Annotated in this window: 49 protein-coding genes, 1 tRNA gene and 2 pseudogenes (1 of these 52 running past the window's edge); 30 read left to right on the top strand and 22 right to left on the bottom strand. The window is 69.3% G+C overall.

Annotation, left to right across the window (positions count from 1 at the left end):
• Positions 1-69, bottom strand: a pseudogene (locus EPL04_RS11235) (IS6 family transposase); the annotation flags it as partial.
• Between the two features lie 134 nt (positions 70-203).
• Between EPL04_RS11235 and EPL04_RS11230 the strand changes: the two are divergent.
• Positions 204-2015, top strand: a complete 1812-nt coding sequence (locus EPL04_RS11230; RefSeq protein ID WP_134671439.1) for an LEA type 2 family protein — start codon at positions 204-206, stop codon at positions 2013-2015.
• A gap of 201 nt (positions 2016-2216) precedes the next feature.
• Positions 2217-2693 carry a DUF7384 family protein gene (locus EPL04_RS11225; protein WP_134671438.1) on the top strand — a complete coding sequence of 159 codons (477 nt, stop codon included), beginning with the start codon at positions 2217-2219 and terminating at the stop codon, positions 2691-2693.
• Positions 2694-2809: 116 nt separating this feature from the next.
• On the opposite strand, the gene EPL04_RS11220 is transcribed toward EPL04_RS11225, so the two are convergent.
• The 6 genes from EPL04_RS11220 to EPL04_RS11195 form a co-directional block, all read right to left on the bottom strand.
• Complete coding sequence (locus EPL04_RS11220) at positions 2810-4021, bottom strand: M24 family metallopeptidase (RefSeq protein ID WP_134671437.1); 1212 nt, start codon at positions 4019-4021, stop codon at positions 2810-2812.
• Between the two features lie 112 nt (positions 4022-4133).
• On the bottom strand, positions 4134-5135 hold the full coding sequence (locus tag EPL04_RS11215; protein ID WP_134671436.1) for an ABC transporter ATP-binding protein: 1002 nt from the start codon (positions 5133-5135) through the stop codon (positions 4134-4136).
• Positions 5132-6160: an ABC transporter ATP-binding protein gene (locus EPL04_RS11210; protein WP_134671435.1), complete on the bottom strand. Its 1029-nt coding sequence runs from the start codon at positions 6158-6160 to the stop codon at positions 5132-5134. Before EPL04_RS11210 ends, EPL04_RS11215 begins: the two co-directional genes overlap by 4 nt.
• 1 nt (position 6161) lies before the next feature.
• Entirely contained in the window at positions 6162-7085 is a 924-nt protein-coding gene (locus tag EPL04_RS11205; RefSeq protein ID WP_134671434.1) for an ABC transporter permease, read from the bottom strand.
• 1 nt (position 7086) lies between these two features.
• On the bottom strand, positions 7087-8028 hold the full coding sequence (locus EPL04_RS11200) for an ABC transporter permease (RefSeq protein WP_134671433.1): 942 nt from the start codon (positions 8026-8028) through the stop codon (positions 7087-7089).
• A 36-nt stretch (positions 8029-8064) separates the two neighbouring features.
• Complete coding sequence (locus EPL04_RS11195; protein WP_134671432.1) at positions 8065-9774, bottom strand: ABC transporter substrate-binding protein; 1710 nt, start codon at positions 9772-9774, stop codon at positions 8065-8067.
• 321 nt (positions 9775-10095) lie between these two features.
• Here EPL04_RS11195 and EPL04_RS11190 point away from each other — a divergent pair, with 321 nt between their 5' ends.
• Both EPL04_RS11190 and EPL04_RS18770 read left to right on the top strand, forming a co-directional pair.
• Positions 10096-10527 (top strand): GtrA family protein, encoded by a 432-nt coding sequence (locus EPL04_RS11190; protein ID WP_134671431.1) that lies wholly within the window; start codon positions 10096-10098, stop codon positions 10525-10527.
• Positions 10528-10600: 73 nt separating this feature from the next.
• On the top strand, positions 10601-10765 hold the full coding sequence (locus EPL04_RS18770; protein ID WP_167599459.1) for an HVO_A0556 family zinc finger protein: 165 nt from the start codon (positions 10601-10603) through the stop codon (positions 10763-10765).
• Positions 10766-10871: 106 nt separating this feature from the next.
• Here EPL04_RS18770 and EPL04_RS11185 read toward each other — a convergent pair whose 3' ends face one another.
• Positions 10872-12035, bottom strand: a complete 1164-nt coding sequence (locus tag EPL04_RS11185) for a tubulin/FtsZ family protein (protein WP_134671430.1) — start codon at positions 12033-12035, stop codon at positions 10872-10874.
• Positions 12036-12308: 273 nt separating this feature from the next.
• On the opposite strand from EPL04_RS11185, the gene trmY reads away from it, so the two are divergent.
• The 4 genes from trmY to EPL04_RS11165 all read left to right on the top strand — a co-directional run bounded on the left by trmY (position 12309) and on the right by EPL04_RS11165 (position 14874).
• On the top strand, positions 12309-12905 hold the full coding sequence (trmY, locus tag EPL04_RS11180) for a tRNA (pseudouridine(54)-N(1))-methyltransferase TrmY (protein ID WP_134671429.1): 597 nt from the start codon (positions 12309-12311) through the stop codon (positions 12903-12905).
• A 2-nt stretch (positions 12906-12907) separates the two neighbouring features.
• Positions 12908-13354 carry an SLOG cluster 4 domain-containing protein gene (locus EPL04_RS11175; RefSeq protein WP_134671428.1) on the top strand — a complete coding sequence of 149 codons (447 nt, stop codon included), beginning with the start codon at positions 12908-12910 and terminating at the stop codon, positions 13352-13354.
• Between the two features lie 47 nt (positions 13355-13401).
• Positions 13402-13474, top strand: a tRNA-Pro gene (locus tag EPL04_RS11170).
• Between the two features lie 116 nt (positions 13475-13590).
• Positions 13591-14874: an arylsulfotransferase family protein gene (locus EPL04_RS11165; protein WP_134671427.1), complete on the top strand. Its 1284-nt coding sequence runs from the start codon at positions 13591-13593 to the stop codon at positions 14872-14874.
• A gap of 39 nt (positions 14875-14913) precedes the next feature.
• Here the strand turns inward: EPL04_RS11165 and EPL04_RS11160 are convergent, their stop codons facing one another.
• The gene (locus EPL04_RS11160; protein WP_134671426.1) at positions 14914-15651 is read right to left on the bottom strand and encodes a PHP-associated domain-containing protein; all 738 of its coding nucleotides are present in this window, start codon (positions 15649-15651) and stop codon (positions 14914-14916) included.
• 280 nt (positions 15652-15931) lie between these two features.
• Between EPL04_RS11160 and EPL04_RS11155 the strand changes: the two genes are divergently transcribed.
• The 3 genes from EPL04_RS11155 (at position 15932) to trkA (ending at position 18772) form a co-directional block, all read left to right on the top strand.
• A complete protein-coding gene (locus EPL04_RS11155) occupies positions 15932-16540 on the top strand; it encodes a hypothetical protein (protein ID WP_134671425.1) in 609 nt (202 codons plus the stop codon).
• A 42-nt stretch (positions 16541-16582) separates the two neighbouring features.
• Positions 16583-17353 carry a hypothetical protein gene (locus EPL04_RS11150; RefSeq protein WP_134671424.1) on the top strand — a complete coding sequence of 257 codons (771 nt, stop codon included), beginning with the start codon at positions 16583-16585 and terminating at the stop codon, positions 17351-17353.
• An 81-nt stretch (positions 17354-17434) separates the two neighbouring features.
• On the top strand, positions 17435-18772 hold the full coding sequence (trkA, locus tag EPL04_RS11145) for a Trk system potassium transporter TrkA (protein ID WP_134671423.1): 1338 nt from the start codon (positions 17435-17437) through the stop codon (positions 18770-18772).
• 287 nt (positions 18773-19059) lie between these two features.
• On the opposite strand, the gene EPL04_RS11140 is transcribed toward trkA, so the two are convergent.
• From EPL04_RS11140 to EPL04_RS11125, 4 genes are all read right to left on the bottom strand, one after another.
• Complete coding sequence (locus EPL04_RS11140; protein WP_134671422.1) at positions 19060-21291, bottom strand: amino acid permease; 2232 nt, start codon at positions 21289-21291, stop codon at positions 19060-19062.
• A gap of 43 nt (positions 21292-21334) precedes the next feature.
• Positions 21335-21820, bottom strand: coding sequence for a universal stress protein (locus tag EPL04_RS11135; protein ID WP_134671421.1), 486 nt, complete (start codon positions 21818-21820; stop codon positions 21335-21337).
• Between the two features lie 243 nt (positions 21821-22063).
• Complete coding sequence (locus EPL04_RS11130) at positions 22064-22471, bottom strand: hypothetical protein (protein WP_134671420.1); 408 nt, start codon at positions 22469-22471, stop codon at positions 22064-22066.
• 36 nt (positions 22472-22507) lie between these two features.
• Positions 22508-23467 (bottom strand): ribose 1,5-bisphosphate isomerase, encoded by a 960-nt coding sequence (locus EPL04_RS11125; RefSeq protein ID WP_134671419.1) that lies wholly within the window; start codon positions 23465-23467, stop codon positions 22508-22510.
• Between the two features lie 160 nt (positions 23468-23627).
• On the opposite strand from EPL04_RS11125, the pseudogene EPL04_RS19350 reads away from it, so the two are divergent.
• From EPL04_RS19350 to EPL04_RS11100, 6 genes and pseudogenes are all read left to right on the top strand, one after another.
• Positions 23628-24530 (top strand): annotated as a pseudogene (locus tag EPL04_RS19350) (histidine kinase N-terminal 7TM domain-containing protein); the annotation flags it as partial.
• On the top strand, positions 24528-25580 hold the full coding sequence (locus EPL04_RS19345) for a PAS domain-containing sensor histidine kinase (protein WP_280633724.1): 1053 nt from the start codon (positions 24528-24530) through the stop codon (positions 25578-25580). The pseudogene EPL04_RS19350 and the gene EPL04_RS19345, both read left to right, overlap by 3 nt.
• A 597-nt stretch (positions 25581-26177) precedes the next feature.
• Entirely contained in the window at positions 26178-26987 is an 810-nt protein-coding gene (locus EPL04_RS11115; protein ID WP_134671417.1) for a DUF63 family protein, read from the top strand.
• A gap of 114 nt (positions 26988-27101) precedes the next feature.
• The gene (locus EPL04_RS11110; RefSeq protein ID WP_134671416.1) at positions 27102-28010 is read left to right on the top strand and encodes a carbohydrate kinase family protein; all 909 of its coding nucleotides are present in this window, start codon (positions 27102-27104) and stop codon (positions 28008-28010) included.
• Between the two features lie 50 nt (positions 28011-28060).
• Positions 28061-28792 (top strand): nucleoside phosphorylase, encoded by a 732-nt coding sequence (locus EPL04_RS11105; RefSeq protein WP_134671415.1) that lies wholly within the window; start codon positions 28061-28063, stop codon positions 28790-28792.
• Positions 28793-28837: 45 nt separating this feature from the next.
• Entirely contained in the window at positions 28838-30271 is a 1434-nt protein-coding gene (locus EPL04_RS11100) for a universal stress protein (RefSeq protein WP_134671414.1), read from the top strand.
• A 1-nt stretch (position 30272) separates the two neighbouring features.
• Here the strand turns inward: EPL04_RS11100 and EPL04_RS11095 are convergent, their stop codons facing one another.
• Positions 30273-31430 carry an NAD-binding protein gene (locus tag EPL04_RS11095; RefSeq protein WP_134671413.1) on the bottom strand — a complete coding sequence of 386 codons (1158 nt, stop codon included), beginning with the start codon at positions 31428-31430 and terminating at the stop codon, positions 30273-30275.
• Positions 31431-31503: 73 nt separating this feature from the next.
• On the opposite strand from EPL04_RS11095, the gene EPL04_RS11090 reads away from it, so the two are divergent.
• The 4 genes from EPL04_RS11090 (at position 31504) to EPL04_RS11075 (ending at position 35563) form a co-directional block, all read left to right on the top strand.
• Complete coding sequence (locus EPL04_RS11090; RefSeq protein ID WP_134671412.1) at positions 31504-32766, top strand: TrkA C-terminal domain-containing protein; 1263 nt, start codon at positions 31504-31506, stop codon at positions 32764-32766.
• Positions 32763-33983, top strand: a complete 1221-nt coding sequence (locus EPL04_RS11085; RefSeq protein WP_134671411.1) for a TrkA C-terminal domain-containing protein — start codon at positions 32763-32765, stop codon at positions 33981-33983. The genes EPL04_RS11090 and EPL04_RS11085 overlap by 4 nt, the downstream gene beginning before the upstream one ends.
• A 68-nt stretch (positions 33984-34051) precedes the next feature.
• The gene (locus EPL04_RS11080) at positions 34052-35185 is read left to right on the top strand and encodes an NAD(P)/FAD-dependent oxidoreductase (RefSeq protein WP_134671410.1); all 1134 of its coding nucleotides are present in this window, start codon (positions 34052-34054) and stop codon (positions 35183-35185) included.
• A 54-nt stretch (positions 35186-35239) separates the two neighbouring features.
• Entirely contained in the window at positions 35240-35563 is a 324-nt protein-coding gene (locus EPL04_RS11075; RefSeq protein ID WP_134671409.1) for a hypothetical protein, read from the top strand.
• 13 nt (positions 35564-35576) lie between these two features.
• On the opposite strand, the gene EPL04_RS11070 is transcribed toward EPL04_RS11075, so the two are convergent.
• Together EPL04_RS11070 and tmk are read right to left on the bottom strand one after the other, a co-directional pair.
• Positions 35577-35987: a hypothetical protein gene (locus EPL04_RS11070; protein ID WP_134671408.1), complete on the bottom strand. Its 411-nt coding sequence runs from the start codon at positions 35985-35987 to the stop codon at positions 35577-35579.
• Positions 35988-36018: 31 nt separating this feature from the next.
• Positions 36019-36621: a dTMP kinase gene (gene tmk, locus EPL04_RS11065; protein ID WP_134671407.1), complete on the bottom strand. Its 603-nt coding sequence runs from the start codon at positions 36619-36621 to the stop codon at positions 36019-36021.
• A 115-nt stretch (positions 36622-36736) separates the two neighbouring features.
• Here tmk and EPL04_RS11060 point away from each other — a divergent pair, with 115 nt between their 5' ends.
• The 6 genes from EPL04_RS11060 (at position 36737) to cofG (ending at position 42776) form a co-directional block, all read left to right on the top strand.
• Positions 36737-37618, top strand: a complete 882-nt coding sequence (locus EPL04_RS11060) for a complex I NDUFA9 subunit family protein (protein ID WP_134671406.1) — start codon at positions 36737-36739, stop codon at positions 37616-37618.
• 225 nt (positions 37619-37843) lie between these two features.
• Positions 37844-39022, top strand: a complete 1179-nt coding sequence (locus EPL04_RS11055; RefSeq protein WP_134671405.1) for a tubulin/FtsZ family protein — start codon at positions 37844-37846, stop codon at positions 39020-39022.
• Positions 39000-39791 carry a hypothetical protein gene (locus tag EPL04_RS11050; protein ID WP_134671404.1) on the top strand — a complete coding sequence of 264 codons (792 nt, stop codon included), beginning with the start codon at positions 39000-39002 and terminating at the stop codon, positions 39789-39791. Before EPL04_RS11055 ends, EPL04_RS11050 begins: the two co-directional genes overlap by 23 nt.
• An 81-nt stretch (positions 39792-39872) precedes the next feature.
• Positions 39873-40520 (top strand): 2-phospho-L-lactate guanylyltransferase, encoded by a 648-nt coding sequence (cofC, locus tag EPL04_RS11045; RefSeq protein WP_134671403.1) that lies wholly within the window; start codon positions 39873-39875, stop codon positions 40518-40520.
• A 92-nt stretch (positions 40521-40612) separates the two neighbouring features.
• Entirely contained in the window at positions 40613-41608 is a 996-nt protein-coding gene (locus tag EPL04_RS19340) for an archaellin/type IV pilin N-terminal domain-containing protein (RefSeq protein WP_134671402.1), read from the top strand.
• A 58-nt stretch (positions 41609-41666) separates the two neighbouring features.
• Entirely contained in the window at positions 41667-42776 is a 1110-nt protein-coding gene (gene cofG, locus EPL04_RS11035; RefSeq protein WP_134671401.1) for a 7,8-didemethyl-8-hydroxy-5-deazariboflavin synthase subunit CofG, read from the top strand.
• Between the two features lie 24 nt (positions 42777-42800).
• Here the strand turns inward: cofG and EPL04_RS11030 are convergent, their stop codons facing one another.
• From EPL04_RS11030 to cofH, 3 genes are read right to left on the bottom strand one after another with little or no spacing between them, the layout of a single operon-like run.
• Positions 42801-43457: an MFS transporter gene (locus EPL04_RS11030; RefSeq protein ID WP_134671400.1), complete on the bottom strand. Its 657-nt coding sequence runs from the start codon at positions 43455-43457 to the stop codon at positions 42801-42803.
• A 52-nt stretch (positions 43458-43509) separates the two neighbouring features.
• Positions 43510-44067 carry a metal-dependent hydrolase gene (locus EPL04_RS11025; RefSeq protein ID WP_134671399.1) on the bottom strand — a complete coding sequence of 186 codons (558 nt, stop codon included), beginning with the start codon at positions 44065-44067 and terminating at the stop codon, positions 43510-43512.
• A 3-nt stretch (positions 44068-44070) separates the two neighbouring features.
• A complete protein-coding gene (gene cofH / locus EPL04_RS11020) occupies positions 44071-45456 on the bottom strand; it encodes a 7,8-didemethyl-8-hydroxy-5-deazariboflavin synthase subunit CofH (protein WP_134671398.1) in 1386 nt (461 codons plus the stop codon).
• 182 nt (positions 45457-45638) lie between these two features.
• On the opposite strand from cofH, the gene EPL04_RS11015 reads away from it, so the two are divergent.
• Entirely contained in the window at positions 45639-46709 is a 1071-nt protein-coding gene (locus EPL04_RS11015; RefSeq protein WP_134671397.1) for a phosphoribosylaminoimidazolesuccinocarboxamide synthase, read from the top strand.
• Positions 46710-46719: 10 nt separating this feature from the next.
• On the opposite strand, the gene EPL04_RS11010 is transcribed toward EPL04_RS11015, so the two are convergent.
• The gene (locus EPL04_RS11010; protein ID WP_134671396.1) at positions 46720-47676 is read right to left on the bottom strand and encodes a formyltetrahydrofolate deformylase; all 957 of its coding nucleotides are present in this window, start codon (positions 47674-47676) and stop codon (positions 46720-46722) included.
• Between the two features lie 155 nt (positions 47677-47831).
• On the opposite strand from EPL04_RS11010, the gene purS reads away from it, so the two are divergent.
• Together purS and purQ are read left to right on the top strand one after the other, a co-directional pair.
• Complete coding sequence (purS, locus tag EPL04_RS11005; protein WP_134671395.1) at positions 47832-48086, top strand: phosphoribosylformylglycinamidine synthase subunit PurS; 255 nt, start codon at positions 47832-47834, stop codon at positions 48084-48086.
• A gap of 55 nt (positions 48087-48141) precedes the next feature.
• Complete coding sequence (purQ, locus tag EPL04_RS11000; RefSeq protein ID WP_134671394.1) at positions 48142-48819, top strand: phosphoribosylformylglycinamidine synthase I; 678 nt, start codon at positions 48142-48144, stop codon at positions 48817-48819.
• A gap of 112 nt (positions 48820-48931) precedes the next feature.
• Here the strand turns inward: purQ and EPL04_RS19335 are convergent, their stop codons facing one another.
• Positions 48932-49057, bottom strand: a complete 126-nt coding sequence (locus EPL04_RS19335) for a hypothetical protein (protein WP_280177993.1) — start codon at positions 49055-49057, stop codon at positions 48932-48934.
• A gap of 169 nt (positions 49058-49226) precedes the next feature.
• On the bottom strand, positions 49227-50291 hold the 3' portion of the coding sequence (locus EPL04_RS10995; RefSeq protein WP_134671393.1) for an archaeosine biosynthesis radical SAM protein RaSEA. Its footprint extends 21 nt past the window's final position; 1065 of the gene's 1086 nt are visible here — the last part of the coding sequence; its start codon lies off the right edge, out of view — the gene reads right to left on this strand; it ends in the stop codon at positions 49227-49229.

Below are 50291 nucleotides of genomic sequence, written 5' to 3'. Positions count from 1 at the left end.
CCGTTCACGCTCCACAAACTCCAAGTCGATCCAGTCACTACAACCGCTGAGGCGGGTGATTTTGGCCATGGATCAGCACAAAATCACTCCCGCCTCATCCTTCACTCTTAACTAAACACGACCGCCGCGAGTCGGGAAACATACTTACGGGTAGTCTCGAAACAGCCTCACATGGCACGCGAACGGCGAACGGAGGCGGAACGATGAGCATCGTCGGCGGCACGCTCGGCAAGGTCGCGGCCGTGCTCGCGGCCGGGCTGGTCGTCACGGCCGTCGGGGTCGGCGCGGCGCTGACGACCGGCGTCGTGAGCCCCGAGGCGCCGACCGTCGAATCGATCGACAACCAGTGGGGCGAGGTGACCGACGAGACGACCGGCGTCGAGACCCGGGTCGTCGTGAACAACCCCAACGGCGTGGGGATACCGGGCGTCGCGGGCGTCTCCTACGACGTGGCGATGAACGACGTGACCGTCGCGTCGGGGGCCAGCGGCGCGGTCAGCCTCTCGTCGGGCCAGAACGAACTGGTCCTCCGGACCGACATCGACAACCGGAAGATCCCCGAGTGGTGGGCGAGCCACATCAACGACGGCGAGCAGACCACGGTCTCGATCAGACCGTCGGTGAACGCGCCGCTTTTCTCCACCGAGTTGGACGCCCAAGAGCGGACCTTCTCGACGGACCTGCTCGCGGCGTTCGACAGCGACTCGGCCGAGTCGGTGGAAGCCGGCGGCCGGACGCTCCTGACCGTCGAGGAGACCGACGCCTCGTGGGGAACGGCGACGACCGACGAGACCCCGCTCCGGTTCTCGGGCACCGTCACCAACCCCAACGGCGAGCCCATCGAGTTCGGGACGATCGGATACACCGTCTCGATGAACGACGTGACCGTCGCCGAGGGCACGACGGGCGAGCGCGTCGAGATCGGCGCCAACGAGACCGAGACCATCCGGATACAGTCGGTGCTCGACAACCGGAAGCTCGACGAGTGGTGGGTCAGCCACGTCCGCAACGACGAGCAGACCACCCTCGCGGTCGAGGCGTTCGCGGAGGTCGAGACCGACGACGGCACCGAACGGATCCCGCTGTCGTTCATGAGCAAGCGCGTCGCCTTCGAGACCGACATCCTCGGCGGCGGCGAGGCGACGGCCCGCGAACTCGACGCCGGCGCCGACACCGACTTCGCGGCCCCGACCGTCGAGTCGGTAGAGCGCGGGTGGACGAACACCGAGGCCGGCACGCGGTTCGGGACGACCGTGGTCGTCGACAACCCCAACGGCGCGAACGGGACGCTCGGCGAGGTCGCGCTCGACGCGAACTACCGGGTGTCGCTCAACGACGTGGCCCTCATCGAGGACCGCAAGCGAGCCACGCTCACCGAGGGGCGCAACGAGATCAGCTTCGAGAGCGCAGTCGGCGACGACACCGTCAAGCGGTGGTGGCTGAGTCACGTCACGCGCGGCGAGCGGACCGAGCTGACGACCGCGGCCGACGTGACCGCAGACGTCGGATTCGCCGCGGTCCCCGTCGACGTGCCCGAGCGCTCGACCGCGTTCGAGACCGACCTCCTCGGCGGCTTCGACGGCAGCGAGGAGCGCGTCGAGATCCGGGGCCAGCACGCCGCCACGCTCGAAAACATGGACGCCCAGTGGGGCGAACCCACGATGAACGCCACGCCGATGGCGATCGCCGGCGACGTGACAAACGAGCGGACCGGCCCGATGACCGTCGAGACGTTCGGCTACGAGATCCGGATGAACGACGTGGTGCTGGCCGACAACGAGAGCGACGTCGGAACGACCATCCCGGGCGGGACCACTCGCGAGGTCTCGACCACCGGCTACCTCGACACCGACCAGATTCCCGAGTGGTGGGTCAGCCACCTCGAAAACGGCGAGCGGTCGGCGCTGTCGGTTTCGTACTACGTCGTGGTCGAGTACGCCGGCCAGACGTTCACCGTCGAACTCGACTCGATGAGCTACGAGGACACCGTCGAGACGAACGCCTTCGGCGAGTAGCGCGGCCGATCGCCGGACGCCCACCGAAGCGAGCGCCGTCCGGACGGCGGCGAACGCCCCGGGAGAGGATTTTTCTTCGCGCGCCCCCGAGTGCCGACATGGACTGGGCGGAACTCTTCGAGCGTGGGGCGACCCACCGGACAGACGTGGCGGCGATACGCGACCGACTCGCGGCCCGCCGGGCCACCGAGGAGGGCGGCGATGGCCGAGCGTGAGACCGACCCCGCCCGGATCGTCGCCGACGCCGACGTGCTGGCGGCCGACCTGCTCGTCGGCGGGGCGGCCCGGGAGGCGCTGGACGCGGTCCGGGCCCACTCGTGGGTGAAACTGGTCGCAAGCGACCCCCTGCTCGACGACGCGGAGGCCGTCGTCGCGGCGCTCGCCGACGAGGACCTCGCCCGGGCGTGGCGCGACCGCATCGAGGACCTCCGGGTGGCGGTCGACCACCCGCCGGGCGACCACCCCGCGCTGGCGAGCGCGTATCGGGGCGGAGCGGCCCACCTGTTGAGCTACGACGACGACCTGCGGAACGCGAAGGCCGGGGCCGAGCTCGGCTCGCGACTCGACGTCTCGGTGAAGACGCCGGCGGGGTTCGCGGGACTGTTCGACGCCGCGAGCCTCTACGGGGCGGTCGAGGGCGGGGAGTACCCCGGTCCGGACACCGACGCCCGGGGGTGAAAAATCAGTCGTCGGTCGCGACCCCGACCGGCTTCCACGCGCTCTAACCGTGGGTTACGTCGCCCCTCGGTGAAAGCCGACACTCGTCTCGGTCCTCGGGCCCGGCGACGCCGGGCTCACCACCGGATGACGTTGCTCTCGAGGTCTCGGGGGTAGTAGGTGATCTGCTCGACGCCGTCCTCGGTGATGAGGATGGTGTCCGAGTGGCGGTAGCCCGCCTCGCCCGGGAGGTAGATGCCGGGCTCGATGGAGTAGGCGTGGCCCGGGCGCATGACCTCCTCGCTCCCGCGGTCGATGAACTCCCGCTCGTGGGCCTCCATCCCGAGGTTGTGGCCCGTGTGGTGTTGGGCGTACTCCAGCACGCCCTGCTCGTCGAGGTAGTCGTGGACCTTCTGGTCGACGCGCGAACACGGGACGCCCGGACCGCTCTCCTCGATGCCGATCGTCTGGGCCTCCAGCATCAGTTCGAAGTAGTGGGCCTGCTCGTCGGTGGGATCGCCGACGAACATCGTGCGTTCGAGTTCGCTCTTGTAGCCGCCGACGTTCGCGCTCGCGCCGGTCACGAGCACGTCGCCTTCCTCCAGCCGGCGGTTCTCGGTCAGGCCGTGGGGGAGCGCGGAGTTCTCCCCCGAGAGGAACCCACAGCTGGCGGGGAACCCGCCCCGGAGGTGCGAGTCGTACCGGTCGCCGAGGGTGTCGAGCATCGCCATCGAGGCGTCGAGGCTGGCGCGCTTGGCGACCCAGAGCTCGTGGGCGCCGGGTTCGGCGTACTCGGCCAGCTTCCGGTGGGCGAGGTTCCCCCACTTCGCCGAGTGGCGCATGAGGTCGAACTCGGCCTCGGATTTCTCCTTTCGGAGCTCGGGGATCCACTCGACGGTCTCGACCGAGACGGCCGCGAGTTCGTCGAGCGCGGGCCCGGAGTAGCCCCAGAACCCCGGCGCGCCGTTGGCGTCGGCCGCGACGGTCTCGACGCCGAGGTCGTCGAGCATCGCGGCGATGGTCGCCTCGGGCGTCCGGCTCGGGTGCTCGTAGTAGGTCCCTTCGCCGTCGCCGGGGTAGTCGTAGTAGGTGTAGACTGACTCGACGGCGGGGAACTCGTCGCTGTCCGCGCGGTCGGCTTCGAGCCGCGGCACCGTCACCGCCACCGCGTCCTGAGTGACCGCGAGACACACCGGCCGTTCGGTCTGGAGGTGGTGAAAGCCCGAGAGCCACTCGATGTCCGTCGCCGAGAACAGACACAGCGCGTCGTAGTCGTTCGCCGCGAGCTCGTCGCGGACGACCGCGATTCGCGCTTCGAACTCTTCGGTGGGCAGTGTTGTCAGTACCATACCTGAAGCTGTCGACGGGTCATAATAAGTCTGGGCCAACGGGAAATCTACACGCCCGGGCGCGATCAGAAAACCCGGCGAGCGCGCAGGGCCGATGGGTTGGCGCGCACCGTCAGTCGTAGTGGTGACACGCACAGACGTGGCCGTCGCCGACCGCGTCGAGTTCCGGATCCGACGTCTCACAGACGTCGCCGATGTACTCCTGACACCGGGTGTGGAACCGACAGCCCGACGGGGGATCTTCCGGGCTCGGGACGCTCCCGTCGAGGATGATCCGGTCGTCCATCCGCTCGGCGTTCGCCCGCGGAACGCCCGAGAGGAGCGCCCGGGTGTAGGGGTGTTTGGGGGTCTCGAACAGCCGATCGGCGGGCGCGACCTCCGCGAGTTCGCCGAGGTACATCACCGCCACCCGGTCGCAGATGTGTTTGATGACGCTGAGGTCGTGGGAGATGAACAGATAGGTCAGATTGTACTTCTCCTGGAGGTCCTCCATCAGGTTCAGGATCTTCGCCTGCACGCTCACGTCGAGCGCGCTCGTCGGCTCGTCGGCGACGATGAGGCTCGGGTTCACGCTGAGCGCGCGCGCGATGGCGATGCGCTGTTGCTGGCCGCCCGAGAACTCGTGTGGCGCTCGCGTGAGGTGGTTCTCCTGGAGGTCGACCTCCTCGATGAGCTCGTACAGCCGGTTCTGTCGCTTGGTCTTGTCCCAGTCGGTCAGCGACCGCATCGGCTCGGTGATGAGGTCGGCGACGTTCATCCGGGGGTTGAGGCTCGACCCCGGGTCCTGGAAGATGATCTGCATGTCCCGGCGGAGCTGGCGGAGCCGCTTGCGCGAGACGTCGGTGATGTCCTCGCCGTCGAAGTAGATCCGGCCGCCGGTCGGGTCGAGTAGCCGCATCATCGTCTTGCCGAGCGTCGACTTCCCACAGCCCGACTCGCCGACCAGCCCGAGCGTCTCGCCGCGTCGGATCTCGAAGCTCACGCCGTCGACCGCCTTCACGTCGGCGGTGTGGCGCTTCAGGATCCCCGACCGGATCGGGAAGTACTTCTGGACCTCCTCGGCCGCGAGGAGCGCGTCTGTGCTCTCGGCGTCCTGAGTTCGTTGGAGACTCATTGATCCTCAACTCCCTGTATCTGCCACGGCGGTTCGGCGTCGCTCTCGTCGGTGTAGTAGTGGCACGCGACCTCGTGGTCCCGGATCCCCTCGGGTTCGGCGAGTTGGGGGTCGATCTCGTCGCACTCCGAGCCGATGTAGTCGGGACACCGGCTGGCGAACCGACACCCCGTGGGCGGGTCGATGAGTTCGGGGACGGTCCCTTCGATCGTCGGCAGTCGTTGGACCGACGTCTCCAGCGACGGGATGCTCTCGGCCAGTTTCCGCGTGTACGGGTGGAGCGGGGCCTCGAACAGCTCGCGCATCGAACACGTCTCGACGACGTTGCCGGCGTACATCACCGCCATCCGGTCGGCGATCTCGCTGATGACCGCGAGGTCGTGGCTGATGATCAGGACGCTCATCTCGAACTCCTCGCGCAGGTCCCGCAGGAGGTCCATGATCTGGGCCTGAATCGTCACGTCGAGGGCGGTCGTCGGCTCGTCGGCGATGAGGAGCTTCGGCTCGGTGATGAGCGCCATCGCGATGACCACCCGCTGGCGCATCCCGCCGCTGAGCGCGTCGGGGTACTCGTCCATGAGCCGCTCGGCGTCGGCCAGTCCGCAGGCCTCCAGCATCTCGATCGCCTTCTGGCGGGCGGCCGCCTTCGAGATGTCGCGGTGGGCCAACAGCGGCTCGGTCAGCTGGTGACCGATCGTCAACACCGGGTTGAGCGACGACATCGGGTCCTGATAGATCATCGTGATGTCGTCGCCCCGGATGCCGTCGAGTTCGTCGTCCGAGAGGTCGAGGAGCTCGCGGCCGTCGTACCGGATCGACCCCGACACCACCTCTGCGGGCGGGGACTGCAACAGTCCCATCGTCGAGAAGGCTGTCACGCTCTTCCCACAGCCGCTCTCGCCGATGACGCCGACCACCTCGTCGCGCTCGACCGTCAGCGAGACGCCGTCGAGCGCTTCGACGGTGCCTTCTTCGGTGTGGAAGTGGACGTGCAGGTCGTCGATTTCGAGTAGTGGGTCCGTCACGTTATCTCACCTGCCTCGGGTCGAGTGCGTCTCTGAGCCCGTCGCCGAGCCCGTTGAAGCCGATGACCGTGAGCATGATCGCCAGCCCCGGGAACGTCGCGATCCACCACGCGGAGTCGATGTCCCCGCGACCCGCCGCGAGGATCGCGCCCCACTCGGGCTTCGGGGGCTGGACGCCCATCCCCAGGAACGAGAGTCCCGCGCTCCACAGGATGACCGTCGGGATGGTCAGGGTCGCGTAGACGATGATGCTCGACGCCGCGTTCGGCAGGACGTACCGCGTGATGACTCGGAAGTCGCTGAGCCCGGCGGCGTTGGCCGATTCGATGTACTCTTCTTCCATCACGCTCTTGACGTCGCCCCGGACCAGCCTGGCGAACCCGCGCCAGCCCACCAGGCTGACCGCGACTATCAGCGGAAACAGACCACCCCCGAGCATCCCGGCGATGGCCAGCGCGAGGACGATCGCCGGGATAGAGAGGCTGATGTCCACGAGCCGCATGATTCCGGCCTCGGTCCAGCCGCCGTAGTAGCCCGCGAGGAGCCCGAGCGAGACGCCGATCAGCATCTCGATGCCGACGATGACGACGCCGAGGAACACCGCGTACCGCGAGCCGAACACCACCCGGGAGAACACGTCCCGGCCGTAGGTGTCGGTCCCGAACGGGTGTTCGAGGCTCGGAGGCTCCTTCAGCGCGTCGTAGTTCTGTTCGGTCGGCTCGTAGGGCGCTATCCACGGGGCGAACGCCGCGGTGACCAGCAACGCCACCACCACGACGAGCCCGAAGACCGCGAAGCGATTCTGCATGACGCGACGGAGGACAGTCCGCGCGCGGGCGAGCTGTCCGGTGGCGACGCGAGACCCTTGACCGCCCTTCGGGGTCCCATCGCCCTCGTCGTCGCTGTCTGAGTGTCCTACTGACATGTTAATCGTACTTGATTCTGGGGTCGAAGTAGCTGTACGCCACGTCCACTGCGAGGTTGGCGGCGATGACGATGACCGCGTACACCAGGACCGTCCCCTGGACCACGGGGTAGTCGCGGCTCAACACCGCGTTTACGAGGAGCCGCCCCATCCCCGGCCACGCGAACACCGTCTCGATGATGACCGCCCCCGAGAAGATGAGCGGGATCTGGAGCCCGATGAGCGTGATGATCGGTATCATCGCGTTTTTCATCGCGTGGGTGTAGATGACCGCGCTGTCGCCGATTCCCTTCCCGCGGGCGGTGCGGATGTAGTCCTCGTTGAGTATCTCCAGCATCGACGACCGGGTCATCCGCGTGAGCAGTCCCGCCCGCCGGGTACCGGTCGCGATCGCCGGGAGCGCGAGCGACATCAGCCACGTCGCGGTGAACACCGGGGTGGCCCGCCCCGAGATGGGGAAGATGCTCCAGTTGACCGAGAACAACAGGATCAGGATGAGCGCGAGCCAGAACGACGGCATCGATATCCAGAAGATGGCGAACACCATCGAGAGGGAGTCGACCCAGGTGTACTGCTTGACCGCGCTTATCACCCCCAGAGGGAGCGCGATGATGAGCGTCAACGCCATCGACGCTATCGCTAACTCTAGGGTCGCCGGTAACCGCTCCATTATCATCTCCGAGACGGGGCGTTGAGACCGGACCGACGTTCCGAGATCGCCCTGCGCGGCGCCGGCAAGCCAGTCGAGGTACCTGACGTGGGGCGGGTCGTTCAGCCCCATCTCGGCTTCGAGTTCCTCGATCGCCTCGGGGTTCGCGTTCTGACCGAGCGCTATCTGTGCCGGGTTCCCCGGCGAGAGGTAGACGACCGACGAGATGACCAGCGTCACGCCGATCAGAACGGGGATCATGACGAGTAACCGTCGGACTACGTACTGAAACACGGTTGGAAAGTATCGATATCGGGGTGGGTGTTGATCTCAGGCGTCGAACTCGAGGCGGTTCAGCCACTCCTGGTCCGGCCACCACTCGTGTTCGGTCCAGTTGTCGATGCCTTCGATGTCGCTCTTGTACCCGTACACCTTGTTGAACGCACAGATTGGCGCGACGGGGACTTCTTCGAGCACGAGTTCCTGAGCGTCGACCATCGCCTGATCGCGCTTCTCGGCGTCGGGGTGGGTCTTTCCGGTCTTGAGGAGTTCGTCGAACTCGTCGTTTTGCCACAGCGAGTAGTTCGTGCCGCCCTCGGTCGCGGTGTTCTCGCCCTTCAGGATCGGTTCGAGCGCGTTGGTCGCCCAGTTGCCACCGTACGCCATCGTCGTCAGGTGGTGGTTGCCCGATTCGAGGTTGTTGTAGAGGGTGCCGGCTTCGAGCACTTCGAGGTTGGCGTTGATGCCGACCTCGCCGAGCATCGGCGCGACGACCTTCCCCATCTGTGCGTACCGCGGGATGGTGAACGCGTAGAAGGTGAGCTCCAGGTCCTCGCCGTTCTTCGAGCGGGTTTCGCCTTCGGAGCTGTTGGTCCAGCCTGCCTCCTCGAGGAGCGAGCGGGCTTTCTCGGGGTCGTACTGCTCGCCGAGCTCCTTCGAGCGGTCCTCGCTGAGCCCGTTGACCGCGATCGACGGGACGATGCTCCAGATGGGATACCCCTCGCCGCCGAGGGCCGCGTCGATGACCGGCTGTTTCTGAATCGCGTGGTTGATCGCCCGGCGGACCCGGACGTCGTCGGTCGGCTCCTTCTGGACGTTCATCGCCAGATAGCCCGGTCGCGTGTACTCCTTGCGGAGGAGCTCGGTGTTGTTCGAGCTCTCGACCTGTTCGACGTCGCTGAGCGTGACGTACGACGAGCCGTGGACGTCGCCGTTAGTGAGCTCTTGGAGGAGCGTCGTCGCCTCGGGCAGCAGCCGGAACTCGAACGCACCGGCCTTCCCGGGCCCCTGGTTCTCGGCGAACTCCGGCCCCCAGTCGTACTCTTCGAACTTCGTGACGGTGACCCCGGTACCGCGCTCCCAGGTGTCGAACTGATACGGGCCGGTGCCGACCGCGGTGGCCTGTCCGTAGTCGTCGCCGTGTTCCTCGACCGCCGCCTTCGAGACGAACGCGGTGGACCAGTTGGTGAGATACCGCGGGAGAAGCGGGTACGAGTCCTCCATGGTGATCGTCAGCTCGTAGTCGCCGGTCGCCTCGATGGTGTCGACCGGACCGAGAAGATACGAGTTCGGCGAGTTCTCGAGGAACCGCTCGTAGCTCCACTTTGCGATTTCGGCGTCGAAGGTCGATCCGTCGTGGAAGGTGACGCCTTCTTCGAGCTGGAAGGTGAACTCGGTCGCGTCGTCGTTGCGCGAGTAGTCGCTCGCGAGGTGGGGGACCGGTTCGGTGTCCTCGTCGAGTCGGAACAGCGTCTCGTTGATGGCCGAGAGGATCGTGTTCTCGGGCCGACGCGTCGCGGAGTGGACGTCGAGCGTCGAGGCCTTGCTGCTCATCCCGACGACGAACGTCGACGGTTCTCCGCCGTCGCCGCCGTCCGTCTCTTCGGTCTCGGTGTCCTCATCGGACGTGGTCGTCTCCCCGTCCTCGTTCGATCCGCCGCCACTCGTACAGCCGGCTAACGTGCCGCCGACGCCGGTTGCACCGACGTACTTCAGGTAGTCGCGCCGGTCAAGCCAAGCGTGGTTGTCATCTCCAGTCATACAGCTTGAGTCGGTGTTTATATCGAACATAAATAAACATTTGCCTATCGTCTCCGTGAGAATGTGGGCCAGACCGACGTTAAATTTTAATAAATTATCCGTATTCAAAGCAGCCCTCGTGATACAACGATAGTAGTAAAATTTCGCCACCTCCGAAATGTCAGTCCGACGGTAGTGTGCGCGCGAAAGCCAACGACTTTAGTTCGCGGCGCCCGGACATCGGGCCATCGCACGCTACGCACCGACGCCGACGGTCGCCCGACGCATCGACGCGGGCCGGAGCGACCGAGCGGACCCGGAGTTCCGGAGAGACAGCTAACGATGGGATACTCGAGCGTTCAGGACTTCGTCGACAAGCCGACGATCGTCCGGCTCTACCGGTTCGTCCTCGTTGGATCGGGGGCCGCACTCGTCCAGACGGGACTCCTCTGGGTGCTGGTCGAGTTCGCGGGGCTCAACTATCTGGTCGCGGCGACGCTCTCGATCGAGACCACCATCCTCCTCCAGTACGTCGTCAACAACGCCTGGACGTTCCAACACGCCCAGCACACCTCCCGGCTCCAGTATCTAGTGGGGCTTGTCCGGACGAACATCGTCCGTGGGACCGCGATCCCCCTGCAGGTCGGACTCCTCTACGCGTTCGTGACGTGGGGCGGGCTCATGTACCTGCTCGGCAACGGCATCGCGATCTTCCTCAGCGGCATCTACCGGTACTACCTCGACTCGCGGTGGACGTGGAAGATCCAGATGTGAGCCGACGGGCGCGCCTCCGGGATCACTTCCCGAACCGACACTTTCATACGCCGACGCCGCAGGGTTCGAAACGATGCAGCGATCCTCCGCTCGACACGCGACCGACTCGGTGCTGGCGACCCTCGCGGGCGACGACTGCGACTGGTGTAGTTCCGGGACGCTCGTCCGCGGGCGATTCAAGGGAGACGACGCCGTGGTGTGCGAAGACTGCGAGACCCCCGCGGTCCGCGTCTGGTGAGCCCTCGGAACGGTTCGGTCGGTCTCGCCCACTCGTCGCGTCGCTCTCCGAAAACACCGCCGACCGGACGGCGGTCGGTCCCTCCGAGCGACCCGACCGCGTGCCGTCAGAACAGCGCTTCCAGTTCTTCGGCCTCGTCGTGTACGAGTCGCTGGAGGTTCCGGTCGCTCTCCTCGCGCATCGACTCGATGTTGTCCCGGGTCTCGACCGCGACGCCCTGAAGCTCTTTCACCCGTGGCACGTCGCTCACGCCCGACAGCAACGCCACCGCGCCGACCCGGCCGGCGTCCCGGATGGGGTAGTCGCCGCCCCGGACCTCCATCGACTCGGTCTCGGATTCGAGCCACTTGCGCCCGCGCTCGATGCCCTTTCGGTTGAGGTGTTCGGGCGGCCCGCTGGTGACCACCAGCGAGCGCTCGGTGCTCTCGACGTTACACGGCAGGGTGAGCCGACCGAGCGTGGCCTTCCGGACGAGGCTGGTGATCCGGTTGGTGGTCTCGGTGGGGTCGATCTCGTCGTCGGTGAAGCGCCCGAGGAGTCCGCCGTCGGTCGCCGCGACTTCCTCGGCGGCGTAGCCGATGGTCGAGACGCCGCCGCAGGCGAGCGTGTTGATGATCTCGCTCGAATCGACGACGCTCTCTGCGATCGCGTCGTCGCGCCCGACCTCGCCGGCGCCGAACAGGACGCCGAACCGCCGGACGATCTCCTCGTTGAGCCGGTCGTAGCCGCCCCGGACCGACTCGCCGGTCTCGCGCCACGCGTCGTTGTCGAACACCAACAGATTGTCGACTTCGTCGACGAACGTCTTGAACGACCGGGCCGCGTTCAGGGTGTAGATGCCGCCCTCGTCCTGTGCGGGCAGGACGCCCAGCCCGTAGACGGGTTCGGTGTAGATCCGTTTGAGGTGGTTCGCGAGGACGGGCGCGCCGCCCGACCCGGTGCCACCGCCCAGCCCCGCGACCACGAGAAACGCGTCGATCTCGTGGACCGGGACGTCGTCGATCGCCCCCTGTATCTCGCCGACGTCCGCCTCGGCGATCTCCGCGCCGAGTTCGTTGTCGGCGCCGACGCCGTGGCCCTTCACGCGGGCCTGACCGATGAGTACGCGGTTGCGTTCGGGGATCTCCTCGAGCCCCGCGAGGTCGGCCTCCGCGGTGTTGACCGCGATCGCCGACCGGACGACGTCGCTCCCGGTCTGGCGGTCGTACTCGACGAACTTGTCCACGATCTTCCCGCCTGCTTGCCCGAAGCCGATCATTGCGAGCTTCATGTTTGTGTAGTCCTACTGCCGATACGTCGACGCTACCTCGCTCGATCCGCGGGTTAGCGTCGCGTTATCGGCTCGTACCACCAACCGTAGGCGGACACACACATTGTTATGCGCCGGCACACGAGCGTTCAGGCCGACCCACGAACCGCGCCTCGGAGAGTCAGACGCCGATTGTAACGCTCGGAAACCGCGGGCGGGCGGCGAGTCCGACCGCGAACCCGGCGATCGGGCCGGTTCGACGGGCGTAAATTCCTCACCGACGAACGCCGAGGCATGCGACAGTTCATCGTGCTCGGCCACGACGCGCCGACGAGCCCGGAGTTCTCGCTCGACGATCTGGCGGGCGCCGCGGGGCGCCTCGACGTGCTCTGTCGGTGTGTCAACTCCGCGTTTTTCCTCTCGCACGACATCCGCGAGGACGTGCGGGTCGTCCTCGTGTTGAGCGACGAGGTGGCGATCCGGTTCGAGGGGAGCGAGCTCCGGCGGCTCAACCCCGACGAGCGCTCGACGGCCGCCCTGATCCGGAACGCGCTCGAACAGAGAGACGAGGCCGTCGGCCACATGGCGGTCGAGAGCTCGCCGGGCGTCCACCTCTCGAAGCGCGGCGTCGAGTCCGTCTTGACGGAGGCCGCTCGCTCGGGGACGGTCGTCCAGCTCCACGAGGACGGCGACCCGGTCGCCGACGTGAAGCCGCCCGAGGATCCGGTGTTCGTCCTCTCGGACCACCGCGATTTCACCGCGGACGAGTCGGCACTGCTCGACGAGACCGCCGACGAGCGGGTCCGGCTCGGGCCGGCGCTGCTCCACGCCGACCACGCGATCACGGTCGCGCACAACTACCTCGACACCGACGGATTCGAGAGGTACTGACGGTGCGGGTCAGCGTCATCGGCGGGAGCGCGGTCCCCGATGCGACCGCCGAGCGGGCCGAGCGCGTCGGCCGACTGCTGGGCGAGCGCGGGCACACGCTAGTCTGTGGCGGGCTCGGCGGCGTGATGGCGGCCGCCTGCCGGGGCGCCAGCGAGGCCGGCGCCACGACGATCGGCATCCTCCCGGGCGAAGACCGCGCGAGCGCGAACCCCGACGTCGACGTGGCCGTCGCCACCGGACTGGGCCACGCACGCAACGGGCTGGTCGTGTTGAACGGCGACGCGGTCGTCGCGATCGACGGCGGCTCGGGCACGCTCTCGGAACTGGGGTTCGCGGGCGTCTTCGACCGCCCGATCGCGGGGCTGGGCACCCACGACGCCCCGGGCGTCGAGCCGGTCGAGACCCCGCGCGACGCCGTGGAGTACGTCGAATCCGCGACCGAGAAGTGACCCTATTTCGGAACTATTAAACGCGGCGCGCCCCACGATTCACCTGCGGGCCGGTGGGGTAGCTTGGTATCCTTCGGCCTTCGGGTGGCCGTAACCGCGATTCGAATTCGCGCCGGCCCACTTCTTCCCGCATTTCGCGACGACGAGCGACGGCTCCGCGTCAGTAGCGCCGGTCGGATCCCCGATAACTCGAACGTTCGAAGCCTTTTCCCGCGTTCGCGTCGAGTGGTTCCGTGATGGATAGGAAGACGCGCAGTACGGTCGTTCTCGCGATCGGCGTCGCGCTCCTGATCGGGACCCTCGCGGTCAGCGGGCTCACCACCCCCGATCGGAGCGTCGCGGCCGACGAGGACCGCCGGACGCTCGTCGGCGTACAGGGCGGGGGCGCGGGGTGGCACGACTACGGGGGCGTCACACTCTTCGAGCGGAGCGAGGTCGTCTGGCACGAGGGGAGCGCCGACAGCTACTTCGACGTGACGATGCTCGACAACGGGAGCGTGATGGCGGGGTTCATGCACGGGGGGTACGACGACTGTGGCCCCTACGAGTCGCCGTGCACGCACACCGGGTTCCGGATCATCGACCCCGAACCGACCCCCGAGGTCGTCTCCGAGTACTCGTTCCCGGTCCGGACCCCGACGAACAGCGAGGTCCACGACGTCGAGCGCGTCGGCGACGGCGAGTATCTCGTCACCGACATGGAGCACGAGCGGATCGCGATCGTCTCGGGCAACCAGACCGTCTGGGAGTGGCGCGGGTCGTCGTTCTACGACGCGCCCGACGATCCCACCCGGACCGACTGGCTCCACATCAACGACGTCGACGTGATCGACGAGGGGCGCTATCTGGTGTCACTGCGCAACGCCAATCAGGTCCTCGTCGTCGAGCGCGGCGAGGGCGTCGTCGAGGTCATCAACGAGGACGACGGCGGCGACGACGCCACCTGCACACAGCGCGGCCAGCTGAGCGACGCGGACGGCGATGGCGACGTGCGGTGTGGCGACCCCGGCCTGCTGAACCACCAGCACAACCCCCAGTGGCTCGGCGAGGGCGCGGTCCTCGTCGCCGACAGCGACAACAACCGCGTGGTCGAGTTGCACCGCGAGGAGTCGACCGGCGAGTGGACGGTCGCCTGGGAGCTGGACTCGGCCGGCGGGATCCCGTTCGACTGGCCCCGAGACGCCGACCGGCTGGCGAACGGCAACACCCTCGTGACCGACACGCTCAACAAGCGACTTCTGGAGGTCACGCCCAACGGGACCGTCGTCTGGAGCGCGACCACCGAACACATCCCCTACGAGGCCGAGCGACTCCCCGAGGGCGAGCGCCCGACCGGCGAGCGGTACAACGCCGCGGCGGGCGCCGGCGCCGATAGGCTCCCCGTCCTCGACCCCGCGGTGAGTCTGGCGCGGGGCGCGGCGCCGTGGCTCCCCTACTGGTTCGCCGGGGCGGAACTGGGACTGACGCTCGTCGCGCTCGGGTTCGTCGGCGGCGGCGTCTACCTCCGGCGGACGGCGTAACCGAACGACCGACTTCCCGCGGTCGTGGCGGCTGGGCTGTCACAGCCCGGGAACGTGAGGCCGGACCGCCCAGCCGACCTTCCGGCCCGCGCCGGCCAGATAGTGGCGGGCGCTCCGGTGGATCGGCTGGCGCCGCCCGCGGATCTCGGCCTCGCCCTCGTGGATGGCCTCGACCACCCGATCGCCGTCGAGGTCTGCCTTCGAGGCCGCGTCGTCGACCGCCAGTTCGGTGTACGCCCGGCCGATGTACCCCGCCGAGTGGGCGTCGCTTGCCGCGACGCCGGGGTAGTCGTGTTCGCGGGCGAACCGCTTTGCCCGACGGTTGCGATAGCCGGTGAACACCCACGAGTTGAACACCTCGATGGCGTCACAGTCCCGGAGATGTCGCTTGGGGACGCCGTGGCGGGTCCGCTGGAACGGATGGGGGACGACCGCGACCCCGCCGAGGTCCCGGACGGTCTCGACGGTCTCGTCGAGCGGTCGGCCCGGGGCCGGGCGCTCCTCGACGCCGATCGCGAGGAGGTGGCCCGCGGCCGTCGAGACCTCGACGCCCGGGATCCCGAGCAGACCGTAGTCGGGCGCGATCTCGGCCGCCCTGAGCGACGCGCCGATCTCGTCGTGGTCGGTGATCACGATCCCGTCGAGACCCACGTCCGCGGCCTGCTCCAAGAGGAGTTCGACCGGCTCGTGTCCGTCGTAGGAGGCCTGCGAGTGGACGTGCGGGTCGATGGCGACCGAGACCGGCTCGGCCGGGGCGGTCGTAACCTGGGCGGACATGCCTCGGGCCTTCGACCCCGGTCACTAAAACCTCCCGGACCCTCACGTCGCCCGAACGTGACGGCGAGCCGACCCGAACGCCGGGGTTTCGCGCGACTCGGTCGGCGCCCCGACCTGTCGGCGCGAGAACTACTGACATACGTTGTCAGTTGACAATCAGTCGTTGCGTTCGTGAACGCCGTTTGATTCGGCGGGAACACCGATTGATCCGGGTTGAGTCGGCTTGAGCGCCGACCGGTTTGAAGCACGCGGCGCCCGACGCCCCGACCGGGGGAGAGAGATGCCCGACGACACGACGACCGACGCGAGCGACCGGGGTATCGCCCGACGAACGATGCTGAGCGGGGCGGCCGCGGGCGTCGCCGGCGTGGCGTTCGCCGGGAGCGCGAGCGCGACGCCGAACGTCGTCACGTTCCGCTCGACCAGCGAGGAAGTGTTTCGATACCGGATCCGCGTGAGCGGCGAGATCCGGCGCGGCGGCCCCTACGAGAGCGACAGCGGCGACGAGTTCCTCGACGCCCGGACCGTCGAGGGCGCGGCCAGCGAGGGCCGGGCCGACAGCTTCCGGTTCTCCGGGGAGATACGCGAACTCGACCTCACCGGCCCGGGGAAAGTGTTCGTGAACGGCGACCTGATCCGGGACAACACGGGACGGCTCCCCAACCGCGTCGAGATCAGATCCACCGGCCGGGACGCGGACTACGAGTTCCGCGTGAGCGGTCGCGTACGGAAAGGCGACCACGCCGACCGGGGCGACACCGTCGACGGCAACGTGGTCCGGGGAGCCGTGGCCGGCGGCGGCCGCGACGACTACCGGTACTCGGGCGCGATCGCATTCGACGCGACCGACGACCCGGTGACCGTGACCCTCGAACTGAATCGGGGCTGAATCGGCACGAAGACATAACACGATCTCCGGCGTGACACCGATATGGACTGGTCCAGACGGGAGGTACTGAAGGCCGCGGCCGCCACCGCGGTCACGGGCGGGTGGCTGACAGCGAGGGGCACGGGGAGTGGGGTCGCGACGGCGTCTTCGGACGGACGAGAGCCCGTGGCGAACGCGGTCCGACAGCGAGTCGACGCGTCGCTCCCGCCGGGCGCGGTCCTCTTCGACCTCGACGACGACGGCGAGTACGGCGCGACCGTCGAGCGAGCCGCCGAACCGGTGGCCGACGACGCCCACCCCCGGCCGGTACGGATCACCTCCGACGGTCGCGAGACGGTCGACTACGCGGCTTCGGTCCTCCGACCCGACGGCGCCCCCGCGCTCGGCGACCTCGACGCCCTCTCGTACGACTACTACGCGGGGCCGGACGACGGCGGCGTCCCCGACGAGACGTTCCTCGTCGTCGAGACCGATTCGGGCCGCCACGGGATGTATCTCACCTACCACGACGGCGACGCCGGCGGGGAGTGGCGCACCCACGACGTGCTGGCGCGGGCGACCGGCGACACCGGCGGGACGAGCGGGTGGTTCGAGTACACGTCAGTCGAGGGCGACGCCGACGGCCGGACGTTCGACGACGCCGTCGAGCGGTTCGGTCCCGACGCGCGCATCGTCCGGTTCGGGGTCGGCCGCGGCGACGGCGTCGATCCGGTGGCGCTCGACGCATCGTACGGCGCGGCGGTCGTGGGCGACCGGACTTACCGGTTCCCGGCGGCGGTGGCCCAGCGACGGGCCGGCGAGAACCCCTCCTGAGACCTCGGCGCCGAGACCGAAGGGAAATCATCTTAGGGCGCGACTGGCTACGCTGTTCGTAATGACGAGGGAGGGTTACTAATGCGTATTATCATCGTCGGGGCGGGCGAGGTCGGCTCCTCGATCGCCGCGAGCCTCGCGACCAGCCACGAGGTCGTCGTCATAGACATCGACGGCGAGCGCGTCGACGCACTGACGTATTCACACGACGTGCTCGCGATTCAGGGCGACGGCACGTCGCTGGCGACGCTCGAAGAGGCCGGCATCGCGGAGGCCGACATGATCATCGCCAGCGCCGACGACGACGAGACGAACTTAGTGACCTGCGGCACGGCAAAGACCATCGACGACCCGTTCACCATCGCGCGGGTCAAGAGCACCGACTACCTCGAGACGTGGCGCCAGACCGAGCGCGCGTTCGGGGTCGACTTCATGGTGTGTACGAACCTGCTGACCGCCGAGGACATCGTCCGAGTGATCGGCCTGCCCGCGGCCCGCGACGTCGACCCCTTCGCCGGCGGGGCGGTCCAGATGGCCGAGTTCGAGATCGCCGACGACAGCCCGGTGGTCGACCAGACGGTCCAAGAGGCCGACCGGTTCGACTCGCTGACGTTCGCGGCCCTCATCCGGAACGGCGACGTCGAGATCCCGCGCGGGGACACCGTCATCCGAGCCGGCGACAAGGCGGTCGTCATCGGGAGCCCCGAGAGCGTCCAAGGGTTCGCGGTCGAGGTCGCGCCGGGCGAGACCCCCTCGGGTACCGAGGACCTCGTGATAATCGGCGGGAGCAACATCGGCTTTCACACCGCCCGACTCCTCGAAGAGCGGGGACTCAACCCCCGGCTCATCGAGCGCGATCACGACCGCGCACGCGCGCTCGCCGAAGACCTCCCGAACTCGGTCGTGATGGAGAACGACGCGACCGACGCCGACTTCCTCACCCGCGAGCACGTCGACGAGGCCGACGCGGTCGTCGCGGCCTTAGAGAGCGACGAGAAGAACCTGCTGGTGTCGATCCTCGCCAAGCAACTCGGCGCGAGCCGCACCGTCGCGGTGGTCGAGAACGGCGAGTACGTCGACGTCTTCGAGACGGTCGGCGTCGACGTGGCGGTAAACCCCCGCGAGGTCACCGCCGAGGAGATCACCCGGTTCACCCGCGAGACCCGCACCGAAAACGTCTCGCTCATCGAGAACGACCGGGCGGAGGTCATCGAGATCGAGGTCGACGACGAGAGCGTGCTCGTCGGCCGACCGATCCGAGAGGCGGTCGGCGACCTCCCGGCCGGGTTCGTCGTCGGGGCGATCACCCGCGACCACGAGTACGTCGTCCCCCGGGGCGACACCGTGATCGAGCCCGGCGATCACGTCGTGGCGTTCGTCGAGACCAGCGTGGTCGACGACGTGACCGCGAAGCTCTGAACGGCGGCGATCGGAGACCTCGGACGGTCGACGCCGTCGGATCCCTCGGAGAACCGTCGACCGCGACCGCTGGTCGGCGGCCACGGTTCGGGCGTCCGCACACGTCACCACGGCGAGCGGTGCATCCGGGAACGCGGCTGGTGCGGTCCCAGATCTCTGAGATCACAGCGCTCCACTGCGTCTCCGGGGAGCGCGACAGCGTCCGGGATCGCCAGCCCACCGTGACTGACGCTCTTGGACGCGACGTGGATCGGGGCGACTCGGACGCCCGTCCGAGTCGACGCCGATCAGCCGAACAGTCGCTCGCCGAGCGACCGCTGATGGCCGGTCTCGGCGAGCAGGACCGAGCACTCGACGTCGTCGAGCACGTCGAGCACCAGCGAGCCCCGGACCAGCCGCGAGAGCAGGCCGCGCTCGGTCGCCCCGACCACGAGCATCGAGTGATCGGTCGCGGCGTCGGCGATCGCGGTCTCCACGTCGCCGGTCTCGACCCGGAGCTCGGCGTCGCTCAGGTCGTGATCGGCGGCCCAATCGGCGAGGAACTGTTCGCCGACGGCGAGGTCGTCGGCGACGTGTAACAGCGTAATCTCCGAGTCGAACTCTTCGCGCAGCAGCTTGGCGACCGTCGCGCTGAGGTCCGAGTCCGGACCGCCAGCGGTCGGGACGAGGATGCGCCCCGGGTCGAACCCGCGGTCTTTCAGCACGAGGAAGTCACAGGGGAGGTCGTGGGTGAGATCGTCGATAGCGGTCTCGGCCCGACCCGGCGATCCCTGGGTGTCCTCACCCCACCCCATCAGGGTGAGATCGGCGTCGTAGGTCCGGGCGGCGTCGAACACCTCCTCGAACGAGCGATGCGAGAGGACGGTGTGGGTTTCGACCGGAACGCCCAGCGTCTCGGCGTCTTCGCGGGCGCGGGCCAGCAACTGCTCGGACTCGGCGTCGAGCTGGTCGACGTGCTCGGCGCCGCTGGCCAGCGGCGTCTGGTCGGGCACCTGCACGATGTGGACTGCAACGACCTCCCCGCCGCGCTGTTTGGCGATGGCGCTGGCCAGCGTGATGAGGTGGTGCTGGTGTTCGGGGTTGGCGAGCGGCACCATCACCCGGTAGCTTCCGCCGTCGGGCTTGACCGAGGCGGCGGCGGTCACCGCGGGCTCGGGCATCTCTTCGGCTCGGCTGAGGACGTACTGGCTCAGGATACCCTGCTTGTCGGTCCGGGTCCGGGCGTAGACGGCGTACCAGACCACCGCGCCGACGACGAGTGCGAGGCTGAGCAGGATCGCCTGCGGGACGATGAACACGATGAGCGCGAACGAGGTGAGCGCGCCGAGGATCGGCGTCACCGGGTAGAACGGGACCCGATAGTCGGGCTGGTACTCCTCGGGGTCGGCGACCCGCATCACGACGAGCGCGACGTTCAACAGCCCGTAGATGACCAGATGGAGCGCGCTCCCGACGCTCGCCAGCAGTTCGAGGTTGCCGAACACGATGAACACCAAGATGAGCGCGCCCGTGATCCCGATGGCGCGGTACGGGGTGCCGAACCGTTCGTGGATGTCGTTCAGCGACGGGCTCACGAGCTTGTCCCGACCCATCGCGAAGTTGATGCGCGAGGACGCGAGCACCGACGCGTTCGCACTTGAGGCGGTCGCCAGCAGTCCAGCGAACAGCAATACCGCCGCGCCGATCGGCCCCATGAGCTGGTCGGCGACGTCGACGACCGCCGTCTCGTTGCCCGCGACGAGGCTGTTGTCGACTGCGGCGAGGACGATGAGCAACACGAGCGCGTAGATCGTCGTCACGATGAGCACGCTCCCGATGACCGCCCGCGGGAGGTTTCGTCCGGGGTCTTTGATCTCCTCGGCGACCGACGTGATCTGGACGAACCCAAGATACGAGACGAAGATGAGCCCGGTCGCGGGGAGCAGGGTGGGGTAGCCTTTCCCCTCCCGGACGAGCGGGAACAGCTTCGAGAGGTCGGCGTTCATCGCGCCGACGAACGAGAACACCGCCAAAATGGCGACCAGCGTGATCACGATGACGTTCTGGAGCCGCCCGGTCTCCTTGGCGCCGACGTAGTTGATGAGGACGAACAGCCCCGCGCCGGCGAGCGCGATGAGCTTCGCCGGCCCGAGCGTGGTCACCGCGAGGTCGATCGTCAGCCCGAGCCCGAGGAACGTGTTGACGTACTCGCCGAACCCGAACATGTAGAACGCCGAGGCGAACGCGAGGCCCATCCAGTTGGCCCACCCCGCGATCGAGCCGAACAGCGGCCCCAGCGCGTGGTTGACGTAGTAGTACGCGCCGCCGGCCTTCGGCATCGCGGTCCCGAGTTCGCTGGCCGACAGCGCGGTCAACAGGGCGATAGCGCCCCCGAGGACGAACGCGCCCGCCGCGAGCGGGCCGGCGTCGGCGACCGCCCGCCCGGGAAGCACGAAGATGCCGGCGCCGATCATCGTCCCGACGCCGATCGTCAGCGCCGCCAGCGGTCCGAGGTCCTTCGCGAGCTCCTCGTCGCTCATCGGTCGCCCCCCCGAGTGCGGGGCGGCGTCGGTCGCGCCGCCCTCATTCGTCACCCTCGTCGGCCGTCGCGTCCGCCCCGTCCCGGTCGCTCTCGTTCCCATCGCGCTCGGGGAGCACCACTACCGGGTGGTCGGTCTCGGTCACCAGCGACAGCGCCACGTCGCCGGTCAACAGCCGGATCCACCGGCTCCCGCCCCGGGGCGTGAACGCGATCGCGGTCGCGTCGGCGTCGGCCGCGACGTCGAACACCGTCTCGGCCACGTCGGTGCCGTATTCGAGGCGGGTCTCGACCGGGACGCCCGCGTCGGCCGCACGCCGCTCGACTACCTCGAACGCGGCCTCAGCGACCTCCTCGGCCTGCTCGACCGAGATCGTGTCGGGGACGCCGCCGCCCTTCTCGACGACGTGGACCGCGACGAGTCGACCGCCGGCGTCGGCGATGCGATCGAGCGCCGCCGCGCAGGTGGCCTCGGCGTCGTCGGCGCTCGCGACCGGGACGACCACCGTCCCGAGAAGAGGCTCGCTCACGCGCCACCACCGCCGTCGAGCGCGACTCGGCGGTACCGCCGGGGCGACCCGTCGTAGGTCGCCGCCCGGACGCGGTGCGGTTCGGGCGAAGGGATCGAAGTGCCGGGCGTAACGACTCTCGGGTGTCGTTCGCGCGCGTGAATCTTCATCGGTTGTGAGAATGGAGAGGGATACAATAAGTCGACCGGTGTCAACGCGGTCCGTGTAGCCGTTGGGCCCGCCGAACGTCCCAACCGTCGCGGCTCACACCGCCGCGACCCACGCCCGGAACTCCTCGGGCTGGCCGTAGACGTCCCGGAAGACCGCGTCGATACACTGGGCGACCCGGTTGGGGTCGGCCAGCGCAGACACCCGGACGTTGACGCCCTCGGCCTCCTCGGGGCGGGCGAGGTCGTCGATCTTGAACGCCGGAAACTCACCGAGCAGGGATTTCAGGGCGTCGAGTTCCCCGTCGGTGCAGTCGAGATTGAGGGTGCCGTCGCCGAACTGGACCCACGGCGGGAGCCGGTCGTCGGCGTCTTCGTCGTCGGCTCGGACGTCCTCGTGGGCCTCGAAGGTCGCGTACGGGCTCGCGCGCTCGCGGTGGGCATCGATGGCCGCTACGAACAGCTTGCGGCGCTCCTCGGGGGTCGCAGCGTCGAATCGGGTCATGGCCGGTGGTACGCGCGCCGGCCCAAAAAGACTCGGCTACTCCTCCCAGGGCTCGCCGCCGTGCTGGTCGCCGAACAGCTCGCGCATCAGCGTCACGACGCTCTCGGGCGGGAACTGGCCCCGCTCGGTCACGATGGCGTCGACGTACCGGGGCGGGGTCACGTCGAAAGCGGGATTCTCGACGGTGAGGTCGCCGATCTCCTCGGCCGCCTCGGCGCCCAGCACCTCGCGCTCGTCGCGCATCTCGATCTCGACGGTGTGGCCCGTCATCGTGTCGGGGTGGAACTTGAGCGTCTGGGCGGCGACCATGACTGGGACGCCGCGCTCGCGGGCGTTGACCGCTAACCCCGAGGTGCCGATCTTGTTGATCACCGAGCCGTCGGCCGCGATGGAGTCGGCTCCGACCAGGACGTGGTCGGTGTCGTCGAGGTACCGGCGGGCGGCGTTGTCGACGACGAGCGTGACCGGCACGTCCATCTCGCGGAGCCACCGGGCGGTGATGTGGCCCTGCTTTCGCGGGCGGGTCTCCTTGACGATGGCCTCGATCTCCTTGCCCTGATCGAGGGCGGCCTCGACACACGAGAGGGCGTCGGTCGAGTGACAGTGGGTCATCACGGTGTCGCCGTCCCGGAGCCGGTTCGCGCCGATCCGCCCGAGGTTTTCCTGGGCCTGATCGAGTTCGGACCGGAACTCCGCGGCGCTGTCGGTGACGCTCGCGCGCAGTCGCGCCACGTCGGACCCCTCCATCCCTCGGAGGACGTACCGAATCGCGTTCGGGAGGCTGACCGCGGTGGGCCGGGTCTCGACCAGTCGACGGCTCGCGGCCCGGAGTTCCGCCCGGAACCGGTCGGGCGAGTCGGCGTCGCTCTCGGCGGCCTGAACCGCGAGCGCGTCGGCCGCCGCGTCCGCGATCGTCGCCGCGCCCCGGATCTCCATCGAGGCGATGTCCTCGGCGACCGCCTCGACCGTCGGATGGATCTCGAAGTGCTCGCTCATGCGCGTCGGTACGCGGCGGGGACTCAAAAGCGGCGGGGTGGTCGGCGAGGCGTCGGCGCTCGCCCCGAAATAGCCTCCGAGCGACCCACGGCAGACCGGATCGTCGAGACCGAGGCGGAGACGACCTCGACCCGAACCGACCTCGTGGGTCCGGGGCGCGGTTCCGTTCGTCGCGATCATGATCTGCGTCTCGCTGTACGCCTTCGGAAACGCGATTCGAACCGGAAGCACGACCCTCGCGACCTTTCGGGTGGGCACCTTCGTCAAGTACGTCGGCATCCTCGGGCTCGGGCCGACCCAGCTCTGGTTCGGGCTGACCTACAGCGGGCGGGAGTCGTTGCTCGGTCGGCGACACTGGGCGCTGTTGGTCGCTTGGCCCATTTTCGTCCTCGTCCTGGTCGGGACCGCACCGATGCACGACCTGCTGTGGAACGTCGTCGAGTTCAGTCCCGGTCCGCCGATCGCGAGCGTCGACCGAGTCGACGGGCCCGTGGTCTGGCTGAACTTCGTCTACCAGTACGCGCTGATACTGGCGACGTACGTCCTGATCGCGCTCGTCGGTATCCGGAGGAGCGGCCGCTACCGGGTGCAGGTCGGGCTGATGTTGCTCGGCGGCGTCATCCCGTTGGCGGCCAGCGCGATACTGCTGTCTCGGGGGAATCCGGTGGCGACGCTGGATCCGACTTCGTTCGCGTTCACGATTACCGGCGGTGTCTTCGCCGTCGCGCTGTTCCGCTTTGGCTTCCTCGATCTGGTTCCCATCGCGAGACACACGCTCGTCGAGGAGATGTCCGACCCGATCTTCGTGGTCGACCTCGGCGATCAGGTCGTCGACGTGAACGCCGCGGGCGCCGAACTCCTCGACGGAGTCGAACAACCGCTCGGCCGGCCCGCCGACGAGGTCGCCCCCTCCGACGACGCACTGGAGAGCGGCGACGAAAGCTCCGAGGCCGACGTGGTCGTCGGATCCGAGGACGGCCCGCGGTACTTCGACATCAATCGGACGACTCTGACCGACCGGACGGGGTCGGTGATGGGGTACCTGCTCATCTACCGCGACGTGACCGAACGCCGCATCGCCGAAGAGCGGTTCCAGCGGCTCATCGAACGGTCCTCGGACATGGTGGTCGTCCTCGACGAGGCCGGCACCGTCACGTTCGCCAGCGAGTCGGTCGAGCGGGTGCTCGGGTGCGAACCGACCGAACTGGTCGGCGAGAGGGTCGTCGACCGCGTCCACCCCGACGATCGATCGGAACTGCTCGCGGACCTCTCGGAGTACGGCACCGAGTACGGCTACACCGACACGTACGTCGCGAGAGTCGACGACGCGGCCGGCGACTGGCACTTCATCGAGGCTCGGGCGACGAACCTGCTCGACGATCCCTTCGTCGAGGGCATCGTGCTGAACGCGCGGGACGTGACCGAGAAGCGCCGACGCAAGCGGGAGTTAGAGCGCCAGAACGAACGCCTCGATCAGTTCGCGAGCGTCGTCGCCCACGACCTCCGGAACCCGCTGAACGTCGCGATCGGTCGGGCAGACCTCCTTGAGGCCAACGTCGACGCCGAGCACGAGGAGTCGATCGACAACGTCAGGCGCCAACTCGACCGGATGGAAGCCATCATCACCGACTCGCTCACGCTGGCCCGGTCGGGCGAGACCGTCACGGAGACCGAGGAGGTCGACCTCGAAACCGTCGCCCGCGAGGCGTGGGGGAGCGTCGACACCGACGGAGCGACGCTCGAGGTCGACACGGCGCTCTGCCCCGAAAGCGACCGCAATCGACTGCTCAGCGCGTTCGAGAACCTGTTTCGAAACAGCGTCGAACACAACGACGCGACCGAGCTGACCGTCAGGGTCGGAAGCCTGTCTGACCGGTCGGGGTTCTACGTCGAGGACACCGGCGGCGGGATTCCGGCGGACGACCGCGAGGAGGTGTTCGAGCAGGGCTACACCACGGACCGGGACGGGACGGGGTTCGGCCTCGCCATCGTCAGGGACATCGTGCAGGCCCACGGGTGGGAGATCTCGCTCACCGAGGGCGAGGAGGGCGGCGCGCGGTTCGAGATCGAGTGTCACGAGACGCCGGTCGAGAAGCCGATCGCGCAGGTGTAGGCTCCGGACCCGCCGGCTCGCGATCGGTCCCTGCGACGGTCGGGTCGAGACTGGGCGGCGATTCCCGATGCCGAGTTCTTCCGGACCTGAACTGTCTCACCCTCCGACGCGGCTACTTTCTATCGTCCGATGCGGTTTACGCACGACCGGTCGGGCTCTTCCCTCTCGACGGGTCGGTCGGCCGACGCGCGCCGACCCGCTACGCCTGCAGACGACTCCGACGCGATCCGGGGACCGGCGTTCGCACGGCGCGAACGGGACACGCTGTGGACCGGTGGGTGTGGTGTCGGATCGACGCTTTCCCGCGCGCCGAGAGTCGAGAGCGACCGGATCGTCGTCGCTCGGAAACCGAGAGACCGGGAGGTGAATAAACCCGTTTCCGATATACGGAATCGGCCGTTGGCGGCGAACTGCGATGCCGAGCACATCCCAAACGGTCGAGGGGCGACGGAGAACTCGGCCAGATCGGACGGAGTCGGTTCGGAGGATCGAACTACGGCCGAAACGGACGTCGCTACGGGCCCGCTCTATCGTGGGACGGGACGCAGTCTCCCGCGGATCGCAAGCCTTTCGGCGCCGCGCTCCGCCGTTTCGGGCATGGTACTCCCAGAGGGCTTTGCGCTCCCGCCGGTCCCGTACCTCCTCGGGCTGGTCGCGGCGGTGACGCTGGTCGCCGGGGCGCTCTACCGGACGGGCCCGTCGGTCACCGACCGGACCGTGGTGGCGCTCGCGCCGTGGGTCGCGGTCGGGTCCGCCCTCCACGTCCTCTACGTGGTCGAGTGGGTCCCCGGCGCCGTCCGGCCCCTGCTCGGGACGCCCGCGGTGTATCTGACGACCTTCGCGGTCGCCGGCGCGGTGTGGCTCGCGGCCCCGTCGACGCCCGTGAGCGCCGAGCGTGCGCTGGCCGCGACCGGGACCGCGGTCGCGCTCGTCGTCGTCGGGTACGCGCTCGCCCGCGGCATCCGAGCGGGCGAGCTCGCGGTGTTCTGGCCGGCGGTCGCGCTGGCGGTCGCGGTCGGCGTGACGGTCGCGCTCTGGATCGGGACCCGGCGGACGTATCCGGACGCGGCGGCCGCGACCGGGGCCGCCGGCGTGCTGGCGCTGTTCGGCCACGCGCTCGACGCGGTCTCGACGGCGGTCGGGGTCGACGTGCTCGGGTTCGGCGAGCGCACCCCGGTGTCCCAGATCGTCCTCGACGCCGCCGCCGGGCTCCCGACCGCCGACGTGATCGGCGTCGGCTGGCTGTTCGTGCTGGTCAAGCTCGTCATCGCGGAGGCGGTCGTGGTGCTGTTCGCGGAGCTCGTCCGCGAGGACCCCCGCGAGGGCTACCTGCTTTTGGGCGCGGTCGGCGCGGTCGGGCTGGGCCCGGGCGCGCACAACCTCCTGCTGTTCGTCGTCGCGGGCTGAGCCGCCGCGTATCCGGGGCCTCGGGAGTCGACCCCCGGACCCGCCAGCGTTTTGACCGGCGGGTTCGTACCGTGGCGGTATGTCGCCCGCAAATCGACGCCACGGTCGCCAGTCATGGTCGAAGTGATCACCGCCGGCCACGTCAACTGGGACGTGACCCTCCGGGTCGACGCCCTGCCGGCTCCAGACGGCGAGGCCCGCATCGACGCCCAGCGGCGCTCGGGCGGCGGTAGCGCCGCCAACGTCGCGGTCGCGCTCTCCGGGCTGTCGTACGACGCCGGCATCGTCGGGAGCGTCGGCGACGACGAGACCGGCCTGCTCGCCCGCCGGGAACTCCGGGAGGCGGGGGTCGACTGCTCGCGACTGCTCGAAGTCCCGGACGCCGAGACCACAACGAAGTACCTCATCGTCGACGCCGACGGCGAGGTGATGGTGCTCGGCAACGAGGGCGCCAACGAGGCGGTCGGTCCCGACGACGTCGATCCGGCGACCGTCGGACAGGCCCGCCACCTCCACCTGACGAGCCAGCGCCCCGAGACCGCCGCCGAACTCGCCCGCGTCGCCACCGAGGCGGGCGTGACGGTGAGCTTCGACCCCGGTCGGCGACTCGCCGAGCGGGACTTCCGGACCGCGCTGGCCCACGCCGACGTCGTCTTTCTCAACGACCGGGAGGCCGAGACCCTGCTCGACCGGGACCTCGAACACCCCTCCTCGGAGCTTCACGGTCGGGTCGTCGTGATCAAACACGGCGAGGCGGGCGCGGAGGTCGACACGCCCGAGGGCTCGTTCAGCCACCCCGGCTTCGACGCGGAGGTCGTCGACACCACCGGCGCGGGCGACGCGTTCGCCGCCGGCTTCCTCGCGGTGTTGCTTCGGGCCGGCGACCCGCTCGGCCCCGACGCCGACTACGAGCGCGCCCTGGAGTTCGCGAACGCCTGCGGCGCGCTGGCCGCGTCCGCGGAGGGCGCCCGGACCGCGCCGTCGTTCGAGGACGTCGAGGCGTTCCTCGACGGGCAGTTCTGAGCGCCGGCGAACCCGCACGCTTTTTCTCCCGGTCGCGAGAACCCACGGGCATGGCGAAACAACCGCACCTCCTCGTCGAGGACGGCGACGTGAACGACATCGCGCTCATCCCGGGCGACCCCGGCCGGGTCGACCGCATCGCGGGGCTGTGTGAGGACTCGACGGTCGTCGCTCAGAACCGCGAGTACAAGGTCGTCAACGCCACCTACGAGGGCACCGACCTCACGATCTGCTCGACCGGGATCGGCTGTCCGTCGGCGGCCATCGCGGTCGAGGAACTCCACGCCGTCGGCGTCGAGACCGTGATCCGGGTCGGCACGACCGGCGCGCTCCAGGAAGGCATCGAGATCGGCGACATGATCGTCGCGACCGGCGCGGCCAAAAACGAGGGCACCAGCGAGCGCTACGAGGCCGTCGAGTACCCCGCGGTGCCGGACTACGACGTGCTGTCGGCGCTGGTCGACTCCGCCGAGGACAACGGCGAGGACGTCCACGTCGGCCCGATCGCGAGCGACGACGCCTTCTACGCCGAGACCGACGCGTACGTCGAGGACTGGGAGGCCGCCAACATCCTCTCGGTCGAGATGGAGGCCGCCGCGGTGTTCTCGCTCGCGCGCCGCAAGGAGATGCAGGCCGGCGCGATCTGCACCGTCGACGGCAACCTCGTCGAGGGCACCCAGAAGGGCGAGACCGACGACGAGGAACTCCCCGAGAAGGCCAAGAACAACGTCGAGCGCGCCATCCGCATCACGCTCGACGCCGTGGTCGACCTCGCGGCGTAGGGTCGAGGGACAGACATTTGGGGCCCGACGCCAGACGCTTCGACAATGTCGGACGGGCTCCGCGAGCGATACCACGCCGTCTTACGGCGGCTCCGCCGGATCGAGCGCCGCGAGGTCGCGGCGTTCCAGCGGTGGATCGAGCACACCGCAAACCTCATCCACCTCTCGGTGTTGCTCTTGGTCCCGTTGCTCATCGCGGGGGTCACCGCGGTCTCGAACGCCGTGGACGTGCTCCCGTTCGTTCTCTTTCCGCCGCTGGCCTCGGGCACGTTCACCCTGTTCGCCGACCCCGAAGGCGAGTACGCGTCGCCCGCGAAGTTCGTGGGCGGGCTCACCACCGGGGCGGTCTGCGGGACCGCGGCGGTCTGGGTCGCCGCCGTGACCGGGCTCCGGAGTCCCGCGAGCGGGACGGGCCTGCTCGTCTCGCCGGCGGCGGCCGCCCTCGCCATCTTCCTGACCGGCGGGGCGACGTGGGCGCTCGACTTCGAGGAGCCGTCGGCGTTCTCGACCGCGCTGTTGGCGCTGGTGGCCCCGGCGTTCGGTGACACGGCTGGTCTTCGGGCGTTTTTCGTCCAGTACGCCGGCTCGGTGTTCGTCGCGAGCACCATCGTCGCCGCCGCGTTCGGGGTCTGGCGCCGGCAGTTCTACGAGCGACGCTCCCGGTTTCTCTACCAGTCGACGAAAGGCGACGACCACGTTCTGGTGCCGATGCGGGGCGAACACCCGCAGGCCGCCGCCACCTTCGGGGCGCGGCTCGCGGCGGCCCACGACGCCGGGAAGGTCGTGTTGCTCGACTTCGTGACCGACGGGGCGCCCGACGAGGAGTCGACCGAACGCGCCGCCGGCGAGTCCGCACAGCGACTGGAGGGCGAGGCCGACCGCATCGAGACGCGGGTCGGCGTCCCCTGCGAGGTCGCGGTCGTCGGCGACGGCCCCGATCCGGCGGCGACGGTGTTGAAGGCGGCCCGCGAGACCAACTGCGACCTGATCGTCGCGCCCTACGAGGAGGAGCGCGGCGGGCTGTCGCCGTTCGTCGCCGGGCTGTTCGGGGGCGATATCGACACCGTCGCCTTCCGGTCGGCGCCGGGGTCGACGGTCCGCGAGCGCTGGAAGCGCGTGCTGGTGCCGATCCGTCGGGCGGGCGACACCGCCCACGCGATGATCGACTTCGGGCGGCGGCTCGCCGGACGGACGGGCGGCGTGAGCGTCTGTACCTGCATCGACTCCGAGCGCCAGCGCCGGTCGACCGAGCGGACGCTCGCGAACCTCGTCGAGACGTTCGAGGGGTCGTTCGAGACCAGAGTGTCGCGGTCGTCGATCGAGTCGTTTCTGTCGGCCAACGACGCCCACTACGACCTCGTGGTGATGGGCGCCAGCACCGACCGCTCGACCGCCTCGCGGTTCGTCTCGCCGCCGACCTTCGAGCGGTTGCACGATCTTGAGTGCGACGTGGCGATCGTCCACCGGGGCGGTCGCTGACTCACTTCGAGGAGTGGCCGGTGAGCCTGTCGGCGATGTCCTCCATGCCGTCGCTCCCGAGCGCCGACCGGACGAGGAGGTGGCCGCCGATGGTCGCCGGGCTGATCACGGTGTCGGCGCCGGCGCGCTTGAGCTTGTCGACGTTCTCGCGCTCGGTCGCGGCCGCGACGATGCGGATGTCGGGGTTGAGCTGGCGGGCGGTCAGCACCGCCAGCGCGTCCTCGGCGTCGTTGTTGGTGGCCGCGACAACCGCCCGGGCGCGGTCGATGCCGACCCGTTCGAGCGGTTCCTGGTCGCTCGGGTCGGCGGTCAGTACCTTCATCCCGCGGTCCGAGAGCTCCCCGGCCCGCTGGGAGTCGGGAGTGACGACGACGAAGTCGCTCTTGCCGTCGAGTTCGGAGAGGATCGGTTCGGTGAGTTCGCCGTAGCCGAGGACGACGACGTGGTCCTCGAGGAGTTCGAGCTGTGTTTCGGTCATTTTTCCGAGTGCGTGGGTGATTCGGGCCTCGATCGCGGGTCCGAGCAGGGTCGCCAGCGCGACCGCGAAGCTCGCGGTGCCGAGCACGACGACCGACGAGGCGAACAGGCGGGCGGTCTGGGTCGTCGGGGTGGCGTCGCCGTAGCCGACCGTGCTCGCGGTGACCAGCGTGTAGTAGAACGCGTCGAGGGCGGTCTCGACGCCGGCGAACTCGTCGGCGAGCGCGTACGTCCCGACGGTGCCGTAGGCCAGCACGCCGACGAGCGCGGTCAGCGCCGCGAGCTGGGAGAGGCTGAAATCCGTCTGGCGGTCGAAGTGGCGGTGGCCGAGCGCCACGGTCGGGAACGCCGCCGCCGACGCGACCACCAGCGGGACCGAGTAGGGGCTCGACTGGAACAGACCCTGAATCGCGGTCAGCGGGAAGAACACGAGCGCCGAGTACCACGCCGCCCTGAGCCCCCGTCGCATCCCGAACGCGCTGGCGAGCATCAGAAAGCCGGTGACGGTGCCGGTAAACCCCGCGGCCTGCCGAACCCAGACCGGCACGGTCCCGCCGAACAGGCCGACCGACGAGGTGAACCCGATGCTGGAGACGCCCGTGGCTATCGACAGCACCGCCACCGCGAACGTGAGCGCGACCGCGACGCGGACGCCAACCCAGTCGCGCCAGCCGGTCTCCATACACCCCAGTGTTCCCGGCGCGGTAGATAAAGTGTCGGTACTGATTTAGGCCCGGTGTGCCTGCTGGCAACAAATGGACGCTTCGCTTCCCGTGCAGGCGCTTCTCGGGCTCTATCTCGGGGCGCTCACCGCGGTCGTCCCCGCGCTGGTCGCGTGGACGCTCGGATTCACGTTCAAGTACGTCACCGGCGTCACGATCCCCGGGTTCGGTGTGCTCGTCCTCGGGGTCGCGATCGCCGGCGTGCAGGGCGGCCTGCTCGGCCTGCTCGACGCCCAGATCCTCGGCTCGCCAACCGCGCTCGTCTCGGCGCTGGTCGTGATGATGGTGACGCTGTACGCCCACGCGCAGGGCGACCGGATGGGCGCGGAGTTCCCCCACCGGATCACGCTCCGGACGCTACGCGACAGGGGGCTGTCGGCCGACGCGATCGAGCGCGTCGGCCAGTTCGGTCAGGTCCGGGTCCGGACGACCGGCGACGTGGGCGACGTCGAGGGGTACCCGCCGCTCCCCGACGCGCTCCGGGCGACGATCCGGGACGGCGAGTGGACCTTTCCGGCAGACCTCCCGCTGTCGGAGCTCGAAACCCGGCTCGAAGAGCGCCTCCGGACCGACCACGATCTGGCGGCGGTCGCCGCCTCGATCGACGACCGCGGGCGGGCGACGATCAGCGCCGCGCCCCCGGTGGGCGCGCTTTCGCGGCGCGTGCCGACCGGCGAGCGCGCGGTGTCGGTCGAGGCCCTCGTCCCGACCGGGGTCGCACGCGGCGACGAGGCGACGGTCGCGACCGGCGACGAGGCGGTGACCGGGACCGTCCTGAGCGCCCGGACCGACGCCGACGGGTCGCCGCCCGCGAGCGCCGCGCCCACCGACGCCGACGACGCCGAGGGGAGCGCGGACCGCCCGCTCCCGACCGCGGGGGCCGCGCCCCGAACGACGGGCGGCGACGGGCGGATCACCCTCGGCGTGCCGGCCCGGGACGCCCCCGCCCTGCTGGCCGCCGATCGGGCGGCGGTCCGGGTCCACGCCCGGGGGACTCGCGGCGAGTTCGAACTCCTCGCGCTCCTCAGACGCGACGGCAAGCGGCTCCGCGAGGTCCGGGTCGGGCGCCCGGGATCGCTCGACGACATGCGTCCGGCGGCCGGGTTCGGCGGGGCGGGCGAGACGGCCCCCGAGGAGACGGAAGAGCCGCCCCACGAGGTCGCGGTGCTGGCGATCCGGCGCGGCGACTCGTGGACGTTCGCGCCGCGGGGGACGACCGGCCTCGACGCGGGCGACCAACTGTACGCGGTCGGGTCGCCGGGCGCGCTCGACCGGTTCGAGGCGGTGGTCGCGTGAGCCTCCTCGTCGCGCTCGCCGACCTCGCGGGGTCGGCGGTCCGCGTGTTCGGACTCGCGTTGCTCGCGGGCGCGGTCGCCGCGATCGTCGATTTCCTCTACGAGTCGTACGCCCGCCAGCGGATGCCCGCGGGGCTGGCGGTGCTCGTGGGACTGGGGACCGTCGGGCTGTGGCTCAACACCGCGACCGCGCTCCAGCAGTACCTCGGGAGCGGCGACCCGATCCCCTCGCCGGCGGTCGCGTTCGTCAACGTCGCGGCGTTCTGCCTCGGGAGCGTGGCGGCGGTCGCGGGCGCGCGAGTCGGCGGACGGCTCGCCGTCGACGCGGCCGCCCTCTCGGGCGCGAACGCGCTCGACGGCGAGGTGAGCCGGCTTGTCAGGACCGTCGGGCGGTTCACGACGGTCGAACTCCCCGAGACCGTCGACGACATCGACGGCTACGAGCCGGTCGCCGCCGAGACCAAGGCGGCGCTCGCGGGCAAGACGCTCCGGTTTCCCCGCGGGCTGACCGTCGCCCAGCTCAGCGAGCGCCTCGCCGATCGGCTCCGGGACGACTACGGCGTGGGGCGCGTCGACGCCGACGTCGACGAGACGGGCTCGGTGTCGTACCTCGCGCTTGGGGGCCGAGTCGCGGGCGTCGGGCCGACGCTCCCCGCCGGGACGGTGGCGGTGGCGGTCCGGGCCGACCCGTCGTTCGGCGCGAGCCCCGGCGACCTCGTACAGGTGTGGCGCACCCGGGAGACGGGCGAAGCGACCGACGCGGGCGCCGCCGCGAGTGGCCCCGAGCGGATCGCCACCGCCGAACTCCGGGCGACGGTCGGCGACGTGGCGACCCTCGCGGTCGGCGCCGATAACGCCGCCGACCTCGACCCGGACGCCGAGTACCGGCTCGCGACGCTCCCGACCGAACCGCAGGCCGACCGGGAGTTCGGCGCGCGGCTCAGAGCCGCAGACGAGACGGTCGGCGCGGTCACGGTCGCGGCCGGGAGCCCGCTCGACGGGACGCCGGTGTCGGCGCTGGACGCGAGCGTCGTCGCGGTCGAACGCGAGGGGAGCGTCGAGACCCTCCCGACCGGCGACCGACTCCTCGGGGCGGGCGACGTGCTCTACGTCCTCGCTCGCCCCGATCGGCTCCGAACCGTCGAGACCGCGGCCGGAGCCGCCGGGGAGTCGACGACGGGAGCGAGCGCCGACGGGACGGGCCCCCGATCGACCTGACGCGGACGCGTCCGGATCGCCGCGAACCCCACCTCTTAGGGCCGTCCCGACCAACGACAGACCGACACATGTACGAAGTCGCAGTCGTCGGCGGGGGCATCGTCGGCTCGTCGGTCGCTTACCATCTGGCGCGCGACGGCGTCGACGCGGTCCTCGTTGATCGGGAGGACGACGGGCGGGCCACCGCCGCGGGCGCGGGCATCCTCTCGCCCGCGACCAGCAGTCGCACCGCCGACGACGCGTGGTTCGAGTTCGCTGTGGAGGCGGTCGACTACTACCCCGAACTCGTCGACGCGCTCGAAGCCGAACAGGACGGCGACCCCGGCTACGCCCGGCCCGGACTGCTCAGCGTCGCGGCGACCGACGCCGAGGTCGAGGACTTCGAGGCGGCGCTGGACCGGATCGAGCGCCGGCAGGCGGAGCTGGGTCGACCCGACCCCGACGCGTTCGCCGAGATCCCCGTCGAGGAGGCGCGCGAGCGGTTCCCGCCGCTTGCCGACTCGGTCCGACGCGCGGCCCACTACGAGAACGCCGGACGGGTGGACGGTCGGCTCCTGACGCGGGCGCTCCGGCGGGCCGGCGAGAACCACGGGCTCGCGATCGAGCACACAGACGCCCGACGGATCCGGCTCGAAGAGGACTCGGTGGCCGGTCTCGACACCGCCGACGGCCGGCTCGACGCCGAGCGCGTCGTCGTCGCGGGCGGCGCGTGGTCGAGCGCGTTCGGCGACCAGCTCGGGGTCGAGATTCCGGTCGAACCCCACCGCGGGCAGATCGCTCACCTCGACGCCGGCGACCGCGAGACGGCCGACTGGCCGATCGTGAGTCCGTTCCGGGGCCACTACGTGGTGCCGTGGGGAGACGACCGGGTCGTCGCGGGCGCGACCCGCGAGAGCGACTCCGGGTTCGCACCCCGGCGGACCGCGGGCGGGGTCCGGGAGGTCCTCGAGGAGTGTCTCCGGGTGGCGCCGGGGCTGGCCGACGCCGCGCTCGACGAGATCCGGGTCGGCCTCCGGCCGGTCTCGGCCGACCGGCTCCCGGTTCTGGGCGCGGTCCCCGACGTCGAGGGCGCGTACCTCGCGACCGGCCACGGCGCGACCGGACTCCAGTTAGGCCCCTACAGCGGGAAGCTCGTCGCGCAGGCGGCGGTCGGCGACGAGCCCGCCACCGACGTCTCTGCGTTCGGGATCGACCGGTTCTGAGCCCGGCGCCATCCGGTACGCACAAGAGCGCGCGGTCCCAAGCTCCGCCCAGAGATGTCATCGGCCGCGACCGCGATCGGATTCCTGCTCATCATCGGCGTCAACACCGTCGTCGCGGCGGTCGCGATCCGGTTTTTCCGCCTGCGGCTCGCGACCACCTGGGGCGCGGCGCTGTACACCGCGCTGTTCGTCCCCCTGATCTACTTCGTGACGACGATCCTGCTGTCGGGGTTCGTCGGCTTCGGCGGGGGCGGCGTCGGCGACCGCGCCACCGCGCTCATCCTCGTGTGGGTGTTGCCGTTCACGCTGGCGGTGTCGCTTGACGTGTTCTGGCTCCCGTCGCCCGACGAGATCGAGATGCCCGAGAAGGCGGGGTGAGTCGGCGGGCGGCTCAGTCGCCGACGAACAGCCCCGCGACCACCAACAGCGTCGCGGTCGGCGCGACCGACAGCCAGCCGCGGCCGCCGAGCGCCGCGAACAGCTCCCACGAGTAGAGCAGGCCCGGCAAGCCAGCGAACAGGATCGACAGCACCGTTCCGGCCGTCGCCCGCACCCACGGGAGCGCCGTCGGACCGCCGACCAGCACCGCCGCGGCGTCTAGCGCGTCCGCGAGCGCGACGGCGACGAGCACCCACGAGGTCCGCACGCGCCGGGGCCGCGCGATCGGCTCGGGCGGGTCCGGCACCGGGAAGACGAGCCGGATCCGGTCGGGGAGCCGGACCGCCGGGAGCGAGATCGGCGGGAGCGAGAGGCTGAGCCCCTCGTCGTCCTCGCGGGGTCGGCCGGCGTCCTCGTCGGCCATGGCGGTCGGTACGGCCCCGAGCCCAAAAGAGCTACTCGTCGCCGGTCGCCGCCTCCTCGCGGAGGCGTTCGATCACGTCGACGACGCCGTCGAGCACGTCCTCGGGCGGCCGCGTCGCGTCGACCCTGACGAACCGATCGGGCTCGGCGTCGATGAGCCGCTCGTAGTTGTCCTGCACTCGGCTCAGGAACGCCGCCTGCTCGAACTTGTTCGTCGCGCCGCTCCGGGCCGCGCCCGTCTCGGGGTCGATGTCGAGGTAGATGGTGGCGTCGGGCGGCCGGGTCCACGGCTTGTGTACGCCCCGGATGTACTCCAGCGGACGGCGGACTTCGCCCTCGATGCTGACGGCCTGATAGGCGTACCGCGAGTCGGAGTACCGATCGGAAACGACGACCTCGCCGTCGGCGAGCGCGGGCCGGACCGTCTCCGAGAGGTGGGCGGCGTGGTCGGCGGTGTAGAGGAACAGCTCGGCCACGGGGTCGGCGTCGTCGGCGGCGACCGACCGGTCGACCGCCTCGCCGTACCAGGTGTCGGTCGGTTCGCGGGTGTAGACGAACTCCGGGAACTCCTCGCGCAGGACCTCCCACACCGTCGTCTTGCCGCTCCCGTCGAGCCCCTCCAGCGTGATGAGCATACGCGGTTGTGGTCGCGGCTCGGTATAAAGACCTGCGAGTCGGGACGGGTCGGCGCCCGAACGCGAACGCGGCCGTGGCCCGTACATTTACTTTCCGGGGATACCTATCTCGGGTATGAACATTCTCGTTGCCGGAGGAACCGGGTTCATCGGCACGGCCCTCGTTGAGGAACTGCTCGACCGCGACCACGACGTGACGGTCCTCGCACGCGATCCCGACGGGGCGGACCTCCCGTCGGGCGTCGAGCGCGTTCGGGGCGACGTGACCGCCTACGACTCCATCGAGGCCGCCTTCGAGGGACAGGACGCGGTGGTGAATCTGGTGGCGCTCTCGCCGCTGTTCAAGCCGACCGGCGCCACCTCCCACACGGACGTCCACCTCGGCGGGACCCAGAACGTGGTCGAGGCCGCCGAGAGCCACGACGTCCGAAAGATCGTCCAGATGAGCGCGCTCGGCGCGGACCCCTCGGGACCGACCGAGTACATCCGCACGAAAGGGCAGGCCGAGCGGGTCGTCGAGGACTCGGACCTCGCGTACACCATCGTCCGGCCGTCCGTAGTCTTCGGCGAGGGCGGGGAGTTCGTGAGCTTCACCAAGCAGTTGACGACGCCGTACGTCACCGCCCTTCCGGGCGGCGGTCGCACTCGCTTCCAGCCGATCTGGGTCGGCGACCTCGCGCCGATGCTCGCCGAGTGCGTCGACGAGAACCGCGACGGCGAGACCTACGAACTCGGCGGGCCCGAGGTGTTGACGCTCGCGGACGTGACCCGACTCGTCTACCGCGCGGAGGGCAAGTCGGTGACGGTGCTCTCGATCCCGATGGCGTTGGCGAAGGTCGGCATGACCGCGGCCGAGCCGGTGCCGGTCGTCCCGTTCGGCCGCGACCAGTATCGGTCGCTTAACTTCGACAACACCGTCGCGGACAACGATATCGGGTCGTTCGGCGTCGAGGAGTCGGAGCTGACGACGCTGGCGTCGTATCTCGGGGTCGAATAGGGGCGTCAGACGCGCGTCGGACTTTTGTCGGCGCCAATAGGTCTTATTTCCGATAAACTTAAAAGGACATGTCCACAAGATGGTATCGAACGGAAATTCCGCGTAACGACCGATTACCGTCTTGCGATTTTTCGTAATACGCCGTTTCGGCGCGCCGGGAGTCGGACCAAAAAACTTATCCGCCCATCAACGCTGTGTTTCTCCCAACGGAGCACGGTACGGAAAATGAAGCTCGCAATGATTGGTTTCGGGCAGGCAGGTGGGAAAATAGTCGACAGGTTCCTGGAGCACGACCAGCGAACCGGAAGTGACATCGTCAGGTCGGCCGTCGCGGTCAACTCCGCGAAGGCCGACCTGATGGGACTCGATAACGTGCCACAGGACAACCGCGTCCTGATCGGCCAGTCCCGCGTCAAGGGTCACGGCGTCGGCGCTGACAACGAACTCGGCGCGGAAATCGCCGAGGAGGACATCGACGAAGTGCAGGGTGCGGTCGACAACATCCCTGTCCACGAAGTCGACGCGTTCCTCATCATCGCAGGGATGGGCGGGGGGACCGGTTCCGGGGGTGCCCCGGTGCTGGCCAAGCACCTCAAGCGCATCTACACCGAACCGGTGTACGGGCTGGGCATCCTGCCCGGCAGCGACGAGGGGGGCATCTACACGCTGAACGCCGCCCGGTCGTTCCAGACGTTCGTCCGCGAAGTGGACAACCTGATGGTGTTCGACAACGACGCGTGGCGCCAGTCGGGCGAGTCCATCGAGAGCGGCTACGCAGAGATCAACGAGGAGATCGTCCGGCGGTTCGGCATCCTGTTCGGGGCGGGCGAAATCGGCGGCAACGACGAAGTCGCCGAGAGCGTCGTCGACTCCAGCGAGATCATCAACACGCTGGCCGGCGGCGGCGTCTCGACCATCGGCTACGCCGCCGAGGAAGTCGAGACCAACAGTTCGGGCAGCGGCCTGCTGTCGCGGTTCACCGGCGGCGACGAGGAGCCGACCGACACCGCAAACACCACCAACCGGATCACCAGCCTCGTCCGGAAGGCCGCGCTCGGCCGACTCACCCTCCCGTGCGAGATCGAGGGCACCGAGCGCGCCCTGCTCGTGATGAGCGGTCCGCCCCAGCACCTCAATCGGAAAGGCATAGAGCGCGGGCGGAAGTGGCTCGAGGACCAGACCGGGTCGATGGAGGTTCGGGGTGGCGACTACCCGGTCGCCGATTCCGACTACGTCGCGAGCGTCATCCTCCTGTCGGGCGTGAACAACGTCCCGCGCATCAAGGAGCTTCAGGAGGTCGCCATCGAGGCCCAAGACAACATCGACGACATCCGCCAGGAGAGCGAAGAGAACCTCGAAGAACTCGTCGAGGACGATGATGATGAACTCGAACCACTCTTCTAAGCTCCTGACGCTCCTGCTGGCGACCACGCTGGTCGTCTCGGCAGTCGCGCCGGCCGCGGCCGTCGTGTCGGTCGCGTCAAGCGACGCCCCGAGCGAGGCGGAGGTCGGCGAGGACGTGACCGCGACCTTCACGCTCGAACAGCCGTTCAGCGAGTACGAGGAGTGGACGCTCAACGGCGCGACCGAACTCGAAGGCGTGACCTGGACGGTCAAACTCTACGATCAGGCCGACGACAAGGTCGGACAGGAGTCCTACGACGGTCAGTCGTTCAACCACTCGCTGTCGACCGACTCGAACGCCAACGAAGTCGAGGTCACCGTCGAGGGAACCGTCGCCAACCCGGGTAACTTCAGCTACGCCCCGCCACAGCAGGCCCTGCTCGCGGAGCTGGACCAGGCCCGCGACGGCGGCGCCTCGCAGGCGATCGAGAGCTGGCAGTTCCGGCCGTACACGACCGAGAGCGACGAGGCCCGCTCGGCGCTCGACGACGCCGACGCCGCGATCGCGGACGCCGAGGACTCGGGCGCCGACGTCTCTGAGGCCCGAGACCAGTTCGACAGCGCGGTCTCGGCGTTCGACGGCGAGAACTTCGAACTGGCGACCGACCTCGCGGGCGACGCCGGGGAGACCGCAAACTCCGCGGCCGAGTCGAACCAACAGACCCAGATGCTGCTGTACGGCGGGATCGGCCTCGTCGTGCTGGTCGCGATCATCGGCGGCGCGCTGTGGTACCGCTCCCAGCAGGACAGCTACGACAAACTGGGCTGACCGACGCGAGCTTCGTTTTCCGACCCGCTCTCCGATCCGTTTCCGTAGTCTCTTAAGCGACGGCCGACGCAGTCCGAACGCATGAGAGTCGTGGTGCCGTACGCCGCCCGCGAGCCAAAGACCCGTCTGGAGGGCGTCCTCTCGCCGGCCGAGCGGGCGTCGTTCGCGGCGGCGATGCTCGAAGACGTGCTGGCGGCGGTCCGCGGGGCGGGCCGCGAGCCCGAGGTGCTCGCGACCGCGCCGGTCGACGTCGACGCGCCGGTCACGGTCGACGAGCGGCCGCTCACCCCGGCGGTCAACGCCGCGCTGGCCGGGACCGACGGCGCGGTCGCGGTCGTCATGGCCGACCTCGCGCTGGCGACGCCCGAGGCGCTGGCCGACCTGTTCGAGGCCGACGCGGGGGTCGCGCTCGTCCCCGGACGCGGCGGCGGCACGAACGCGCTGGTGGCCCGCCACCCCGGGTTCAGGGTCGACTACCACGGCACGTCGTATCTCGATCACCGCCGGATCGCACGCGAGGTCGGGGCGAGCGTAGACGTCGTGGACTCCCACCGGCTCGCGACCGACGTCGACGAGCGCGAGGACCTTGCGGAGGTGCTGATCCACGGCGCGAGCGATCCGCCGAACGCCGACGGGGCTCCGACGGAGAGGCGGTCGTACGAGTGGCTCGACGCCGCGGGGTTCGAACTCGCGGGCGACGAGAGCCGGGTCGGCGTCGTCCGGGAGTAGGTCGCGCGAACGCGGTCGAGGCGGTACGATTATGTAGTGGCAGTTTGTTCAGGTAATCAGATAGTAACTAGCGCTGAGTTTATACTCCAGACATGGTATTTTCGGACAAGCCACCCCGCGAGAAGATTCGTGGACAGGTCGGGATCGGCACGCTCGTCGTGTTCATCGCGATGGTGCTGGTCGCGAGTATCGCGAGCGGCGTGCTCATCAACACGGCCGGAGTCCTCCAGACCAGATCCGAACAGACCGGCGAGGAGTCGGTCGCCATGGTCACCGACCGCCTGACGGTCACCGGAAAGTACGGCCGAGTCGGCGACGGAGGCGATCAGATTCTCCTCGACAGCAGTGATTCGGCCTCGACTGAAGACGACGAAAAGACCAAAGAATCGTTCACCGTTCAGTCCGGCGAAAAACTCCAGGTGAACACGCAGGGGTCGTCGTGTGGAGATCCCAACTACCTCGTCGTCAACGGCACGTCTTCGGACAACAGGCTACAGAACAACGACCAACTCTTGGTCGAGAACGCCGGAGACGGTCGGATACGGTTCACCCACCTCGACGACGCGGGTAACCTCGTCGGCACGATCGAAACGGCGGGTTCGCCGGTCTCGCTCCGGGCCGAGGGCGGCGAGGGCTGTGACTACGAGGAGATCTACTTCAGAGAGCAACAGGACTACGAGTCCGACTTCCTGGTCGACGAGACGGGGACCGCCGACGTGAGCCTGACCGACGAGTACGTCGACCGCATCGACGTGACCGTCAAGCGCTCCCCGGGCTCGGACGCGCTCGACCTCTCGGAGATGACGGTCGTGTACAACGGTCCCGAAAACCTCAGACACCTCTCGTACTCAGAGGCGAGCGCCGACGAGAGTAATTTCACCGTCGAGTCGGTGCAGGGATCGGGGCCGGTGCTCGCCAACGTCAGCGACACCGCTACCGTCCGACTCAACGCGACCGCGCTCTCGGACGGGGCGGGGCTCTCGCCGGGCGCGGACCTGACCGTCTACGCCGTCACTCGGAGCGGGGCACGGATCCCCGTCCATCTCAGCGTCCCCGACCACCTCTCGAAGCAGACCCACCAACTGTGAGGGCCTCCTCGTGCGGGAGTAGCAACCGTTTTCCGGGCCGGCGCGCAACGACGGGACGATGATTCCCGGGGCCGACGAGTACGACATCGACCTCGCGTTCGACGAACCGACGGTGGCCGAACTGCTCGAGGTCGGCCCCGAAGACGTCGAACCCGCCGGCGAGCTCACGTTCGCGAAGAACGTCTTCGTCCCGCTGACGACGGCCTGCCGGTACACCTGCACCTACTGCACGTACTTCGATCCGCCCGGCGAGGCCTCGCTACTGTCGCCCGAGGAGGTCCGAGAGATCCTCGAAACCGGCGCGGACGCGGGCTGTACCGAGGCGCTTTTCACGTTCGGCGACGACCCCGACGACCGCTACGACCGGATCCACGGCCAGCTCGAGGAGTGGGGCCACGACTCGATCCACACCTACCTCCGGGAGGTCTGTGAGATCGCGCTCGACGTGGGGCTGTTGCCCCACAGCAACCCCGGCGACCAGACCCGCGAGCAGATGGCGGCCGTCGCGGACGTCAACGCCTCGATGGGGGTGATGCTGGAGACGACCGCGGACGTAGACGCCCACGCCGGCCCCCGCAGGAAGTCGCCGGGCCAGCGCCTCGACACGCTCCGGACGGCGGGCGAACTCGGCGTCCCGTTCACGACGGGACTGCTCGTCGGCATCGGCGAGGCGTGGCGCGACCGGGCCGAGAGCCTGCTCGCGATCCGCGACCTCCACGAGCGGTACGGCCACGTACAGGAGGTCATCGTCCAGAACGTCGTCCCCAACGAGCGGTCGACCTTCGAGCGGCCGTCGGTCGAGACGATGCGACGGACGGTTGCGATGGCCCGCCACTGCCTCCCGGCGGAGGTCTCGGTGCAGGTGCCGCCGAACCTCTCGCCGACCCGCGAACTGCTCGACTGCGGCGTCGACGATCTGGGCGGGGTCTCGCCGATCACCGACGACCACATCAACCCCGACTACGAGTGGCCCGCCCTCCGGGAACTCGAAGCCATCGCCGACGAGGCGGGCGTGCCCCTGCGCGAGCGCCTCCCCGTCTACCGGCGGTACCTCCCGGAGTCGCTCGGCGGGGACGGCGGCGAGGAGTGGGTGCCCGAGCGAATCCGACGAGCGATCGAGGCCGAGACCCCCGCCGGCGAGCGCTACCGGGCCGTCCTCGGGCGCTGATCGCGCGGGCACGGCCCCGCCGGCTCACTCCTCGTCGGTCTCCAGTTCCAGCGCGATCGGTCGCGCCAGTCGGTCGACGCCCGACCGGACCCCGTCGCGGGCGGTTTCGAACGTCGTGGGATCTGTGGAGACGATTCGGAGCTCGCTACCGGTGCGTTCGAGGACGCCCCGCTCGCCGAGTGCGTCGAGCGCCCGGTCGATGTCGCGCTCGTCGGCGTCGAGGGCCTCCGACAGTTCGCGTCGGGTCCGCGGGCGCTCGTCGAGCGTCTCGTGAACCCGACGCGTCACGTACGTCCGGTACACCTCGGTGCCGTCACGGGGCGTCTCGGGCTCGACGAGTCCGTCGTGGCGGAGCGTCTGGATCGCGTCCGCGACCAGCCACGTCCCCGCCAGCAGGAACACCACGGACAGCCACGCGTCGCCGTCGTCGAACGCGAGGAGCGCGCCGCCGTAGACGATCGCCGCGACGCCGAGGCCGAGCCACCGAACGCTCGATCGGAGGTCGTAGGCGTCCTCGACCACCTTCGAGAGCGCGAGAATCGCCCCGGTCGCGGCCGTGGTCGCCAACTGTGCGATCGAGACGTTGAGGACCGTCCGGAGCGCCACGAGAACGCCGACGCCGACGAGCGCCGAGCGGAACCCGATCCGGTCGCGGAGGGCGTCGACGAGTCCGTCTGCCATCGACCGACGGTACGAGCCCCGGGGGCAAAACTTCGCGGGGTCGGGGGGCGCGTCACCGGAGATAGCGGGTCTCTAAGTCGGGGAGACGCTTGCGGACCGCGACGTACACCACCGACACCGCGAGCGCGCCGATCGTCAACTGGCGGACGACGCCGTCGAAAAGCACCAGCCCCGGAAGCGAGAACGCGCTCGCGAGCAGGAGGTCTTCGGGTGCGCCGTCGTAGCGGATCCAGCGCCGCGCCCGGACCCAGTGGCCCGCGGGGTGGACGTACACCCCTCGGTCGTCGGTCGCCTCCCACGGTCGGAGTTCGAGTCCGCCGCCCGCCGCGTCGGAGATGCAGTGGACCGCCGCCGAGACGAAAAACAGCGCGACGCCGACCGTCCCGAGACCGGGCGCCAACAGCGCCGCCGTCACCGCGGCGATCGCCGCCGCCGAGTAGTACGCCGGGAAGTGGAGCGTCTGGCGGTGCTGGCCCGACAGGAGATCGAGGTCCGGGAACGCGCCGCCGAGAAAGCCCGCCAGCGCGCCGATCGGGGCGAACTCGGGCGCGAGGGCGGTCAGCGGTGCGGCGAGGGTCACGCCCATCGCGGCGTGGGTCGTGTTCATCATGGGTCAGTCGTCCGCGACCGTCTCGGGGGCCGCGTCGGCGTCGGCCGCCAGCGGCGTCCCGTCGGCCGCGGGCGCGAGTTCCGGGCCGAACGGCGGGTCCTCGGGGTCGATGACCCGCCGTGTCCGGTAGTCTGTCGAGCGCTCGACTGGCGTCCGCCCGATCGCGGTGATCATCTCGACGTACTCGGCGAACGATCGGAACTCCCCGAACTCCCCGCCGGCGCGCTTGGTGATCTCCTCGCTCAGGATGGTGCCCATGAAGTCGTTCGCGCCACACGAGAGCATCTTCAGCCCCTGCTCGTCGCCGTACTTGACCCACGACGACTGGACGTTCTCGACGTTGTCGAGAAAGAGCCGCGAGACCGCGATCATGAGTTCGTCCTCGTGGACGGTCGCGCCGGCGTCGATCATCCCCCGGTCGGCAAGCGGCGTGTTCGCGTGGACGAACGAGAGGGGGACGAACTCCGTGATCGCGCCGGTCCGATCCTGGAGGTCCCGGATCCGTTTCAGGTGTCGCGCGCGGTGGGCCTCGTTCTCGACGTGGCCGTACATGATCGTCGCGGTGGTGTCGAGTCCGACCGCGGCGGCCGCCTCCATCGCCTCGACCCACTCGTCGCTCCCGATCTTTCCCGGACAGATGACGCCCCGGACTTCGTCGACGAGGATCTCGGCCGCGGTGCCGGGCACGCTGTCGAGGCCGGCGTCGGCGAGCCGGCCGTACACCTCCTCGTAGGACCAGTCGGTGCCCCGGCGGGCGTGGTAGGCCTCCTCGGGCGTCATCGAGTGGAGGTGGACGCCGTCGACGCTCATCGCCGCCAACTGGTCGACGTAGGTCCCGGGATCGGTCTCGTAGGCGGCGGGCGGCTTGTAGTTGAGGTCGCCGCGGTCGCTGGCCTCCAGAATTTCGCGGTGCTCGTCGTCGAGCGCAAGCGCGGGGTGGAGGCCGCTGACCGACGTGACCTCGTAGATCCCCAGTTCCCGGGCGGCGGTCACGATCTCGCGAGATTCGGCGGGCGTCTTGGTGAACCCGCCGTGGTCGGCGTCGCTGTCGGCTTCGAAGTCTTGAGCCGTGTCCTTGAAGTTGCAGAACAGACACCCGGTGTTGCAGGCGGTCGTGACGTTGTTGTTGAGGTTCGCAACGAACGTGACCTCGTCGCCCACGACCTCGGCCCGGCGGCGGTCGGCCGCCTCGAGCACGCGCTCTTTGCGCGCGAGGTCGACGCCCGGACTGTCGGTCCCGGTGGTCAGCAACTCCACGGCGTCGGCCACGGTGAGCCGGTCGCCGTCGCGAGCCGCCGCCAGCGCCGACTCGAACGACCGGTCGGTCTCGGGGACGCACTCGAAGTCGAACTGCTCGCGCGGGACGTTGGTCCGGGCATCGGCTGCCATCGTCGGAAACGACGGGACCGAGCAGTAAAAACCGCCGGGTTACGGCAGGGCCGCCGTCGTCCCAATGCACGGACGCGCATACTCCTCGCGGCGTTCCGGCAAAATATACGCACAAAAATGGAAACGCCTTAGTCCGACCGCCGGCATCTGGACCGTATGCAAGAGCCGCGGAGGCGGTCGGCGTGACGAGCGTCAAGGAGTTCCGCGTCGAGGACGAACCCTCGCCGAACGCGCTCGGGACGGGCGCGTTCGTCTTCACCGACGACTACTCGGTGTTCGACTGGGGCAAGATGCCCGACGAGATCCCCCGGAAGGGCGCGAGCCTCTGTTCGATGGGAGCGCGCAACTTCGAACTGCTCGAAGCCGAGGGCGTCCCGACCCACTACCGGGGCGTCGTCAGCGAGGCGCGACGCGCCTCGGACGACCGAGCGGGGAGCGACGACCCGCGAGACGACCGCGAGGTCGTCGCCCTCGACGAGACAGACGAGCCGCCGACCGAGATGGCGATCGACCTCACGCAGGTGCCCGACCTGCCCCGGACCGGCCGGGAGTACGACTACGACGCCTACCACGCCGCGGCGGGGGACAACTACCTCGTCCCGCTGGAGGTCGTCTTCCGGAACAGCGTTCCGGTGGGGTCGAGCCTGCGCCGGCGGGCCGAGCCGAGCGACGTTGGCCTCGACTTCGAGGAGTGGCCCGACGGCGTCGTCCAACTCGAAGAGCCGCTCGTGGAGTTTTCGACCAAGTACGAGGAGAGCGACCGCTACCTCTCCCGGCGGGAGGCCGACCGGATCGCGGGCAAGGCCGACGTCGAGGAGCTCGAATCGGTCGCCCGCGAGGTCAACCGCGTCGTGACCGAGCGAGCGGCGACCGCAGAGCTGACCCACGAGGACGGCAAGATCGAGTGTCTCTACTTCGACGGCGAGATCCGGGTCGCCGACGTCGTGGGGACGTTCGACGAGAACCGATTTACCTTCCACGGCCAGCAGGTCAGCAAGGAGTTTCTCCGCCAGTACCACAAGCGGACCCAGCTCGAGTGGGTCGAGGCGGTCGAGGAGGCGAAGGCGACCGCCAAGTCCCGGGGGCTCGCCGACTGGAAGTCGCTGTGCGAGAACGGCCCCGAGCCCCTCGCCGAGGAAATCATCGCGGCCGCCAGCGACCTGTACGCCGCGGGGACGAACGCCTACGTCGGCCGAGAACTGTTCGACGCGCCGCCGCTCGACGAGGCGGTCGCCGCGGTGCGCGAACTCTGAGTCCGAACGCTCAGTCGTCGGCGGGGTCGGGGTCGGCCAGCCCGTCGTCGGTCGGCGCGTCGGGGGTCGCCCGGTCGAGCGCCGGCCCCATCCCGAGCTGGTAGTCGTCGGCGTCGCCGCGCAGTTCGGTCCGCCCGCGGTGGATCGCCACGTCGTCGTTGAGGTGGAGCCGGACCGCTTCGAGCAACACGTCGGCTTCGAGGGGCTGACCGCGGCGCTTGAGCGTCTCGACGGTCGCATCGTCGGGCGCGTCGAACGCGCGCTGGGCGACGATCGGCCCCTGATCGAGGTCGGTCGTCACGTAGTGGGCGGTCACGCCGGCGACCCGGACGCCGGCCTCCTTGGCCTGCCGGTAGGCCTTCGCGCCGGGGAACGCCGGCAGTAGGCTCGGGTGGACGTTGATGATCCGACCCTCGTACCGGAAGACGACGTTCGGCCCGAGGATGCGCATGTAGCGGGCCAGCACCACGAGATCGGCGTCGTACTCCGCGAGCAGGTCGAGCAGTTCGCCCTCGTCGGGGTTGCCGTCGGCGTCGCCCACGTCGTGGAACGGGACGTCGTACGCCTCGGCGACCGGCCGGAGGTCCGGATGATTGCCGACGACGACGCCGATCTCGGCGTCGAGTTCGCCCGACGCGACCGCCTCACAGATGCGTTCGAGACAGTGAGACTCCTTCGTGACCAGCACCGCCAGCCGGCGGGCCTCCCGCTCGGAGGGGTACCGGACCCGCACGTCCACCTCGAGGTCCCGTCCCAGTTCGCGGAGGTCGGCTCGGAGGCGCTCGCGGTCGACTTCGGCGTCCGAGGCGTCGACCCGCATCGTCATCCGGAACAGGTCGTCGCGAACCGCCTGATCGAGGTCCTCGATGTTGATCCCGCGCTCGAACAGGAGGGTCGTGACGCGGGCGATCAGCCCGGTGTCGTCGTCGCCGACGACGGTGATTTCGGTCAGTTCGGTCTCGGTCATCGTACCACCGACTGGACAGCCATTGGTGGGTGGCGTAGGCGTCTCGGAGATAAAAGCCGGCGGCTCGACGCAACACTGGCCGGGAGGTATCCACGTTCGTGGAACGAACACGGATTCCAAAAGAGCTTTTGAGCATGGACGACCACTTTCCGACGATGACTGGCTACACCGCCACGGTCACCGTGCGCCTCAAGCAGGGCGTCCTCGACCCCGAGGCCGAGACCACAAAGCAGGCCTTAGAGCGACTCGGCTTCGAGTTAGAGAGCCTGCGTTCGGCCGACCGGTTCGAACTCGATCTCGACGCCGAGTCGGCCGACGACGCGGCCGACCGCGCCGACGAGATGGCCGAGCGCCTGCTGGCGAACCCGACCATCCACGACTACGCCGTGGAGGTCGAGCCCCGCGAATGACTGTCCCGACCCATCCGACGCCGACCGTCTGCGGACGCCACGGGAGGCGATCCGCGTGACGGTCGCCATCGTCCAGTTCGGGGGCAGTAACTGCGACCGCGACGCCGAGCGCGCGCTGGACCATCTCGGAATCGACGCCGAACTCGTCTGGCACGAGGACGGCATCCCCGACGACGCATCGGGCATTCTGCTCCCCGGGGGCTTCTCGTACGGCGACTACCTCCGGGCTGGCGCGATCGCCGCGAACAGCCCCGTGATGGCCGAAGTCCGCGAAGCGGCCGCCGACGGGACGCCGGTGCTCGGAGTCTGCAACGGCGCCCAGATCGGCTCCGAGTCGCGGCTCACGCCCGGGGCGTTCACCACGAACGCCTCCGCGCGGTTCCAGTGCGAGCGGGTCACCGTCCGGGTCGAGAACGCCGACACGCCGTGGACCGCCGCCTACGAGGAAGGGGAAGTCATCGAACTTCCCATCGCCCACGGCGAGGGCCGGTTCGAGGTCACCGACGACCGGCTCGCGACGCTGAACGACGAGGACCGCGTGCTCTTCCGATACTGCGAGGCCGACGGCGCGGTGACGCCCGCGGCCAACCCCAACGGGTCGAAGGAGAACGTGGCGGGCGTGCTCGGCGAGCGCAAGAACGTGGCCGTGCTGATGCCCCACCCCGAGCGCATCACGCTCCCCGACGTCGGGAAGACCGACGGACAGGGCGTCCTCCGCGGGTTCGAGGCCTAGCCCGGCGACTGGCGGCCGTGCGCGAAGAGCAACAGCCAGACGAACGCCACGACCAGCACCCAGCCGACGAGCACGACGAGCGACCACGACGAGATTGGCCCGGCCGTGACCGTCATCGCTCTATCTCGATCGGCGCGTCGCTCGCGATCCACTGGTCGTCGGTCTCCTCGCGGTTTCGTATCTCTATCCAGCCGTTTGAGCAGAAGATCGTCTCGTAGTCGCTCCGTCCATGTGACATAGTCGTCCGCACATCGGACCGGCGACCGGTCGGTCGCCGGGACGCCCCGGATGTGCCACCCCCGGGCGTCTCCAAGGAGCGACGCCACCTTTGTTATCCGGAGCGTATCCGGGCGGTACGGTCGTCTTAGGATGCAGAAATGTAGATTGAACCGGGGTCGAGCGGCGCGCTACCGCGCCAGCGGCAGGCTGTAGCTCGTCTCGCGCTCCATAACCGCCTCCCACGTCGCCTCGCACTCGCAGGAGACCTCCGAGAACACCGAGGGGTCCTGCCGGAGGTCGAAGTCCTTGATCGCCTTCTGGACCCGGTCGTCACAGTCCCCGCAGTTGTGCGGGCCGCGATCCGAGCCGTGGCCCACCGGGTCCGAGACCACGATGGCGTCGGCGTCGGCGGTGTCTTCAAGCACCTCGGCGACCGACCAGAGCCATGGCGGGCGGTAGCCGTCCCGGAAGTACAGTTCGTCGACCATGGTGTAGCGCTGGACGTTCGTGGGGTTCATCGAGACGGTGTGGGCGTACTCGGCACACCGCCGGACCGACGATTTCATGTCCGCGACGGCCTCGGATTCGGAGAGGAACGGCGGTTTCATCAGGAGGTAGGCCTTGATCCCCGCGCCGGCCGCCTCGGCGTGTTCGCTCGCCTCGACGAAGTCCTCGAAGTCGAAGTACTTGTTCACGCAGTCGTGGCGCACCCGATCGGTCGCGGTTTCGAGTCCGATCGCGACGTCGGTGTCGAGGCCCCGTTCGGTGAAGTCCTCGATCTTCGCCCGGTCGACGAAGTCCGGGAGGCTCTCGACCACGATGCGCTCGCGGTCGGCGAACGTCTCGGCGATGGCCCGCCGGGTCTGGGCTCCGACCTCCCGCTCGTCGAGAAACGACCCGGAGGTGTAGATCTTGACGAGCCCCGACTCGCCGTCGGCCTCCCCGGCCTCGATCTGGTCGCGCTCGTGGGCCAGACAGGCGTCGATCTGGTCCATCAGCGCGTCGTGGGCGACCGACCCGCCCTCGACCGACTCGGCGACGTAGCCACACATGGTGCAACCGCCCGCCCGCGCCCACCGACAGCCCCCGGTGTTGAGGATGATGGTGAGACTCTGGTAGACGCCGCCGGGCGTCCGGTCCTCGTCGATCCAGACCCGGGTCGGCTCGTGCGGGTCGTACGTTTTGTCCTTCTGGGCGCGAATGGAGCGCATCACCTCGTTGTGGGCGTCCATCCCCCGGCCCTGCTCGTAGAC

The sequence above is a fragment of the Halorussus marinus genome, assembly GCF_004521895.1.
GTDB lineage: Archaea > Halobacteriota > Halobacteria > Halobacteriales > Haladaptataceae > Halorussus > Halorussus marinus.
This window is presented reverse-complemented; position numbering and strand designations above follow the sequence as displayed.

Coding starts and splice junctions, on each gene's coding strand:
- EPL04_RS11230 (WP_134671439.1), top strand. CDS start 204: ATGAGCATCGTCGGCGGCACGCTCGGCAAGGTCGCGGCCGTGCTCGCG.
- EPL04_RS11225 (WP_134671438.1), top strand. CDS start 2,217: ATGGCCGAGCGTGAGACCGACCCCGCCCGGATCGTCGCCGACGCCGAC.
- EPL04_RS11220 (WP_134671437.1), bottom strand. CDS start 4,021: ATGGTACTGACAACACTGCCCACCGAAGAGTTCGAAGCGCGAATCGCG.
- EPL04_RS11215 (WP_134671436.1), bottom strand. CDS start 5,135: ATGAGTCTCCAACGAACTCAGGACGCCGAGAGCACAGACGCGCTCCTC.
- EPL04_RS11205 (WP_134671434.1), bottom strand. CDS start 7,085: ATGTCAGTAGGACACTCAGACAGCGACGACGAGGGCGATGGGACCCCG.
- EPL04_RS11195 (WP_134671432.1), bottom strand. CDS start 9,774: ATGACTGGAGATGACAACCACGCTTGGCTTGACCGGCGCGACTACCTG.
- EPL04_RS11190 (WP_134671431.1), top strand. CDS start 10,096: ATGGGATACTCGAGCGTTCAGGACTTCGTCGACAAGCCGACGATCGTC.
- EPL04_RS18770 (WP_167599459.1), top strand. CDS start 10,601: ATGCAGCGATCCTCCGCTCGACACGCGACCGACTCGGTGCTGGCGACC.
- EPL04_RS11185 (WP_134671430.1), bottom strand. CDS start 12,035: ATGAAGCTCGCAATGATCGGCTTCGGGCAAGCAGGCGGGAAGATCGTG.
- trmY (WP_134671429.1), top strand. CDS start 12,309: ATGCGACAGTTCATCGTGCTCGGCCACGACGCGCCGACGAGCCCGGAG.
- EPL04_RS11165 (WP_134671427.1), top strand. CDS start 13,591: ATGGATAGGAAGACGCGCAGTACGGTCGTTCTCGCGATCGGCGTCGCG.
- EPL04_RS11160 (WP_134671426.1), bottom strand. CDS start 15,651: ATGTCCGCCCAGGTTACGACCGCCCCGGCCGAGCCGGTCTCGGTCGCC.
- EPL04_RS11155 (WP_134671425.1), top strand. CDS start 15,932: ATGCCCGACGACACGACGACCGACGCGAGCGACCGGGGTATCGCCCGA.
- EPL04_RS11150 (WP_134671424.1), top strand. CDS start 16,583: ATGGACTGGTCCAGACGGGAGGTACTGAAGGCCGCGGCCGCCACCGCG.
- trkA (WP_134671423.1), top strand. CDS start 17,435: ATGCGTATTATCATCGTCGGGGCGGGCGAGGTCGGCTCCTCGATCGCC.
- EPL04_RS11140 (WP_134671422.1), bottom strand. CDS start 21,291: ATGAGCGACGAGGAGCTCGCGAAGGACCTCGGACCGCTGGCGGCGCTG.
- EPL04_RS11130 (WP_134671420.1), bottom strand. CDS start 22,471: ATGACCCGATTCGACGCTGCGACCCCCGAGGAGCGCCGCAAGCTGTTC.
- EPL04_RS11125 (WP_134671419.1), bottom strand. CDS start 23,467: ATGAGCGAGCACTTCGAGATCCATCCGACGGTCGAGGCGGTCGCCGAG.
- EPL04_RS11115 (WP_134671417.1), top strand. CDS start 26,178: ATGGTACTCCCAGAGGGCTTTGCGCTCCCGCCGGTCCCGTACCTCCTC.
- EPL04_RS11110 (WP_134671416.1), top strand. CDS start 27,102: ATGGTCGAAGTGATCACCGCCGGCCACGTCAACTGGGACGTGACCCTC.
- EPL04_RS11105 (WP_134671415.1), top strand. CDS start 28,061: ATGGCGAAACAACCGCACCTCCTCGTCGAGGACGGCGACGTGAACGAC.
- EPL04_RS11100 (WP_134671414.1), top strand. CDS start 28,838: ATGTCGGACGGGCTCCGCGAGCGATACCACGCCGTCTTACGGCGGCTC.
- EPL04_RS11095 (WP_134671413.1), bottom strand. CDS start 31,430: ATGGAGACCGGCTGGCGCGACTGGGTTGGCGTCCGCGTCGCGGTCGCG.
- EPL04_RS11090 (WP_134671412.1), top strand. CDS start 31,504: ATGGACGCTTCGCTTCCCGTGCAGGCGCTTCTCGGGCTCTATCTCGGG.
- EPL04_RS11080 (WP_134671410.1), top strand. CDS start 34,052: ATGTACGAAGTCGCAGTCGTCGGCGGGGGCATCGTCGGCTCGTCGGTC.
- EPL04_RS11075 (WP_134671409.1), top strand. CDS start 35,240: ATGTCATCGGCCGCGACCGCGATCGGATTCCTGCTCATCATCGGCGTC.
- EPL04_RS11070 (WP_134671408.1), bottom strand. CDS start 35,987: ATGGCCGACGAGGACGCCGGCCGACCCCGCGAGGACGACGAGGGGCTC.
- tmk (WP_134671407.1), bottom strand. CDS start 36,621: ATGCTCATCACGCTGGAGGGGCTCGACGGGAGCGGCAAGACGACGGTG.
- EPL04_RS11060 (WP_134671406.1), top strand. CDS start 36,737: ATGAACATTCTCGTTGCCGGAGGAACCGGGTTCATCGGCACGGCCCTC.
- EPL04_RS11055 (WP_134671405.1), top strand. CDS start 37,844: ATGAAGCTCGCAATGATTGGTTTCGGGCAGGCAGGTGGGAAAATAGTC.
- EPL04_RS11050 (WP_134671404.1), top strand. CDS start 39,000: ATGAACTCGAACCACTCTTCTAAGCTCCTGACGCTCCTGCTGGCGACC.
- cofC (WP_134671403.1), top strand. CDS start 39,873: ATGAGAGTCGTGGTGCCGTACGCCGCCCGCGAGCCAAAGACCCGTCTG.
- EPL04_RS19340 (WP_134671402.1), top strand. CDS start 40,613: ATGGTATTTTCGGACAAGCCACCCCGCGAGAAGATTCGTGGACAGGTC.
- cofG (WP_134671401.1), top strand. CDS start 41,667: ATGATTCCCGGGGCCGACGAGTACGACATCGACCTCGCGTTCGACGAA.
- EPL04_RS11030 (WP_134671400.1), bottom strand. CDS start 43,457: ATGGCAGACGGACTCGTCGACGCCCTCCGCGACCGGATCGGGTTCCGC.
- EPL04_RS11025 (WP_134671399.1), bottom strand. CDS start 44,067: ATGATGAACACGACCCACGCCGCGATGGGCGTGACCCTCGCCGCACCG.
- cofH (WP_134671398.1), bottom strand. CDS start 45,456: ATGGCAGCCGATGCCCGGACCAACGTCCCGCGCGAGCAGTTCGACTTC.
- EPL04_RS11010 (WP_134671396.1), bottom strand. CDS start 47,676: ATGACCGAGACCGAACTGACCGAAATCACCGTCGTCGGCGACGACGAC.
- purS (WP_134671395.1), top strand. CDS start 47,832: ATGACTGGCTACACCGCCACGGTCACCGTGCGCCTCAAGCAGGGCGTC.
- EPL04_RS19335 (WP_280177993.1), bottom strand. CDS start 49,057: ATGTCACATGGACGGAGCGACTACGAGACGATCTTCTGCTCAAACGGC.